General features: G+C 31.6%; 43 protein-coding genes (1 of these 43 running past the window's edge). 13 read left to right on the plus strand and 30 right to left on the minus strand.

Annotated elements, in window-relative coordinates:
• Positions 1-776: 776 nt before the first annotated feature.
• The 11 genes from MHN29_RS15640 to MHN29_RS15690 form a co-directional block, all read right to left on the minus strand.
• On the minus strand, positions 777-1,046 hold the full coding sequence (locus MHN29_RS15640) for a hypothetical protein (RefSeq protein WP_235275473.1): 270 nt from the start codon (positions 1,044-1,046) through the stop codon (positions 777-779).
• Entirely contained in the window at positions 1,039-7,449 is a 6,411-nt protein-coding gene (locus MHN29_RS15645) for a DUF6443 domain-containing protein (protein ID WP_235275474.1), read from the minus strand. Before MHN29_RS15645 ends, MHN29_RS15640 begins: the two co-directional genes overlap by 8 nt.
• A 6-nt stretch (positions 7,450-7,455) precedes the next feature.
• Complete coding sequence (locus MHN29_RS15650; RefSeq protein WP_235275475.1) at positions 7,456-10,623, minus strand: SpvB/TcaC N-terminal domain-containing protein; 3,168 nt, start codon at positions 10,621-10,623, stop codon at positions 7,456-7,458.
• A gap of 172 nt (positions 10,624-10,795) precedes the next feature.
• Positions 10,796-12,565, minus strand: coding sequence for a cbb3-type cytochrome c oxidase subunit I (locus MHN29_RS15655; protein ID WP_150900168.1), 1,770 nt, complete (start codon positions 12,563-12,565; stop codon positions 10,796-10,798).
• Positions 12,566-12,599: 34 nt separating this feature from the next.
• Positions 12,600-13,607, minus strand: a complete 1,008-nt coding sequence (locus tag MHN29_RS15660) for a cytochrome c oxidase subunit II (protein ID WP_150900169.1) — start codon at positions 13,605-13,607, stop codon at positions 12,600-12,602.
• A gap of 34 nt (positions 13,608-13,641) precedes the next feature.
• Positions 13,642-15,237: a cell envelope integrity protein TolA gene (locus MHN29_RS15665; protein ID WP_235275476.1), complete on the minus strand. Its 1,596-nt coding sequence runs from the start codon at positions 15,235-15,237 to the stop codon at positions 13,642-13,644.
• A 22-nt stretch (positions 15,238-15,259) separates the two neighbouring features.
• Positions 15,260-15,802 carry a cytochrome c gene (locus MHN29_RS15670; protein ID WP_175578715.1) on the minus strand — a complete coding sequence of 181 codons (543 nt, stop codon included), beginning with the start codon at positions 15,800-15,802 and terminating at the stop codon, positions 15,260-15,262.
• 9 nt (positions 15,803-15,811) lie between these two features.
• A complete protein-coding gene (locus MHN29_RS15675; protein WP_150900171.1) occupies positions 15,812-16,339 on the minus strand; it encodes a DUF3341 domain-containing protein in 528 nt (175 codons plus the stop codon).
• Positions 16,329-17,729 (minus strand): NrfD/PsrC family molybdoenzyme membrane anchor subunit, encoded by a 1,401-nt coding sequence (nrfD, locus tag MHN29_RS15680; protein WP_150900172.1) that lies wholly within the window; start codon positions 17,727-17,729, stop codon positions 16,329-16,331. The genes MHN29_RS15675 and nrfD overlap by 11 nt, the downstream gene beginning before the upstream one ends.
• Positions 17,730-17,756: 27 nt before the next feature.
• Positions 17,757-20,909: a TAT-variant-translocated molybdopterin oxidoreductase gene (locus MHN29_RS15685; protein ID WP_235275477.1), complete on the minus strand. Its 3,153-nt coding sequence runs from the start codon at positions 20,907-20,909 to the stop codon at positions 17,757-17,759.
• Between the two features lie 31 nt (positions 20,910-20,940).
• Entirely contained in the window at positions 20,941-22,236 is a 1,296-nt protein-coding gene (locus MHN29_RS15690; protein ID WP_235275478.1) for a c-type cytochrome, read from the minus strand.
• A 215-nt stretch (positions 22,237-22,451) separates the two neighbouring features.
• Between MHN29_RS15690 and MHN29_RS15695 the strand changes: the two genes are divergently transcribed.
• A complete protein-coding gene (locus MHN29_RS15695; RefSeq protein WP_235275479.1) occupies positions 22,452-22,814 on the plus strand; it encodes an SPOR domain-containing protein in 363 nt (120 codons plus the stop codon).
• 70 nt (positions 22,815-22,884) lie between these two features.
• On the opposite strand, the gene MHN29_RS15700 is transcribed toward MHN29_RS15695, so the two are convergent.
• Positions 22,885-24,783 (minus strand): amidophosphoribosyltransferase, encoded by a 1,899-nt coding sequence (locus tag MHN29_RS15700; protein ID WP_235275480.1) that lies wholly within the window; start codon positions 24,781-24,783, stop codon positions 22,885-22,887.
• 89 nt (positions 24,784-24,872) lie between these two features.
• On the minus strand, positions 24,873-25,799 hold the full coding sequence (locus MHN29_RS15705) for a PfkB family carbohydrate kinase (RefSeq protein WP_235275481.1): 927 nt from the start codon (positions 25,797-25,799) through the stop codon (positions 24,873-24,875).
• 74 nt (positions 25,800-25,873) lie between these two features.
• Between MHN29_RS15705 and MHN29_RS15710 the strand changes: the two genes are divergently transcribed.
• Genes MHN29_RS15710 through MHN29_RS15720 form a run of 3 tightly spaced genes read left to right on the plus strand, consistent with a single transcriptional unit; the run spans position 25,874 to position 27,143 of the window.
• Complete coding sequence (locus MHN29_RS15710; protein WP_235275482.1) at positions 25,874-26,299, plus strand: SufE family protein; 426 nt, start codon at positions 25,874-25,876, stop codon at positions 26,297-26,299.
• A 10-nt stretch (positions 26,300-26,309) separates the two neighbouring features.
• A complete protein-coding gene (locus tag MHN29_RS15715; protein WP_150900180.1) occupies positions 26,310-26,630 on the plus strand; it encodes a DUF59 domain-containing protein in 321 nt (106 codons plus the stop codon).
• 3 nt (positions 26,631-26,633) lie between these two features.
• Positions 26,634-27,143, plus strand: a complete 510-nt coding sequence (locus tag MHN29_RS15720) for a DUF2480 family protein (protein ID WP_235275483.1) — start codon at positions 26,634-26,636, stop codon at positions 27,141-27,143.
• Positions 27,144-27,253: 110 nt separating this feature from the next.
• Here MHN29_RS15720 and MHN29_RS15725 read toward each other — a convergent pair whose 3' ends face one another.
• Positions 27,254-28,777, minus strand: a complete 1,524-nt coding sequence (locus MHN29_RS15725) for a hypothetical protein (protein ID WP_235275484.1) — start codon at positions 28,775-28,777, stop codon at positions 27,254-27,256.
• A gap of 249 nt (positions 28,778-29,026) precedes the next feature.
• On the opposite strand from MHN29_RS15725, the gene MHN29_RS15730 reads away from it, so the two are divergent.
• The 6 genes from MHN29_RS15730 (at position 29,027) to MHN29_RS15755 (ending at position 36,070) form a co-directional block, all read left to right on the plus strand.
• Entirely contained in the window at positions 29,027-29,536 is a 510-nt protein-coding gene (locus tag MHN29_RS15730) for an RNA polymerase sigma factor (protein ID WP_150900183.1), read from the plus strand.
• Between the two features lies 1 nt (position 29,537).
• The gene (locus MHN29_RS15735; protein WP_235275485.1) at positions 29,538-30,467 is read left to right on the plus strand and encodes a FecR family protein; all 930 of its coding nucleotides are present in this window, start codon (positions 29,538-29,540) and stop codon (positions 30,465-30,467) included.
• A 6-nt stretch (positions 30,468-30,473) separates the two neighbouring features.
• The gene (locus MHN29_RS15740; protein ID WP_235275486.1) at positions 30,474-33,035 is read left to right on the plus strand and encodes a carboxypeptidase-like regulatory domain-containing protein; all 2,562 of its coding nucleotides are present in this window, start codon (positions 30,474-30,476) and stop codon (positions 33,033-33,035) included.
• Between the two features lie 106 nt (positions 33,036-33,141).
• Positions 33,142-33,990 carry a DUF3078 domain-containing protein gene (locus MHN29_RS15745; protein WP_235275487.1) on the plus strand — a complete coding sequence of 283 codons (849 nt, stop codon included), beginning with the start codon at positions 33,142-33,144 and terminating at the stop codon, positions 33,988-33,990.
• An 80-nt stretch (positions 33,991-34,070) separates the two neighbouring features.
• The gene (locus MHN29_RS15750; RefSeq protein ID WP_235275488.1) at positions 34,071-34,910 is read left to right on the plus strand and encodes a DUF3078 domain-containing protein; all 840 of its coding nucleotides are present in this window, start codon (positions 34,071-34,073) and stop codon (positions 34,908-34,910) included.
• Between the two features lie 89 nt (positions 34,911-34,999).
• Positions 35,000-36,070 (plus strand): CNNM domain-containing protein, encoded by a 1,071-nt coding sequence (locus tag MHN29_RS15755; RefSeq protein ID WP_150900188.1) that lies wholly within the window; start codon positions 35,000-35,002, stop codon positions 36,068-36,070.
• A gap of 69 nt (positions 36,071-36,139) precedes the next feature.
• Here the strand turns inward: MHN29_RS15755 and MHN29_RS15760 are convergent, their stop codons facing one another.
• The 13 genes from MHN29_RS15760 to MHN29_RS15820 form a co-directional block, all read right to left on the minus strand.
• Positions 36,140-38,953: a carboxypeptidase-like regulatory domain-containing protein gene (locus MHN29_RS15760; protein ID WP_235275489.1), complete on the minus strand. Its 2,814-nt coding sequence runs from the start codon at positions 38,951-38,953 to the stop codon at positions 36,140-36,142.
• 54 nt (positions 38,954-39,007) lie between these two features.
• A complete protein-coding gene (locus MHN29_RS15765; protein ID WP_235275490.1) occupies positions 39,008-39,730 on the minus strand; it encodes an energy transducer TonB in 723 nt (240 codons plus the stop codon).
• A 351-nt stretch (positions 39,731-40,081) separates the two neighbouring features.
• Positions 40,082-40,759: an energy transducer TonB gene (locus MHN29_RS15770; protein WP_235275491.1), complete on the minus strand. Its 678-nt coding sequence runs from the start codon at positions 40,757-40,759 to the stop codon at positions 40,082-40,084.
• 360 nt (positions 40,760-41,119) lie between these two features.
• Entirely contained in the window at positions 41,120-42,319 is a 1,200-nt protein-coding gene (gene hflX, locus MHN29_RS15775) for a GTPase HflX (protein ID WP_235275492.1), read from the minus strand.
• 27 nt (positions 42,320-42,346) lie between these two features.
• Positions 42,347-42,919, minus strand: coding sequence for a uracil-DNA glycosylase family protein (locus tag MHN29_RS15780; RefSeq protein ID WP_235275493.1), 573 nt, complete (start codon positions 42,917-42,919; stop codon positions 42,347-42,349).
• Positions 42,920-43,257: 338 nt separating this feature from the next.
• Positions 43,258-43,617 carry a Na(+)-translocating NADH-quinone reductase subunit F gene (locus tag MHN29_RS15785; RefSeq protein WP_150900194.1) on the minus strand — a complete coding sequence of 120 codons (360 nt, stop codon included), beginning with the start codon at positions 43,615-43,617 and terminating at the stop codon, positions 43,258-43,260.
• On the minus strand, positions 43,617-44,972 hold the full coding sequence (locus MHN29_RS15790) for a DEAD/DEAH box helicase (protein ID WP_175578716.1): 1,356 nt from the start codon (positions 44,970-44,972) through the stop codon (positions 43,617-43,619). Before MHN29_RS15790 ends, MHN29_RS15785 begins: the two co-directional genes overlap by 1 nt.
• A 404-nt stretch (positions 44,973-45,376) precedes the next feature.
• Positions 45,377-46,690 (minus strand): NADH:ubiquinone reductase (Na(+)-transporting) subunit F, encoded by a 1,314-nt coding sequence (gene nqrF, locus MHN29_RS15795; protein WP_150900242.1) that lies wholly within the window; start codon positions 46,688-46,690, stop codon positions 45,377-45,379.
• Between the two features lie 2 nt (positions 46,691-46,692).
• Positions 46,693-47,430: an NADH:ubiquinone reductase (Na(+)-transporting) subunit E gene (gene nqrE / locus MHN29_RS15800; RefSeq protein WP_150900195.1), complete on the minus strand. Its 738-nt coding sequence runs from the start codon at positions 47,428-47,430 to the stop codon at positions 46,693-46,695.
• 32 nt (positions 47,431-47,462) lie between these two features.
• A complete protein-coding gene (locus MHN29_RS15805) occupies positions 47,463-48,107 on the minus strand; it encodes an NADH:ubiquinone reductase (Na(+)-transporting) subunit D (protein WP_150900196.1) in 645 nt (214 codons plus the stop codon).
• Between the two features lie 3 nt (positions 48,108-48,110).
• On the minus strand, positions 48,111-48,872 hold the full coding sequence (locus MHN29_RS15810; RefSeq protein WP_235275494.1) for a Na(+)-translocating NADH-quinone reductase subunit C: 762 nt from the start codon (positions 48,870-48,872) through the stop codon (positions 48,111-48,113).
• 2 nt (positions 48,873-48,874) lie between these two features.
• On the minus strand, positions 48,875-50,080 hold the full coding sequence (locus tag MHN29_RS15815; RefSeq protein ID WP_150900198.1) for an NADH:ubiquinone reductase (Na(+)-transporting) subunit B: 1,206 nt from the start codon (positions 50,078-50,080) through the stop codon (positions 48,875-48,877).
• 3 nt (positions 50,081-50,083) lie between these two features.
• A complete protein-coding gene (locus tag MHN29_RS15820; protein WP_235275495.1) occupies positions 50,084-51,436 on the minus strand; it encodes a Na(+)-translocating NADH-quinone reductase subunit A in 1,353 nt (450 codons plus the stop codon).
• A 161-nt stretch (positions 51,437-51,597) separates the two neighbouring features.
• On the opposite strand from MHN29_RS15820, the gene MHN29_RS15825 reads away from it, so the two are divergent.
• Genes MHN29_RS15825 through MHN29_RS15835 form a run of 3 tightly spaced genes read left to right on the plus strand, consistent with a single transcriptional unit; the run spans position 51,598 to position 54,357 of the window.
• Positions 51,598-52,818: a DUF5103 domain-containing protein gene (locus MHN29_RS15825; protein ID WP_235275496.1), complete on the plus strand. Its 1,221-nt coding sequence runs from the start codon at positions 51,598-51,600 to the stop codon at positions 52,816-52,818.
• 52 nt (positions 52,819-52,870) lie between these two features.
• Complete coding sequence (apaG, locus tag MHN29_RS15830; RefSeq protein WP_150900201.1) at positions 52,871-53,257, plus strand: Co2+/Mg2+ efflux protein ApaG; 387 nt, start codon at positions 52,871-52,873, stop codon at positions 53,255-53,257.
• A complete protein-coding gene (locus MHN29_RS15835; protein ID WP_235275497.1) occupies positions 53,257-54,357 on the plus strand; it encodes a DUF3667 domain-containing protein in 1,101 nt (366 codons plus the stop codon). Before apaG ends, MHN29_RS15835 begins: the two co-directional genes overlap by 1 nt.
• 41 nt (positions 54,358-54,398) lie before the next feature.
• Here MHN29_RS15835 and MHN29_RS15840 read toward each other — a convergent pair whose 3' ends face one another.
• The 3 genes in view from MHN29_RS15840 to MHN29_RS15850 are tightly spaced (at most 5 nt apart) and all read right to left on the minus strand, a layout consistent with a single transcriptional unit that may run on beyond the window.
• The gene (locus tag MHN29_RS15840; protein WP_235275498.1) at positions 54,399-55,733 is read right to left on the minus strand and encodes a hypothetical protein; all 1,335 of its coding nucleotides are present in this window, start codon (positions 55,731-55,733) and stop codon (positions 54,399-54,401) included.
• A gap of 4 nt (positions 55,734-55,737) precedes the next feature.
• Complete coding sequence (locus MHN29_RS15845; RefSeq protein WP_235275499.1) at positions 55,738-57,450, minus strand: DUF4836 family protein; 1,713 nt, start codon at positions 57,448-57,450, stop codon at positions 55,738-55,740.
• A gap of 5 nt (positions 57,451-57,455) precedes the next feature.
• Positions 57,456-57,671, minus strand: partial view of a hypothetical protein gene (locus tag MHN29_RS15850; protein ID WP_235275500.1) — the end only. It continues 423 nt past the right edge of the window; only the last 216 of its 639 coding nucleotides appear in the window; the start codon falls outside the window, past its right edge — the gene reads right to left on this strand; it ends in the stop codon at positions 57,456-57,458.

Below are 57,671 nucleotides of genomic sequence, written 5' to 3' on the forward strand. Positions count from 1 at the left end.
TACCGCCTATTTTAATGAACTTTTACTAACTTTATAACTTGTCGTTTTTTCGTTAGCGGGTGCAAATATAGAACCCTTTTTTAACATAACAACTATCTTTTTTAATCTTTTTTTGAATTATTTTTTACATCACCTATCTATCAATAAGTTACACCCTAAAGTTTTTTAGGTTAGGTATTGGTTTAACTAAGTTTCGTATGATTTATCAAACTTATTATCTACAATTAGATGCTCTTATATTACTAACTGAAGTTCTTTCCTATTGTAAAATAAAAAGTACTACCCACTCCTAGTCTACTTATTAGTTATACTTTATTATATATTAGTATAACTCGAATAAAAAACTACCCTAATATATTAAGGTAGTTTTAGTAATATCTATTAACGAATCACTCACTCTTGCACGCCACTAGTTGCAAACTAGCGGGAGCGGGGGTAAAACAACAAAACCACAACATTTCTGCTGTGGCTTTATTTATTTTTAAAATTTAATTTCTATTTACTTACTCATACTCGGCACGGAAAACATTTCCGCGCTATCACGTTTGTGTACCTATATCTATATCCGCGCTATCGGGTTAAAATAGAAAGTACTACCTGCTTCTATTCTACTTATTAGTTATACTTTTCTACATATTATTATCCTCAAAGTAAAAAACTACCCTAATATATATTAAGGTAGTTTTAATGCTATATAAAATAAATTATCTACTCTTGCACGCCACTAGTTATAAACTAGCGGGAGCGGGGAAACTAAATATTAAATTTATATTTCTTTAACCGTTAAAACAATAATTTAGCATAGGTATAATGGTTAATGCTAAATAAAATTTCCACCAATTATCTTTAAATGAAATAGTTTTTTGATTGAGTTTCATAAATTGTGAATACAAAAAGCAAATAAATGTTGAAAAAGCTAAAATAGAAATCATCCCCATAATAACTTGATAGATACTTCTTTCAAAATAGAATTGAAAACCTATTCCCATTATGGTTATAATTAATATTTTACTCATATGATACTCTTTTAAAAAAAATTTATTCATTTTCTTTTGTTTTATATATTAACTTTAAGCTTAAAGTTACTCCAATATGAGGAACACCTTTTGAAATATCTGGAAGACCATCTTTTGTTAGTTTATCTACAAAAGGCATCTCTGCTCCAGCAGCTAATCCGGAGGATATTTCAGTACTATTTTCTCCTTTTGAATCCATTGTTGACACAACAGTAGTTTCTGTTTGAATTCCAGGTATATCTGTTGTAGTTGTTAATTGTGCTTCATAAGATTTTGAACCATCTTCTTTTTTTGTAACCTTTGAATTAAATCCATTACCTCCAACTTGATAAGATGTAGATAGTGATTTATCTTTATTCCTCTCGTTTTTCACTTCAGCATTTACTTTCTTCAAATCAAGTGTAGTTGATAATATTAAACTACTTGATTTTTCTGAATTTGTTTGTGCTATACCAGCTCCTCCAACTCCTTTAATATCTGCTTTTATACCAAACTTATCAGTTTGTTTATATTCAGCTTTAAATTCTAACCTTGTTTTAGATGCTACTTTTTTAGAAACTCTTTTAATATTACTAGTCACCCTACTTACAACTTGATGAACTTTTCTTCGTATATAGCTGCCAACTCTCTTAGATGCCGAAGATATAAATTTTTTCCATGGGTTAGGCATTCTTCCATCAGGGTCAATGAAATAAACAGGATTATCAAACGCATAGTTATATGGACTATGACGCCTCATTTTCTCTGCCAACGGATCTAAATTCATCCACCTACCTAAAGCAGCATCGTAATTTCTAGCTCCAAAGTCATGCCATTGGATTCCTAACTCTTCATTTAGTTCTTTTCCATTATATCCCCACTTCTGCGCAACACTATTACCTAAAGAAGATACATTTCCATTATATCCTTTATGTTTTAAACCAAATGGATAGTAATTCGATTCTTCAATAATTTCTGTACTTGGAGTAATCACACCATCGTTGTTACTATCTGTATATGATAAACGAACATTTCCTAAGTGATCTTTGTATTGGTATACATATGACATCTCGACTGCGCTCGATGTGACATTCTCTACCTTTACATAGCCCTCTGGGTGGTTAAAGAATTGTAAAACATTATTCTCATACATATAGTTTCCTGCGTACTCAGTAGTGGTACCATTTACCACCTTCTTTAACTTCATTCCTGCTGCATCGTAGGTGTAAGTAATGTTTTGACCTCCTATGGTTACCTGTGTTGGTAAATTTAAATGGTTGTAAACTATATTCGTGATGCCTTTATTGGCATCCGTTTTCATATTACCATTGGCGTCGTAGGTATACTCTGTTGTGGTATTGGCTCCATCTTTAAATCCGTAGATATCATTACCATTGTCTAATACTTTGGTTAGCTTGTTTCCATTATCGTAACTATATACTAAGTTATCCATTACTCCAAAGCTAGTTGCTCCTACATTGGTATGTCCGTCTCTTCTTAAATTGATAATATTTCCGTTTTTATCATAAACTATTCCATATACATCATACCTACCTGTATTATCATCGGCTCTTGTTATTCTATTTAGAGCATCGTATGTATACACATATTTATTACTTACTGTATTTGATGTATTGTTTACACTTAAGCTATTCCAATTGGTCTCACTTATGTTTCCGTTATACAAACGTTTGTTGACATCAGTTATATCGTTATACTTTAGGCTAAAGTTAAATAAATCGTTGTCATTATTTGCATCTTGGTTAATGTTTTTTAACCATCCGCGTACGTTGTATTTGTAATCAACTGTTTGTAGCCCTTTGTTATTGTCTACAACTTTTAGGTCTTTGATTTGTGCTCCTGTATGATATATTGAAATATCTCCTAATAAAACCCCTGATGATGGAGCCTGCGAAATATAAAATGTTTCTCCATTCTTTTTATAATGGATTTCATTTCCTATACGCTCTACTCTAAAAATATCTCCTGCATCAAATGTAGTCTTCTCTCCTTTGTTTACTTGACTCTCGTAAACTTTAACTATTGATGAATGGATATAAATTGCATAATTAATACTTCCATAATGTGCGTTTATATTAGTATTTGACAATCCTACCATGTAATGTGAACCTTCAGTTGGAGCTATAAATTCTACATATCCATCTCCTGTAAAACTTCCTTGGGTAGCTAATCCTTCTGTCCAATTTGCTACTCCTGTTTTTGTAATTACATCACCACTAATAGAAATTCCTGAAGTTACATCTTTGTAGCCTTTTACTACTCCATTTCCTACTACCTTAGAGGTTAATTGTCCTAACTCATCGTAATTGTTTTTTACAATTCTATTAGATACTTCATTGTTTATCTTTTGGGTTTGACTTATCAACCTATCCAAATAATCATATTCAAAGCTATCCACCGTTACAACATCTGCTTTTCCTGTCTTTTTATGTGTTGTCTTTGTTTCTAAGACTCTTCCTGTAAAGTCATCTAACTTACTCTCTACAATATCTGTAGTTTGTAACTCATCATTCTTTGAATACACATATATCGGACGTGCCTTCTCATCATAATAGGTTACTGTAGTTATCCAGTTATTTGTTCCTAATACGCGTACTTTACTTCCAGTAGGTAATGATTTTGCATTACTCGTTGATGCCTTTCCATAAAAGTTAGTAACTGTAAGTGCTGCTCCTGATCTATCAAATACATAATTATCGTAATAATTGATGGTTAGTAATTCAATATTAGTATTAGGAAAGTCATTGTTTGAATAATAGATTCCTAAACTTCCTGAACTAGTTTCCTTTTCTTCATATTTATGTACAGATGTATGTACGTTAAATGTGTTTTGTAAAGCAAGTCTTGTACTTGGTGAGTTAAAAATACCTGTATAAATTACTCTTCCTAAGGCATCATATTTAGTAAATAACCATTTATTCTCTGCTCGTAAATTTGCATCCTGAGTAAGTACTGGTCTGTCTAACTTATCATATACAATATACTCCCAATCCTTTCCTGGTATTCTCTTTTCTACCAAACGGTTTCTATGGTCATATTTATATTGATACCCTAAATCGTTTAACTTTCCTTGTATTACAGCTAAAGTACTTGCTGCTTCTGTAGCATCTATTTTAGGAGGTAATACATAACTTAGGTTTCCATAATCGTCATATATATAATAGGTATCGTGTTTTTGACTATTATTATAAGTACGTTTTAAAATTACCTGACCTTGTTTGTTCTTAAACTCCTCTGTAGTATGATCTAAACCTGAAGTCCAATTTTCATCCTTAGTAATTATTTTATATAAAACTCCTGCTGGGTAAAATGCTACTCCTCCTGTTAAAATTGGTGTATAAGTATTGTTTGCAAACGTAGTACTTACTCCAAAAATCTTTATTTTTCCTGCTTCATTGGTTTGGTCACTGAATTTTATTTCATGTCCATTACCCAACTTCCAGTCTTTTCCTGGTGCTGCTTGTTTTAATACCCTATTTAACGGTGAATCTTCTAATTCTTTTTCTGAATAAGCATTTACATTCGGTAAAGATACTCCTGTAAAATCATCACTATAATTTGTTTGATAATAACTCTTAGTTGCTGTTGCCACATCTCCAGTCTTCATCAATCCATTCTGTGTAGTTGCTGCATATGGTAAATATTCTTTGGTTTGACGTCCTAGTCCATCATATTCCATATAAGTAACAATATCTTTTCCACTAGTTCCTTGACGGATTCCTATATTTTGCTTTCCTCTTCCTAATCCATCAAAATAAGCTATGCTCTCTACCACATCATTTCCATTAGTAATTTCTGACGGGCTCGTCATTGCTTTTCTATAAGTTCTAGTAAACACATAGTTCTCATCACTAAAAACTACAGGTGTATAACTACATCCATTATTGTTTCCTGGTACATCTGGACACTCATCGGTGTTATTGGTTACATAACCTACCGGCTTTACACTGTAATAAACACTATTGTTTGGGTCTCCAAAACCATCGTTATCTGCATCTAAATAAAATGTTTGCGGTGCTATGTTGGTTATATTTACCGTAGTATCGTTATAATCGCTTGAATTCGATACATAACCTGATGGTTTTGTACAAGCGTTAATTGTACTTGATGGATTTCCATATCCATCCCCATCCGTATCTGCATACCACGTTGATGACTGTTGAATTGTATAGCTCACTGTTTTGGCTGAACTCCAACATCCACTACTATTATTTCGTGCTCTTAAATAATATACCGAACCACTAGTTCTTGTAATACTACTTGATGAATTACTCGTTGATGTTCCATTTGTACTTGATTGCCAATAAAAAGTAACACCACTCGGTTGACTTCCTTTGGTTAATACTGAACTTCCACAGTTATTTGAAACTGATGCCGATGGTACTGAAGGAACTGTATTAATACTATAACTTACTGTTCTAGATGAACTCCAACATCCTGTACTATTATTGCGTGCTCTTAAGTAATATACCGAACCACTAGTTCTTGTAATACTACTTGATGAATTACTCGTTGATGTTCCACCTGCACTTGATTGCCAATAAAAAGTAATTCCATTAGGTTGACTTCCCTTTGTTAATACTGAACTTCCACAGTTATTTGAAACAGATGCCGATGGTACTGAAGGAATTGTTTTGATAGTATAACTTACTGTTCTAGATGAACTCCAACATCCTGTACTATTATTGCGTGCTCTTAAGTAATATACCGAACCACTAGTCCTTGTAATACTAGTTGCTGAATTACTCGTTGATGTTCCACTTGCATTTGACTGCCAATAAAAAGTAACTCCACTCGGCTGACTTCCTTTGGTTAATACAGAACTTCCACAGTTATTTGAAACTGATGCCGATGGTACAGAAGGAACTGTATTGATACTATAACTTACTGTTCTAGATGAACTCCAACATCCTGTACTATTATTACGTGCTCTTAAATAATACACTGAACCACTAGTTCTTGTAATACTAGTTGATGAATTACTCGTTGATGTTCCACTTGCATTTGACTGCCAGTAAAATGTAACTCCACTTGGCTGACTTCCTTTGGTTAATACGGAGCTTCCACAGTTATTTGAAACTGATGCCGATGGTACTGAAGGAACTGTATTGATACTATAACTTACTGTTCTGGATGAACTCCAACATCCTGTACTATTATTACGTGCTCTTAAATAATATACAGATCCACTAGTTCTTGTAATACTATTTGCTGAATTACTCGTTGATGTTCCACTTGCACTTGATTGCCAGTAAAATGTAACTCCACTTGGCTGACTTCCTTTGGTTAATACTGAACTTCCACAGTTATTTGAAACTGATGCCGATGGTACTGAAGGAATTGTTTTTACACTATAACTTACTGTTCTGGCTGAACTCCAGCATCCCGTACTATTATTACGTGCTCTTAAATAATATACCGAACCACTAGTCCTTGTAATACTAGTTGCTGAATTACTCGTTGATGTTCCACTTGCACTTGATTGCCAGTAAAATGTAACTCCACTTGGCTGACTTCCTTTGGTTAATACTGAACTTCCGCAGTTATTTGAAACTGATGCCGATGGTACTGAAGGAATTGTTTTTACACTATAACTTACTGTTCTGGCTGAACTCCAGCATCCCGTACTATTATTTCGTGCTCTTAAATAATATACCGAACCACTGGTTCTTGTAATACTATTTGCTGAATTACTCGTTGATGTCCCACTTGCACTTGATTGCCAGTAAAAAGTAACTCCACTTGGTTGACTCCCTTTGGTTAATACTGAACTTCCACAGTTATTTGAAACTGATGCTGTTGGCGGTACCGATGGAATTGTATAAATACTTACATAAATTAATGATGAACTAGAACTCCATAAACCATTACTACTGCGTGCACGCAAATAATAATATCCCGAAGTTGATGCTGTATAAGTACTGTTTGAATTAGAGGTACTTGTTCCATTACTATTGGTTCCTTGCCAATACCAAGTTACTCCACTTGGTGGTGTTCCTCTGGACAATACTGTATTTCCACAATTATTTTGACTCACTACTGGATTATTAGGCTTTGCTGGTAATGCTTGTTGTACCGTTACATAACTAGCTCCCATAAAAGTTTGGGTTCCTAAAGTTCCATTATACTGTATTTCTTTATTTCCCGAACTTGTCCAACGTATAGTAGCTGTAGTAGCTGTTTGACTCAATATCGTTGCTCCTTGTACTGTCCATGTTCCTGCATTGGGTTGATTTCCTCCTAATGCATTTAATGTATAGGTATGAGTACTATTAAGATTTACATTCGTATTTCCACTTATAGGAATTAATGTAATAAACCCTTGATCTGGTCCTCCTCCTGGACCTAAACCTCCTCCAGGTAATAACTGTCCATATACTACTATTCCTAATAACAATAAGAGTAGTAATAATTTTTTTTCTAATCTTTTCATAGCTTATTAGTTTTTATAGTTGTATTTATTTTCTTTTAATAATTTTCCTTCATTATCCTTGATAAACTTTAATCGATTAAAATTATCATACTCATAGTACATTGTTTGTCCTCTTGGATCTGTAATACTAGTTACACCTATTACTGGGTTATAGGTAAGTGTTGTTATTTGGGCTTTAGATAAAGTTGAAATATTTCTTAAACTATTTAAAGCTGTACGTAAAGCATTTTCACTTGCTATATCTGTATCTAGGTTAGAAGCATTTTGTATACTTATAATTGTTGCATTTGGAATATTAGACAATGTTGCATTTTCTATCTTAGCAATTGGTTGTGTTTTTTCATATCCCCAGATATAAACAATATGAGTACCGTCTTTCTTACTCACCTCTGTTGGGTTTCCCTTTTCATCATAAGAATGGTATGTGATACGGTCTTCTAATGTTCCTGTTCCTTTTGCAGTTTGTGTTAGCTTTGGTAAATACAAGCCAGTATAATCTTTATAAACTGTATTTTGTTCACTTAACTTTGTTGTTTCTTTAAAAGTTTGAATGTTTATAGGCTCAGCTATTCTATGTTGACCTATTAGTGTTAGATCATTCGTATCATGAGCATATTTTGTTTTTGTTTTTAAATTTTCAGATTTACTGTTAGTCAGCTCTACTCTGGTTTGTTGTCCATGAATTGGGTTATCATAAAAATAATTGGTTGTAGTTGTTATTGGGTTAAGACCATTTACATCGTACTTAGTTTCTATTTTTTGGTCTATAAAATCCCAAGTAGCTAAAATCTTGAACTTATCATATTCAAAATAATTTTGAATATACTCTCCATAATAACCTGGGCATGTAGAAATTTCTGCAAATATAGTTTTCGAATAAAAATCTAAGTTTTCTATTGAAGTACTATTTAAAGACGGCGTATTAGAAAAATAATTATCGTTAGATTTATAACGTGTAATGCTTTCAAAAACTTTCTTCTTCGTTGCATTAAAACTTCTTTTAGCAATTAACCTACCTCTTCTAAAATCAAATGAAGTTCTTTTACCTAAAGTAGTTGTTGTTTTGTAGTCTTGATGATAATCGTATTCATATTCGTTATATGAACCGTTACTAAATTTTTCTGTTACATTAGTATAGTATAGAAAAGATCCATTGCTTAGATTTTTATAAGAATTAGAAGTAGCTTGAGTATACCCATAAGCTGTTAAACAGTTGAGCATTTCTCCAATTGTATTAATTTTTGTTGGAAAAAAATATTTATCTATATAATATCTATGAGGTAAAGGTCCATTAGGTAAAATTATAGACTGCTCATCATTGTTATTAAATTTATGATATGTAAATTCTCTTTTTTGTGTTAACGAATTTCCATCAAAATTTTCTATCGATTTTATTCTTAATCCTCCAAGGTTTTTATTACCTAACTTAACTTTATTATAGTTTACATCAATTCTTGCTTGGTAGTTACAGCTTGATTCTGGAAAACCTTCAATCTTTGCTACAAATTTATAATTATCATTAGATGCTGATAACACTCCTGACACGTTGTAATCTCCTGAATCTGTTTCGGAAATTACTTTAAATAAAGTGTTGTTTTTATAAATTTCGATTTTGGCAGAAGCCTCTGGATTGAAACCTGAACAATCTATTTTTAAATATGCATGGTACTCTATAAAACCTGTATATTCTCCTTGGTTTAATATAAAAGTATTTTCTTGAGAAGAATTACTTGGATATATCGAACCATATCTAGCTAATACATTTTTTGTAGCAGGCTCCTCTATTTCGCCATATTTATAATTAGGTTCAAATTCAAAAATTGTTTTTCCTTTTGTTGGATAAGTAATGGATTTCAAAACCCCATAACTATGAATATTATTATTTTGAGAAGATTCTCTATTTCCGCCTCCAACATATAATGAATGTTTAGGTATCAATGAACTGTTATTTTCTCCATTATAAAACCCTCTATGATCTTGTGACTTTGAACATCTTGATGGAAGTAACTCAGGTGTATTGTATTCAAACTTATATAATGAAATATTATCAGCTTCCTTTTTCTGATTGACTTCTTCTAAATACAATCTTTTTTTATGCGCATTATGGAATGTTGAATTTAGATTTGCATAACATATACTATTAGTGTCTTCTGTATAAAAATATTTAAGTTCAAACTCTTTTATGATATTACTTGAAGCCGTCTTATCTAATACTTTTATAGAACTTAATTTTTTTCCTCCTGATAGCATATCCTCCTTTGCTGAATATGAAAAATCTATAGCAAATACATCTGAACTAATCCTTGTTAAAATTTGTGTTTGTGAGCTAACAATATTTGGGCATGAGGTATATCCTGGTAAATGTATTTCATTAGCAGAAACACTTGGAATAATATTTTTTGTTTCACTAGTTCCTGCGTAGAAATCTTGTTGATTGGCTTGATATTCATAATTTACCTCTTCTCCTGTAAAAGATTTCATCGTTGTTAACATCCAACCTGTGGTATATGAAGGTGTGGCTGGTTTAGAACAGGTAGGTTCTATATGATTAATTTCTACTTTACTATTTTCTCCAAAACGGTATGCTGTTCCATCTTCTGTGATAATTTCCCAATAGTCTGGATTACCAGGTATAATTGAACTTGGTATACTAATTTTTATTTTTCTAAATGGAATTGGTATAGCATTTCCTTGTTTATCAATAACAAACTTACCTGACTGTCCATTAAAATTATAATAAAAAATATCTGATTCAGCATCAATTTTCCCTTTATATAAATCTATATAATCTAATGTTGTAAATAAGTTTACATCCTTTGTATGTAAAAAACCTTTTCTATCCGAATTGTATTCATCCACAATTCCTCTAACCTGACGTGTAATAACTCCTCCTGCGTTTAAAGTCCAATTCATCCCCACATTGGAAGATGACTCTGTTACTTTTACTCCCTCGGAACGATAAGAAAGAGAAACATCAACTTCTAATGATCTATTTTTTACTGAAGCTATTGGAATATTTATATTGGGAGTTCCATACTGATATCCTATGGGTATTTCTCCATACTTTCCCAAAGAAGCAACATCCGGTGAGGGTGGTACAACTTTAGGCAACTCTTGTGCATTGACAAAAGCACATAAAAGCATTGTAAAAATGCTTATTATTGATTGTTTCATAAATGTAGTAAGTTTAAAATTAGCAATTCAATTTTCTAATATTTTAAAAAAGGATTCTACCCTTCTTTATTTAACTATTTCTACATCTATGTTACTTTAATTTTAAAATGTTACCCATAAAAAAGGCCTTCCAATATTTGGAAGGCCTTTTTAAGCTTTTATAGACTATTTACTAGGTTGGTTCTTCACCGTCTAGTAATGGTGTAGTTTGTAATACGAAATCTTGTCCGTGTACATATTCACCGTTTTCATCAGTTTTACTGTAGTCATAAGCCCATCTGTGAACTTCTGGAATAGCTCCAGGCCAGTTTCCGTGGATATGTTCTACTGGTGTAGTCCACTCTAATGTATTAGAGTTCCATGGGTTTTGTGATGCTACTTTTCCTCTATAAATTGAGATAAAGAAGTTAGCTAAGAAAATTAACTGTGCTAAACCTCCAATGATAGCCATTACCGTCATAAATACGTTAATATCAGCTAAATCATCAAACATTGGGAAGTTTGTGTTTGTATAATAACGACGTGGTAAACCTGCTAATCCAACAAAGTGCATTGGGAAGAATACTCCATATGCAGAGATTATAGTAATCCAGAAGTGCCAGTATCCTAATGTTTTGTTCATCATTCTACCATACATTTTTGGGAACCAGTGGTACACCCCTGCGAACATTCCGAATAATGCAGATACACCCATTACTAAGTGGAAGTGCGCTACTACGAAATAAGTATCGTGTACATTGATATCTAATGCAGAATCTCCTAATACTAATCCAGTTAAACCTCCTGTTACAAATGTAGATACTAATCCGATAGAGAATAACATACCTGGATTCATTTGTAAGTTACCTTTCCATAGTGTTGTTACATAGTTAAATGCTTTTACTGCTGATGGAATTGCAATTAATACTGTTGTGAATGTAAATACCGATCCTAAGAATGGATTCATTCCTGAAATAAACATGTGGTGACCCCATACAATTGTAGATAAGAATGCAATTGCCATAATTGATCCAATCATTGCACGGTATCCGAAAATTGGCTTACGTGCGTTTGTAGAGATAACTTCTGATGTTAATCCTAATGCTGGTAATAATATGATATATACCTCTGGGTGACCTAAGAACCAGAATAAGTGTTCAAATAATACTGGTGATCCTCCTTGGTAATGTAATACTTCTCCTGAAATAAAGATATCCGATAAATAGAATGATGTTCCAAAGCTTCTATCGAATATTAATAATAAAGCTGCAGATAATAATACTGGGAACGAAATAACACCAATAATTGCTGTAATGAAGAATGCCCACATTGTTAATGGCAATCTTGTCATCTTCATTCCTTTTGTACGTAAGTTTAATATAGTAACAATATAGTTTAATGATCCAATTAATGAAGATGCAATGAATATTGCCATAGACACTAACCATAAAGTCATACCTGCTCCTGAACCTGGAATTGCTTGTGGTAATGCAGATAATGGAGGGTAAATAGTCCAACCTGCAGATGCTGGTCCTGCTTCAACAAACAATGATATAACCATTACTACTGATGATAAGAAAAATAACCAGTAAGAAACCATGTTTAAGAAACCAGAAGCCATATCACGTGCTCCAATTTGTAATGGAATTAGTAAGTTTGAAAAGGTACCACTTAAACCTGCTGTTAATACAAAGAATACCATTATTGTACCGTGTATTGTTACCAATGCTAAGTACATATCTGGGTTCATAATACCATCTGTTTGATGGTTTCCTAAAAATGCTTCAATTATTGAGAATGAAGTATCTGGCCATGCAATTTGCAAACGAAATAACATAGACATAAAACCTCCAATGATACCCATGAATATACCTGTAACAAGGAACTGCTTCGAGATCATTTTGTGATCTGTACTGAAGATATATTTAGTTACAAATGTTTCTTTGTGATGATGATCTGACATAATCTATCTTTTATATAACTTTTTTGAAAAAATCTTATTTAATAACTTGAGCTAATGTTTTTTGCTCTGATAACCACTTCTTGTATTCAGCTTCTTCAACAACAGTAATTTTCATTTGCATGTTGTAGTGAGATGCTCCACAAATTTTGTTACATAACAATAAGTAGTTGAATTCATAAGGCTCTTCACCTTTAGCTCTTCTAATTTTGTTAATCCCTTCAGTTTTCGCTATTACTTCAGAATTTTGACGCATTTCTTCTGTAGTATACTTAGGTGTAAATGCAAACTGAGTAATCATACCTGGAACACAGTTCATTTGTGCTCTAAAGTGTGGCATGTACGCAGAGTGTAATACATCTTGTGAACGGAATTTAAATAATATTTTCTTTCCTTTCGGTAATACTAATTCAGTAACTTTTTTATCATCTTGTGATTTAGGATCTGACATATCAACTCCCATAGAGTTAATTCCTTTAATGAAATTTACATTTCCTAATCCTAACTCATTATCTTCTCCTGCATAACGTGCTTGCCAGTCGAATTGTCTTGAGTATACTTCAATTTCAATTGGGTTTTCATCGTCTCCAACATACATAATGTTGTTCCAAGCCCATAATCCATATCCAATTAATAATACAATTGTTACTGCTGGAATAGAAGTCCATAAAAGCTCTAATTTGTGGCTGTCTGCATAAAATAATGCTTTTCTGTCCTTGTTTCCTCTATACTTATAACTGAAGTAGAAGATTAAGAATTGCATTCCAAATTGAACAATTCCAATTAACCAAAATGTAATATTGAATAAGTTGTCATCGTGTTCTCCTTCGATAGAAGCAGATTCTGGTAACATTATTACATTCATTGCGATTAAACAGTAAATCATCATTGCATATAAGAAAGCTAAGAATCCTAAAGCTAATTTACCTTGTGTTTCGTTGTCTTTATCTGTAGCAATTACAGAACGGAAATTCATGATACGAGTAATTTGCCAAAAACTTACTCCTATTGCAACTGCTATGAAAATATAAAATAAAGCGAGCATATTATCTAAACTATTTGTTTATTAATTCTAATTATTAATGATGATTACTATCTTCTCCCCTGTGTTCGATATTATAGTAATGGAAAGTTTCACTCTCATGTAAGAATGGGTTTCCTTTTGCTACTGGATCTGCTTTTGCAAATGCATTGAACGTTGCGAAAATAAACAATCCTACGAAGAATAAGATTGCACTAATTTCTCCAACTCCAAATCCGTATTGAGCTCCTACAGTACCAGGCATAATCATTACGAATAAATCTAAGTAGTGACCTGCTAATATTACTACTCCTCCTAATGTTACAAACCAAGGCACACTCTTAAAGTCACTATTGATTAATAATAATACTGGGAAGATGAAGTTCATTACTACCATTGCTAAGAATGGTACTTTGTATTCGTTAAAACGTAATAAGTAATATGTAGTTTCCTCTGGCATATCTGCATACCAAATTAACATAAACTGTGCAAACCATAAGTAAGTCCAGAATACAGAGAAACCAAACATATATTTAGCTAAATCGTGAATATGGCTATCGTTAACTAATGGTAAATATCCTTTAGAACGTAAGTAAATTGTTACAAAAGCAATTACTGTTAAAGCTGATACTAAGAAAGTAGCTAACACATACCATCCGAATAATGTTGAGAACCAGTGTGGGTCAATTCCCATAATCCAATCCCAAGCCATCATTGATTCTGTAATCATAAAGAAAAATAAGAAGATTACAGATATGTTATAATTTCTCTTATGTAATTTTAAATCACCATTATCTTGTTGGATAGATCCTTTTCTAATAATAAAACGATAAGCATTCCATACTAATAAGTAGAAGATACTTCTAATTAACCATCCTGGTGTATTTAAATACCATTTCTTTCCATCAATAATTGGATCATAGTTTGGACTTGTAGGATCTACAACTCCTTCTCCCATCCATGGAAATAAGTGGTTGATGTGCATTGCTGTAGCAATTAAGAACAATAACATAATTGCACTTACATAGTGCATGTTTGCTGTTATTGCTTCCATTACTCTAAATAACACTACAGACCATCCTGCTTGTGCTACTCTTTGAATTGCATAGAAAGCTAATACTAATAATGTTACTCCTAAGAAGAATAATAATGCTACAAATACAGCAGCCCAAGGTCTGTTTTGCATTTGGTGAAAAGCGTGCTCTGCATGTGCATCTCCGTGATCTTCACCGTGTGCATTAGTTGCATGCGCATCTTTAGATGCTGTAACTTCTGCATGTGCTTCTTTTACCTCTTTTTTGTGAGTATCTTCTGCGTTTACAGCTGTACTATCTGCTGTGTGAGCTTCTTCTGTTGTTTCTTTTGCATGTGTAGCAGTACTATCAGCTTCGTGTGCTTTAGTAGCTGCTTCTTCTGAATGTTTTTCAACTTCAGCATGCGCTTCAGTCTTAGCTTCTTTAGCGTGAGCTTTTTCTTCACCATGTGAATCAGCTGCTCCGTGACCACCTCCATGGTGAGCCTCTTGTTTTGCTAAAATTTCTTTTGCTTCTTCTAATGTTTTAGGCGCCGTCATAAAACTAGCGGCAGTACCTAAGGCTCCTAAAACCATAAGAGCAATAGCAAGCATTTTTAATTTTCCTGAAAACTGGTACATATCTTAACTATCTATTATAGACTTATTTTAATTCGCTTCTTAATTTTTCTACGTATTGTACAATTTGCCAACGCTCTTTGTACTTTAACTGTGATGCATGAGATCCCATTAAGTTTTTACCATACATAATTACATGGTAAATGTTTCCTGGTGTTAAATCTCTATCCTTATAATTTGGAATACCATTGAATTTGTCTCTTTGCGATAAAACTCCGTTTCCATCTCCTTTTGTTCCATGACAAGAGGCACAGTAAATTCCGTATAACTCTTTACCTTTTTCTAAGTTAACCTCATTAGTAGGTAAAGGGTTTTTTAATTCAGCTTTTGCTTTTTCATATCCTTCATTTGTATCAGGAATATCATAAGCTACTATACCATTTCTACTTACAGTACCTGCAACTGGTAATCTATCAACCATTCCTCCTGGTGAATTAGCTCCATTTGCATCATAAGCTACAGATACATACATATCTGGCATATATTGTACTTGTGGTTTACGTTTGTTATTACAAGAAGCTAAGCTTGCAACTACAACTAAAGCGATAATTATTTTTAAGCTCTTCATATCTCTTAATTAATGCTTTTCTACTACGTTAATTTCTACAGCTCCTGTTGTTTCTAACAAAGCTTTTAATTCTTCTTCGTTACCGTGAACTGGGATCTCCATTAAGAAGTGATCATCTGTAGTTCTTGGATCTGGATTTTCAGCTTTTTTGAATGGCCAAATTTTACTTCTCATGTAAAATGTAATAACCATTAAGTGGGCTGCAAAGAATACTGTTAATTCGAACATGATTGGAACGAAAGCTGGCATGTTAGTAGCCCAAGAAAAGTTAGGTTTACCTCCAATATCTTGTGGCCAATCTGCAATCATAGTATACCATGTTAACCAAATAGCAACCGATAAACCTGTAATACCATACATAAAAGCAGTGATGGCTAAACGTGTTGGTGCTAATCCCATTGCTTTGTCTAATCCGTGAACTGGAAATGGACAAAATACCTCTTCAATATGATGGTGATCTGCTTTTACTTTCTTAACGGCATCCATTAAGATATCATCATCATTATATAATGCGTGAATTACTTTATTAGTGCTCATTGTTCTCCTCTCTTAATTTTTTATAGTTCTCACCTGTTGATTTCAAGATTGTCTTAATCTCTGCTGTAGGAATTACAGGGAAAGTTCTTGCATATAATAAGAATAATACAAAGAAGAATCCAATAGTTCCAATAAAGATACCTACATCTACAAATGTTGGCTCAAAACGCCACCATGTTGATGGTAATTGACCTTTACTTAATACAATTGCGATAATATCGAAACGCTCAAACCACATTCCTATATTGATGATAATTGAGATAATGAAAGACCAAATAAAACTTCTTCTAATTTTCTTAAACCATAATAACTGTGGAGTAAAGATGTTACAGATTAATAAAGACCAAAATGCCCATCCGTAAGCTCCTGCTTCTGCTCCAAAAGATAAGTAAGTATAGTTCTCGTAAGGTGATCCTGTATACCATGCAATAAAGAACTCTGTTGCATATGCTACTGCTACGATACCTCCTGTTACGATAATTACGATGTTCATATACTCTACGTGTAAACGTGTAATATATGCTTCCATATTCGTTACTTTACGCATAATACCTAATAAAGTTTGTACCATTGCGAATCCAGAGAAAATTGCCCCTGCTACGAAATATGGAGGGAAGATTGTTGAGTGCCATCCTGGGTTAATAGATGTTGCGAAGTCCATCGATACAATCGTGTGTACTGAAAGTACTAATGGAGTTGCTAAACCTGCTAATACTAATGATACTTCTTCAAAACGTTGCCAATCTTTAGCTCTACCTGACCATCCGAAAGATAATAATGCATATATCTTCTTTTGGAATGGCTTAACAGCTCTATCACGGATTGTTGCAAAATCAGGTAATAAACCAGTCCACCAGAATACTAATGATACCGATAAATACGTAGAAATTGCGAATACGTCCCATAATAAAGGCGAGTTAAAGTTTACCCATAACGAACCAAATTGGTTAGGAATTGGTAATACCCAGTACCCATTCCATGGACGTCCCATGTGAATAATTGGGAATAAACCTGCTTGGAATACGGCAAAGATTGTCATTGCCTCTGCAGAACGGTTAATTGCCATTCTCCATTTTTGACGGAATAATAATAATACCGCTGAGATAAGTGTTCCGGCGTGACCGATACCTACCCACCATACAAAGTTGGTGATATCCCATGCCCAACCGATATTTTTACTTAATCCCCATACACCGATTCCTGTTCCTACGGTGTAAAAGATACATCCAAATCCCCATAACATTGCTGCTAAAGAGATATAGAATGCTACATACCAATGTTTGTTTGCTTTACCTTCAATAGGTTTTGCAATATCTTCAGTAATATCATGGTAACTCTTGTCACCAAGTATTAATGGTTCTCTATAAGATGATTCGTAATGAGACGACATAAATCTATATACTTATTAATTTTATTATTAAGCTTCGTTTGTATTTCTAACTTTCACTTGGTACACTACATTTGGTTTTGTTCCAATATAGTCTAACACGTGGAATGCTCTTTTATCTTCTACTAATGGCGTTACTGGATCTTCTGGATTGTTTACATCTCCAAACACCATAGAACCAGAAGAACATGCTGCAGAACAAGCACAAGCATCGTTAAACTCGTCTTTTCTTACTGCTCTTCCTTCTCTTTTTGCTTTTAAGATAACTGCTTGAGTTGATTGGATACAGAATGAACATTTTTCCATAACTCCTCTTGAACGAACAACTACGTCTGGGTTTAATACCATTTTACCGTACTCGTTATTCATATTGAAATCAAACTCTTCGTTTTCTGCATAGTTAAACCAGTTAAAACGACGAACTCTATATGGACAGTTATTTGCACAATATCTAGTTCCTACACAACGGTTATACGCCATTTGGTTTTGACCTTGACGACCGTGTGATGTTGCTGCTACCGGACATACTGTTTCACATGGTGCGTGATTACAGTGCTGACACATCATTGGCTGGAAAGCAACTTGTGGGTTCTCTGCTGGATTTTCTAAAGCGTCAAATAAATCACCTTTACTTAACTCTAATACTTTTTCAGTATATCTTCTTTCTACTTCTTGATTTGCTAAACCTGGATTTTGAGCTTTAAACTCTTCCATTGTCATTTTAGCTTCATGTTGCTTATCTTCAACAGTAGATGAATAGTAACGATCTATACGCAACCAGTGCATATCTCTACCTACTCTCATTTCATCTTTACCAACTACTGGTACGTTGTTTTCTGCGTGACATGCTACAACACATGCTCCACATCCTGTACATGAAGTTAAGTCGATAGATAATTTGAAGTGATGTCCTATTGTTCTGTCATGCTCTTCCCATAAGTCGATAGTACTTCCTTCAACTTCTTGGTGATCATAAGAAACCATAAATGGCTTATTCCATGTATGCTTAGGATCTAAGTTTTTATTGTTTACTTCTTTTAAAGTAGCTTCTTTTAAAATATCGTGACGTCCTGCAAGTGTACTTTGCACCTGTGTACAAGCAAACTTATGCCATCCTGATGTTTTTTCAATTGAAACGTTGTATTGGATGTTATTTCCATTCATATAGAATGGGTAGGCATTAACACCAACTTGCATTTCTTTTTTCAATCCTTGAGTTCTACCGTAACCTAACGCTAATCCAACTGATCCTTTAGCTTGACCTGGTTGAATCATTACTGGAATATTCTTAATAGTTACTCCATTTACTGTTACTGTAGCATAATTACCATCGATTGCTCCGTTATCTCTTACTGGGTTTTCAAAACCTAACTCTCTTGCATCTGAAATAGACATTGTTAAGTAGTTATCCCAAGTAGCTCTTGTAAGTGGATCTGGCAATTCTTGTAACCAAGGATTGTTTGCTTGTTTACCATCTCCTAAAGCAGTAGATGTAAATAAGTTTAATTCGAATCCTGAAGCTTTCCCTGCTGATCTTGCTAACTCACCTGCTGCTGTAGTTAAATCTACAACCGTTTCTGTTGGTGCTTCAACTTCTTCAACAACGGTTTCTGCTTTGAAGAATCCATCATGTAATGCTTGATTCCAAGATGCTCCTCCTAAAACGTTAATATTCCAGTATTCTTTTAAAGTATCGTAATAGTTTACAGTACTACCAGACCATTTTAACAATACATCTTGTAACTGACGTGTATTGAATAATGGTTGAATTGTTGGTTGCATTAAACCATAAGATCCTTCTTCAACAACAACATCTCCCCAAGACTCTAAATAGTGATGTGCTGGTAATTTATATTCTGTAGCATTAGCTGTAGCATCATTTTGAGTAGTTAATGCAACAGATAATTTTAATTTCTTTAATTCTTCAGAGAAATCAGCAGCATTTGCTAAACTGAAAACTGGATTCACGTTATAAGTTACTAAACCTTTAACTGTTCCAGATTTCATATCAGCAACTAACTTAGCTACTTTTTTATCATCTCCTTGTCTTTTATAAATAGGTTTGTTTACATCGATAATAGTACTCTTTAATGCTTTATTTATTTCTAAAGCGATTAATTGAGCATTTTTATCATTTAATCCTGTAACAACAACTCCTTTTGAACCTGCTTTCATTAAGGCAGCAGCTAAGTTTTTAATCTCAGCATCAACCTTAGTTGCTTTTGAAGGAAGAGAACCTCCAGTTATAGCATTATATAAGTTGATTAAAGCATAAACTTGTTCAGAAGGTTTTAACACCACACGCTTATCGGCATTTGCACCTGTAAGCGACATGTTACTTTCAAGTTGTACATGGTAAGACATCTTACCGCTATTTACATCTCTACCTTTCACATAACTTCCTTCGAAACCTCCATGCCAGTCAGCTAAGAAATCTGCTCCAATTGAAGCGATTACTTCTGCTTTACTAAAATCATAGTTAGGTAAAGCACGTTTACCATACATTGCTTCAAAAGCATCTGCCGCTCCACTTTCTGAAACAGCATCGTACACTACGTGTGTTACATTTGGATAAGCAGTTATAAAATCAGCAATTACTTTTTCAGTAGAAGGACTCGCTAAAGTACCTGTTAATAACACTACTGGTTCGTTTGCTTCTTTTAATCCGTTTAATTTTGCTACAATTTCTTTATCTGCATCTTCCCAAGAAATATTTGCACCACCTTTACTAGGCTCTTTTAAACGTAATTTTTCATCATATAAAGATAATATAGAAGCTACTGTTCTTGCATTTATATCTGCATTTGCTTCTTTATTTGGCATCACTAAAATAGGACGCCCTTCTCTTGTTTTTACTAATACGTTTGCGAAATCAAATCCGTCTGCCATAGTAGTTGCATACCAATCAGCAACACCTACAACGATATCATTTGGTTGTACTACATAAGGAATTGATTTTCTTACTGGACCTTCACAGGCTGCTAAAGAAGCTGCTGCTGTTGTAAATCCAACATATTTCAAGAAATCTCTACGTGAAGTTGATGATGTTTCTAACGTTTCTTTGTCACCTAAAAACTCATCTGTAGGAATATCTTGTACAAACTCATTATTACGTAGCGTTTCAACAATAGAACTATCTTTTAGTTCCTCAACACTTTGCCAGTATTTTTTGTTTGAAGCCATTTATATACGTGTTTTTCTACTTTCTAATTGATTAATAGTGGCACTTACCACACTCTTTTCCTCCTAACTGCGCAATTGTTACTTGCTCTACCCCATACTTTTCTGCTAATTCTTTATGAATCTTAGCATAGTATTCATTTCCTTTCAAGTCAACCTTAGTTGCTTTGTGACAGTCGATACACCAACCCATTGTTAATGGAGAGTATTGGTATACTTCTTCCATTTCTTCAACTGGCCCGTGACATTTTTGACATTTTAATCCAGCAACTGTTACGTGTTGTGAGTGGTTAAAATATGCAAAATCTGGTAAGTTGTGAACTCTTATCCATTTAACTGGCTTTGTATTTCCAGTATACTCTAATTTATCTGCATCCCATCCAGCAGCTTCATAAATCTTAGCAATTTCCTTATCTAAATCAGCCTTAACTAAGGTATGATCATCCATTACTACTTTTGTATCATCCGCTACTTCTGAAATATTCTTATGACAGTTCATACAAACATTTACAGATGGAATCCCTGAAGTTTTACTATGCTTAGCTGAAGAGTGACAATATTGACAATCTATCTTATTGTCTCCAGCGTGTATTTTATGTGAAAAAGCAATTGGTTGAATTGGTTGATAACCTTCATCAACACCTACTTTAAATAAATTTCCAAATAAGAAATAAGCTGTTACTAAGGCACCAAATATTACAGCTAATACATGTAAAAATGTATTTTGCTTAATACCCTCCCATAATTCAGCAGTTTGTCCTAATAAACCTGGTGTTTTAGGAGCTCCTTTTAACTCGCTAATTGTTTTTAATAAACTACCAATAATTAAGAACGCTACAATAATAGCCGCTGCTAAAATGTAAATCAACCACTTTGGAGCTGCCCCTTTTGCGCTAGCCACTTCTGTATCACTACCAGGAACACCAACTTTTTTAATCTCACCTACAGTAGTATAGTATAAAATATCATCGATATTCTTATCTGTTAACTGAGGAAAAGCCGTCATATTTGACTGATTATACTCTTCAAAAATCGCGATTGCTTCTTTATCACCTGAAGCTCTTAACGCTGCATTGTCTTTAATCCAAGCTTTTAACCACTCGTTAGACCTCTTTTCTTCAACGCCTCCTAATTTAGGCCCTACAAGCTTCTTGTCTAATTTGTGACATGAAGCACATAAAGATTTAAATAATTTTTTCCCTTCTTTCTGACGTGCTTCGTCTACATCTCCTTGCGAAAATGCCGAGAAACTCATGAATAATACTAAGAAGAAAGCTAAACTCTTTGCGAGTGTTTGGGTTAATCTGCTGTGATGTTTCACACTTTTCATACTATAAAATATAAGTTTTGTATCTATTTTGGTACAATTTTTTCTATATACAGTTTCAAAAAACAATACACAGAAAGTTGCACAAAAGTACTACTTCTGTCTAAATTGTGAAATGTTAAGAGATTGCTAATTTATAATTTATATTAATTCTAAATAAATAATATTGACAATCTATTAACCAACAAGTCGTTACTTTTGTAAAAAGATTTAAAGAAATGAAAAAACACAGGTTTTTAATAGCTATTATATTGGTTTTCATTGGTGGTATCGTTTCTGCTAATGCTCAATCTAACACCTCTAACAATAAAGAGATTACCTCTTTAATAAAAAAGAAAAGAGCGTATAATAAATTTAATGGTACTGGTTACAGAATCCAATTATACAATGGACTGGAAAGAACAGCGAAAAGCTTAAGAGGAAGATTCAGAGTTGAGTTTCCTGGAGTTTACACTAAACTTTCTTACACGGAACCAGAATGGAAAATACAAGTTGGTAACTATAAAACACGTTTACATGCCGACAGAGCATTGAATAAAATACGTGAAAAATTCTCTGGAGCTATCGTAGTTCCATTATAGAAGCTAAAATTTAAAACATAAAAAAAGAGCGTTTTTAAAAACGCTCTTTTTTTATATCTGAACAAAAGCATTAGTATGCCCTTTTATCATTTCCTTCATAAAAATTAATAAACGCTTGGTTTACTACTCTATGACCTCCATCTGTTGGATAATCTCCTGTAAAATACCAATCACCTAAATTATCTGGACACGCTTTATGTAATCCACTTACTGGCTGGAAAATAACTTCAATATCTGCAGTAATTCCATCTGTTTTTAACATCTGAGCTATTTTAGCAGAAATCTCTTCATCAGTAAAAGGTGCATAAATTTCTTTTACAAAGTTTATCACATCCTTATCCTCGCTATTTTCTTGTTGCTTACATTTTTTATAAACTTCTTCTACTATCGAATATTGATCTGTTTCTTTTAACAATTCTAAAGCTGCCTTGAAAGCAATAAAATCATTAATTTTTGCCATATCAATTCCATAACAATCAGGATATCGAATTTGTGGTGCTGATGATACTACTACTATTTTCTTAGGATTTAACCTGTCTAATATTTTAATAATACTTTTCTTTAAAGTAGTACCTCTTACAATACTATCGTCAATAATTACTAAATTATCTGTTGGTTTTACTACCCCATAAGTAACATCATACACATGAGCCACTAAGTCATCTCTACTACTATCATCTGTAATAAACGTTCTTAGTTTAGCATCTTTAATTGCTATTTTTTCAAAACGTGGTCTTTTTGATAATATCTCAACTACCTTTTCTTTTGACAACTTACCATTCCCTGCTAATATCGTGGCTGTTTTTTGTTGATTCAATACATCCTCCGCTGCTTCCATCATTCCAAAAAATGAGGTTTCTGCTGTATTCGGTATGTATGAAAATACCGTATTCTCTATATCATTATCGATTGACTTTAGAACTTCTGGAAAAACATACTTCCCTAAATTCTTTCTTTCTTCATATATAGAAGCATCACTTCCTCGTGAAAAATAGATACGTTCAAATGAACATGCTTTTTTAACTCGCTGTTCTAAAACTGGTTTCATTGTCGTATTCCCATTCTTCTTAATAATTAATGCATGACCTCTTTCAATCTCTTTTATTGAATTGATATCTACATTAAATACAGTTTGAATCACTGGTCGTTCTGAAGCTACAACTACAACTTCATCATCTTGATAATAAAATGCTGGTCGAATTGCTGACGGATCTCTTAACACAAATGCATCTCCATGCCCAAGTAATCCTGCCATTGCATATCCTCCATCCCAGTTTTTTGCTGATCTTTTTAAGATTCTTTGAATATCTAAATGCTCTTCTATATATGGTGAAGCATCTTTTTTATTAAACCCAGCTTCTTTTGCTTTGATATACAAATCAGAAACTTCATCTTCTAAAAAATGACCTATCTTCTCCATTACTGTTACCGTATCAGTAAACTCTTTTGGATGCTGTCCTAAATCAATTAAATCATTTAATAATTGTCTTGAGTTAGTCATATTAAAATTACCCGCAACTATTAAACTTTGATGTTTCCAGTTATTCTGACGTAAAAATGGATGTACACTCTCTATAGAATTGCTTCCAAAAGTTCCATAGCGAACATGACCTAAAAATAAGTTACCTATATATGGTATATTTTCTTCTTGCCATTTAACATCGTCTATTTTATCTGGATTCTCTTCAAATACTCCGTTGATTCTTTTATTAATTTTCCCGAAGATATTTTGAATTGGCTGTGATTTATTAGATCTAATTCTACTAATATACCTTGTTCCAGGCTCTACGTTAAACTTTATACTTGCAAGTCCAGCTCCATCTTGACCACGATTATGTTGCTTTTCCATTAACAAGTACATCTTGTTTACCCCATAAAATGCCGTACCGTATTTATCTTTATAATACTGTAATGGTTTTAACAAACGAACCATTGCAATTCCGCATTCATGTTTAATAGCGTCACTCATTATATTTAAATATATTTTAGTTGTGTTGTTGTCTTGTGTGTTGTTGTTTTTTATATAAAAAAATCCGCACCAAAAGGCGCGGATTGTATTTATGATAATTCTATATCAAACTGAGTCAGCTCTTTAAAAGACTGCAAACGTGTTTGCACTTCTTCTTTTGTTAGCTCTTCCATTCTTTGCGTTCCAAACTTCTCTACACAAAAAGATGCTAAGTTCGAACCGTAAATAATTGCATTTTTCATGTTTTGGAAAGAGATATCTTCTGTTTTTGCTAAATATCCACAGAAACCTCCTGCAAATGTATCTCCTGCTCCTGTTGGGTCAAATACTTCTGCTAATGGTAATGCTGGTGCAAAGAACATTTTTCCTTCGTTGAATAATAAAGCTCCATGCTCTCCTTTCTTTATTACCACATACTTAGGTCCCATTTCATGAATCTTCTTAGCTGCATTTACTAATGAATACTCTCCACTTAACTGACGTGCTTCTTCATCATTAATTGTAATTACATCTACTCTTTTTAATACAGTATGTAAATCTTCTAAAGCTATATCCATCCAAAAGTTCATAGTATCTAATACTACTAATTTTGGTCTTTCATTCATTTGATCTAAAACAGATGCTTGAGTTAATGGATGTAAGTTTCCTAACATTACGATTCCTGCATCTTTAAAATCTTCTGGTACTACTGGTTGAAAATGCTCTAATACATTTAACTCTGTTACTAATGTATCACGAGAGTTCATATCGTTATGGTACTTACCACTCCAAAAGAATGTTTTTCCTTCTTTTATAATCTCTACTCCATCAGTATTAATTCCTTTAGAGTTCATCATATCTATATATGACTGTGGAAAATCTCCTCCTACTACAGATACTACTCCTGTTTTAACTCCAAATTGAGAAGCTGCTAAACCTACAAAAGTTCCAGAACCTCCTAATATTTTATCTGTTTTACCAAAAGGTGTTTCAATAGCATCAAACGCTACAGTACCTACTGCTAATAATTTACTCATTTGTTATTTTTTTACTGTAATTTTGCACTTTTAAATAAAGTGGTCGTAAGACGATGCAAAAATAGTTTTAAAAAATGACTATCAAAGAAATACAAGAAGAAATTATTGACGAGTTTTCAATGTTTGAAGACTGGATGGAGCGTTATGAGTATATTATTGACCTAGGAAAATCATTACCTTTAATTGATAGTGCTTATAAATTAGATGAAAATTTGATTAAAGGATGTCAATCTAAAGTATGGTTACATTCTCAATTAAATAATGATATTATTGAATTTACAGCCGATAGTGATGCTATTTTAACCAAAGGTATTGTAGCCCTACTATTAAGAGTTTTTTCAAATCAAACTCCTCAAGCTATACTAGATGCTAATACTGATTTTATTGACGAAATTGGATTAAAAGAACACTTAAGTCCAACTCGTGCTAATGGTTTGGTTTCTATGGTTAAGCAAATAAAAATGTATGCAATTGCACAACAAAGTAAATTAGCGAATTAAAAATAATAAAATGACAGATACTCAATTAGAAGAATTAGGAGATAAGATAGTACGAGTATTGAAAACAATATTCGATCCTGAGATACCAGTAGACATATATGAATTAGGATTAATTTATGACGTATTCGTTTCTGAAGAAAACGATGCTAAAATTTTAATGACCTTAACTTCACCTAACTGCCCTGTAGCCGAAAGTTTACCTGTAGAGATTGAAGAAAAAGTAAAAACTTTGAAAGAAATTAACAACTGTGAAGTTGAAATTACTTTCGATCCTACTTGGACTCAAGATATGATGAGTGATGAAGCTAAGTTAGAATTAGGAATGCTATAAAATATGGCTGAAGAAATTATAAATAGAGTTGCCAATAGCAAACTTATAACCATTGACCTTGAAGATTTTTATCCTCAAGGAAGGCGTGTTGTTTTTGACATTAAAGATTGGTTATACGAAGGTTTAATTCTTCGTGAAAAAGACTTTAGAGAACAAGTAAAAAATCATAATTGGGAACAATACCAAAACACGTATGTTGCTTTAACTTGTTCTTCTGATGCTATTATTCCTTCTTGGGCCCATTTATTGCTAACTGCGCAATTATCTGAACATACAAACAAAGTTGTTGTTGGTAATTTGGAGTTGTTGGAAACTGTAATTTATCAGGAAATCATCAATTCGTTAGATATTTCGGAATATGAAGGCAAACCTATAATTATTAAAGGATGTGCTAATAAACCTATTCCTCCTTCAGCTTATACTTTATTAATAGAAAAAATTCAGCCAATTGCTAAAACTCTTATGTTTGGTGAGGCTTGTTCTACTGTTCCTTTGTATAAGAAAAAGAGATAATACCTTTTCTTTTCTTTATTTAAAAGAGGCAGATAAAAAATTAAATCCCCAAAGAATTTAAACTCTTTGGGGATTTCTTTTAAACACTCATTAAAATTACTACTCATTCTTTATTTTTCATAAATATAAATATCATCAATAGCAGTCATACCTCCAGCGTGTTTTACAGTAATAGTATAATCTCCTGCTACTAATTCTTTAGCTATAGTTCCATTTAATATTTCCCATGACGATGTTGTTGTTGATTTATTTACATCTAAAGAAATCACTTCTGCTCCTGAAGCTGATTTTAATTCAACTTCTATACTTGTAATATCTCCCCAAGGTTCAATTACCTGACTACTAAATTGTACTCCTAGTTTATTTACTTCAAACGTTTTTGATAACTTAAATGTCTTTGTCGCTTCAGTAGCAAAATAGCCACCTATTTCCCCCATATTAATCCCCATAAAACTAGTATCATTCCCACTATACACTAAGCTATTGTATGCTGGAAAATCTCCTCTTTTCCCTCTACAATATTTATCAATCTTTTCAACAGCGTTCTTTGCATTAGCAAAATCTTCTACATTTTCCTCAAATGTAAAGCCATATAAAACTTTTGAATCGTCTACTTTAATTGTTACCGTATCTGCAACAGCTACATCTTTTTCATTTGTTACTACAATTTTAAACACATATTCTCCTGCTTGTAAATTAGATACTTTAGTATCCTCTTTGTCACTATCAGCAATTGTTACTCCCTTTCCGCTTACTTTTGTCCAAACAATTGATTTAATTTTTTCTCCTTTCGGATTTGTTATTGTACTATTTAAATCAAATGTATTTGTTGGTAAATTAATTGTTGCATCTGTTCCTGCATTTACTTTTATTTCACTAGTACTACTAGTAGTTTTGTCTGTATAAATTTTAATATTGTCCAAGCCAATACCTTTTGGAGCGTGAAATACTATTAATTCATATTCACCAGCTACTATTTTACTTGGAATCTTTGTAGCATATTTCGACCAAGTATATCCTTTTTCAGATGGTGTTAAGTTGATCGATTCTTTTGTTTTCTTTGAACGTAAGAAAATATTAATTGCTGGAAAAATATAACTTGTATTTACATCTTGTCCATAATAATCATAAGAAATCGACAATTCATTTACATTAAAATCTTTTGCAAAATTCAAGGTTCTTTTTGTTGAATACAAAGCAACACATGAGGCTTCTCCATCTGTATTACTCCAACCCCCACCTGACTTTATTGCATTATTAAATAACCTTCCCATAAAATAAGTGTCATTTCCCTCAAAGTTTATTGGTGCTTTGGTTGGAAAATCTTCTTTTTTACCTCTCGCTAGATTACACTTATAAGTAGTTTCAGAAATATTTCGAATAGGTGTTTCCTTATCTGAAGACTTATTTTCTAAAACTCCTACAAAACCTTCATTGTCATCTTCAAAATCGAAGTCAAATAAAATAACTGAGCTACTTGTTGGTGGTGTTGTAGACACAACTGTAATTGTTTTAACTGAAGGAATGCTTCCTACTACAGTCAAATTATCTATTCCTTGTTGTTCTATTGTAGTTTCACTACACGATGTTAAAAAAGCCGCTGTTAATGCTACTATTGATAGTATTCTTTTCATTTTTAAATATATTAAGGGTGTTCTAATGCTTAATCGCATCTATTATTTGACTGTGAAACGAAACATGAATAAAAAACCCTACTTTTTATTTTGAATTCTTTTTTGAGAAACATCAACCCTTAGAAAAACCACTCATAAAACCACATAAGACTATTAATTATCTTTGATGAAAATATTTTACAAAAAGAAGTTATTTTTTAGTAGGGTATTTTAGTAGTTAATCGTTATACGTCAAACAAAAAGTATTTTATGAAGGATGTAAACTCTGTTTGTGCTCCCGTAACCTATAAAAAATTATACGATTCATATGCTGATGGATTATATGGTTTTATGATATATAAATGTGGTGATAGTGCAAAAGCTCAAGACTTTGTTCAAGAAGCTTTTGTTAAATTATGGACTAACTGTTCTAAGGTCATCTTTGAAAAGGCTAAGTCTTATTTATTTACTGTTGCTAATAATTTATTTCTTGATGATTATGCACATCAAAAAGTAGTTTTAGCGCACAAAAAGCTAGATGTAAAGAGTACTACCAATGAAACTCCTGAATATTTATTAGAAGAACAAGAATTCTTAAAAAAACTTCAAAAAGCAATTAGTGATTTGCCTGATAAACAACGTGAGGTTTTTTTAATGAATAGAATTGATAAGAAAAAATATAGAGAAATAGCCGAAGAACTAGAAATATCAGTAAAAGCTGTAGAAAAAAGAATGACTTTGGCTTTAAAAACATTACGAACTCAAATAAAAGGCATATAATATGGATCCAATAGAAAAATCAGATACTTTATTAGCAAAATGGCTTTCTAGAGAAATATCTCAAAAAGAACTAGCTGCCTTTGAAAAAACAGAAGATTTTCATTTGTTTAAAAGAATTTCAGAAGAATCACAAAATTTTGAAAGACCCGTTTTAAACAAAGAAGATGTATACTTAAAAATATTAGAGGATATTGAACGTAAAAAAGCTGCAAATAAAACAACTGTCCGACGTTTATTTCCTAAAAAAATTCTTGCTGTAGCTGCCTCTTTAGCCTTACTTATTAGTTTCTTTTATTTCAATTTTCAAAATGTAGAATCCTCAACTGGATATGGAGAACAATTGGAAATTAATTTACCAGATAATTCAACGGTAATATTAAACGCTCAATCTACTATTGCTTACAATAAAAAAGATTGGAAAACTAATCGATTATTAAAATTAGAAGGAGAAGCTTTTTTTAAGGTTCAAAAAGGCAGCACTTTTACAGTAGAAACCAATGAAGGTAACATTACTGTTTTGGGTACACAATTTAACGTTTTAGAAGATACAGACTTCTTAAAAGTTGAATGCTATGAAGGTAAGGTTAAAGTAGAATCGGAAGGAGAAGTTATATTCTTAACTAAAGGTAAAACATTTACAAAACTAAAAAGTGATATAAAAACAGGTGATAAAAAAGTAACAGAAAATCCTAATTGGATAAATGGCGAAAGCAGTTTTACTAGTGTACCTTTAAAAATTGTTTTAAAATCACTTGAAAATCAATACAACATAAAATTTAAAGGAAATACAGTTAAAACAAATGATAAATTATTTACAGGTAGCTTTATTCATTCAGATTTAAATTTGGCTTTAGATGCTGTTTTCATTCCTATGAATATAGACTATACCATTTCAAACAAAAGCAACTTAATTGAATTGACTGAAAAATAGTTTTATATGAAGAAACTGATATGTTTCGTATTGCTGAGTTTATCCTTATCTGTATTTACTCAAAACAAAACGACTCGATTGAGACATTTAAAAGATGTTTTAATCGAGTTAAGTGATTTATACAATGTTAAATTTTCTTTTTCAGATGAAACTGTTAATAACCAAAAGGTTCCTTTTAAATCTGAAAAAGACAAAGACATAAGCTCTATCATTAAAGATTTAGAAAAATATTCTAAACTTAATTTTAAAAAAATATCTAAAAATAGGTATGCTATTTCAAGACTTAAGAATAGAATAAACATTTGTGGAAATCTCTTTTCTAAGCATAATAAAGAACCTTTAATTGGTGCTACTATAACTTTAAAAAATAAGAACATAGGTACTCAAACCAATATTGATGGTTATTTTGAGCTAAGAAATCTATATATCACTGATACCATAAACATTTCCTTTGTCGGATTTAAATCAAAAAAAAGAGCTGTTGCTAATTTTTCTAAAGAAAACTGTTTTTCTTTATCTTTAGAAGAAGAAAATGCAGTATTAAATGAAATAGTCATAACTAATTATTTAACTAATGGATTATCTAAAACCATTGATGGTGCTATAGTTTTTAAACCTAAAAACCAAGACATTATTCCTGGTTTAACTGAACCAGATGTTTTTTATACAGTTCAACAATTACCTGGAATTGTAAACGTTGATGAAACTGCAACTGGAATGCACATTCGTGGTGGTACTCCGGATCAGAACTTAATATTATTCAATCAAATAAAACTATTTACAGCTTCGCATTTCTTTGGAGCCATATCTGCCTTGAACCCTGAAACTATAGATAAGGTTGAAGTATATAGAGGCGCTTCTAAAGCCAAATACGGTAATCATATTGGAGGTGTTATTAACGTTGAAACTGGTAACGACATCCCATCAAAAATTAAAGGTTCTGTAGGAATGAACTTTACACATGCTGATGCTAATGTTAGTCTACCTATTTCTCCCAAATTAAGCATATCAGTTTCTGGAAGACGTTCAATTACTGATGTATTGAATACTCCCACATACAGACAATTATCTCAAAAAGCTTTTCAACACACTACCATATCTAAAGATAAAAAATTGGTTGAAGAGATAAATGCTAAAATTAACACCGATTTTTTCTTTCAAGATTTTAACACTAAAATAATTTATAACCCAACTAAACAAGATAAAATATCACTCAGTCAAATTAGCATTAAAAATTCATTGGACCACTCTTTTTTCTCTTCCGATTTTAATGATCAAAGAAGTGATGATTTATTAATAAAAAATGATGGTTATAATATAGGATGGGATAAACAATGGAATTCAAAAATCAGTAGTAAAACTACTATTAGTTATTCTGATTATAATTTAAAATATAGAAACAATAAAGAAAAAGATAACGCATCGTATGCTTTTACGACAAAAAATAATCATGTTAAAAACCTAGACATTAGTACTAGTTTTGACTATAAAATAAATACGAGCTCTAGAGTTAGTATGGGATATCAATATGCTTATAATGATGTTTACTTTCTTTTAAGTAAAAAAAATGATCTTCTTTTTGTAGAAAAATCTTCAACTCAAAGTGACATCAACCAATCACATTCTTTTTTTACTGAGTACTTGTACAACAAAAACAAAAACATCACAGTGAGCTTAGGAGCAAGAGCAAATCACTTTTCTTTATTAAACAAAACCACTTTTGAACCTAGAATATACAGTCAAATACAAGTTTTACCTAAATTTTGGCTGAGTAGTTCTTTTGAAATAAAACAACAAAATATTAGTCGAATAGTTGAATTTTATACTACCGATTTTGGTTTGGAAAATCAATTATGGGCACTATCTAATCAAAAAGACATTCCTTTATTAGAAAGTCAACAAATCACTATTGGAGCTTTATTCAAAAGAAACAATTGGCTAATTGATTTAGATGTTTATAAGCGAGAAATAAAAGGAATTACCTCTTTAACTAGTGGCTTTGATTCTTTTACAAGAGATATTTTAACAGGTAAATCGAAAACACTTGGTTTAGACTTTTTAATAAAGAAGAACTGGAAAAATTATAATACTTGGTTAAGTTATCATACAGGAAAAACTACTTTTCTCATCAATGACTTTAATGAAAACAAAGAGTTTACTGGCAATTTTGATGTTACGCACTCCTTTTATTTAGCTAACAATTTTAAATATAAAGAATATAATTTTTCATTAGGTTATACTTATAGAATAGGAATTCCATTCACTTCTAATAATGGTTTAGCTAATAATTACTTTATTGAAAGAAACGGCATTAATGATAGTAGGCTTCCTAATTTTTCTAGATTAGATTTTTCAGCGGGATATGATTTTTATATGAATAAAAAGAAAACCGTAAAAGGAAGATTCAATATCTCATTATTGAACATTTTAAATAAAAAAAACATTCTTAAAAGAACCTATGATATTGTTAAAGAAAATAAAAATGGTTTTGATGAAGGAAAACTAATAGAACAAAATACAGAATCTTTAGGTTTTACCCCAAACGTAAGTTTTAGGTTAAGTTTTTAAAAACATAAACTTGTAATTTATTTATTTCGTAAAGTATAAATATATTTGCTGATTTTTTTAATGTTAGTCTAACTAATTAATAGACAATAGTTTTAAAATATAATCGATGCAAAAGTTATTTTTAATACTTTTTATAAGTGTTGCTAGTATAATGTATTCGCAACAAAAAAAAGATAGCATTCCTAAAAAATGGACCGTATTAGGTAAATCTACTTTTTTATTCAACCAATCTTCCTTTTCAAATTGGACAGCAGGAGGTAATAATACTATTGCTGGAAATATTAGTTTGAATTATGATTTTAACTATAAAAAAGGAAACTGGAACTGGGATAATAAAATTATTAGTGCCTATGGTATTAGCCATATAAGTGGTTCTGGATTACAAAAAACTGACGATCGTTTTGAATACAATTCATTACTTGGTTTAAAAGCTAAAAAATACTGGTTCTTTTCTTTCTTTAGTAATTTTAAAACTCAATACACTAAAGGATATAATTATAAAACAGACCCTAAAGTATTGGTGTCTGATTTTTTTGCCCCTGCTTATTGGAGTTTTGGACCCGGTATGCTATGGAAAAAATCCGATAATGCAAGAATAAATATAGCACCAGCAACTTCTCGTTTTACTTTTGTTTCCGATCAGTTCTCTGGAAAATATGGTGTAAAGGAAAATAGAAACACAAGTTTCAGTTTAGGTTTCAATTTATCTGCTTACTTCAAATATGCTATAATGAAAGATGTTATTATGGAAAATATAGTATCCATCTATTCTGATTATTTACAAAAACCTCAAAATATTGATATTGATTATCAATTGAACTTCTTTGTGAAAATAAACAAGTATCTTTCTACTAATGTTGGATTTCATGCTATAATTGATGATGACGCTTCTAGTAAAATTCAATTCAAAGAAGTATTTGGTTTAGGACTGAATTATATCTTTCATAAAAAGTGACTTTTAATAAATAACTTTGTCTAAAGTAAGGGAAGTGTAATTTTTGCACAAAAAAAGAATTTAAATATAAAAACATACCAATGAAAAAACTATTAGCTATTGCTGTATTATTTGGAGCTTTAACAGTTAATGCACAAGAGGAAAAAAAAGAAGAACCAAAAGAAGGTTGGAAAAAAAGTGGTAACATCTCTTTTTTATTCAATCAGTCTGCATTTAATAACTGGTTAGCTGGAGGAACTAACAATATTTCTGGAACTTTAGGTTTAAATTATGATTTTAACTATGCTAAAGGCGATTGGACTTGGGATAATAAAATAATTGCTTCGTATGGTTTAACTAAATTAAGAGGTCAAGATTTACAAAAAACTGATGATCGTTTTGAGTTAAACTCTTTAGTAGGTAAAAAAGCTTCAGGATATTGGTACTATTCTGCTTTTTTCAACTTTAAAACACAAATGTCTTCTACATTTGCAAATGGAGTTCAAACTTCACATTTTTTCTCACCTGCCTATTTCCAATTTGGACCAGGTATGTTATGGAAAAAATCTGATAATTTAAAAGTAAACATAGCTCCTGCTACTTCTAAATTGGTAGTTGTTGATAGCGATTTAACTGTTGCAGGACCTGCGTTTGGTGTTGCTCAAGGTGAATCTACTCGTTATGAATTGGGTGCAGCTGTTAATGCATACTATAAATTTGTTATAATGGAAAACGTTTCTGTTGAGAATATTTTAAACTTATACAGTAACTATTTAGAAGATTTTCAAAACGTAGATATCGATTATACTGTAAATGTAGTTATGAAGGTAAATAAATATCTATCTGCTAACCTTTCTATGCAAGCTATTTATGATGATAATGCATTTAGAGGGTTTCAAACAAGAGAAGTATTTGGTTTAGGTGTTAACTATGGTTTTTAATTAACTCTCACCAACAATAATATAAACAAACCTCAGAGGGAAACCTTTGAGGTTTCTTTTTTCCTTATTTTAGCCAAAAAAAACAAAAAATGACTTTATTAATAGTTTTCGCAACTTTATCTATTCTCTTTTCCTTTTTATGCTCTATTCTAGAAGCGGTATTATTAAGTGTAACTCCTACATTTATCAACTTAAAAAAGAAAGAAGGAAAAGCTTTTGCAACTAAATTAGAAGAAATTAAAAAAGATGTTGACAAACCCTTAATTGCTATTTTAACTCTAAATACCGTTGCGCATACTGTTGGTGCTATATTAGTTGGTACACAAGCTGAAGAAGCTTTTGGAGGTGAAGGTAATGGAGTTTTTTGGGTATCTTTTGTAATGACTATTTTAATTTTAGTTGCCTCTGAAATTATTCCTAAAACCATAGGAGCTACTTACTGGAAAGGTTTAGCTAATTTTACAACAAAAGCATTAAGCTTTTTAATTATATTATTTAAATACACCGGAATCATATGGATACTTCAACTATTCACTAAAATGTTTGGTAAAGGCGGGCATGGTGAAAGCGTTTTAAGTAGAGAAGATTTTTCTGCCATGACTGATATTGCCGAACAAGAAGGTGTTTTTCAAGAAAGCGAAAGTAAGGTTATTAAAAATATGCTAAACTTTAAAGATGTTCAAGCAAAGCATATTATGACCCCTCGTACAGTAATTGTTACTGCTGATGAAAATCAAACCATTCAATCTTTTTTTGAAGACAATAGACTTTTACGTTTTTCGAGAATCCCTGTTTACTCTGAAAACTCTGATAATATTACAGGTTATATTTTAAAAGACCAATTATTACTTGCTATGGTTGAAAATAAAGGAAATGAGCCTTTAAAATCGATTAAAAGAGACATTATCATAGCTAATAGAGAGTTATCTATTCCTAACTTATTTGAAAAGCTAATAGAGCAAAGAGAACACTTAGCTCTTGTTGTTGATGAATATGGTACTGTGAGCGGTTTAGTAACTCAAGAAGATGTTATTGAAACTTTATTAGGATATGAGATAATGGATGAAAGCGACAATGTTGCAGATTTACAAAGTTTAGCTAGAAAAAGTTGGGAACAACGTGCTAAACGTTTAGGAATTATAGAAGATAAAGAAGAATAATATTTATTTCGTAAAATAAAAAGGAGAAGCATTTAGCTTCTCCTTTTTTTATAGTATTAGTTTTAACTTTTAATCGTTAATTGTCCAAGATAAATAATACATAGATCCTATTAAACCAGAACCTGGCGCTACTATATATTCTTTTCCTGTTAAGTTAGTTCCACCTAATTTAAATCTTGATTTTAAAGAAGGTACACTATAGTTAATTTGAGCATCTAAGATAGTTCTTGCATCTACAATACCATCTAAGAATCTAGATTCCCATATAAACTTATCTTGCCAACGTACATTAATATTAAAACCTAAATTCTTTAATATACTTGGGTTTCCAAACTGGAACTTAACTTTATGTTCTGGTGTATTAAACCCTGGCTTAAACTCAACATCAGTACTCTTATCAAAAGTAAATCTAGCCCAGTTATAAGCTAATCCAACATCAAATTTCTTAAAAACTTTAGTTTTTAAACCTAAACCTGCTCCATATGAAGAAACATCAGCATTAGAATTCGTTTTAATTGAAAAACGAGTTAAATCTCTATTATCCCATGCATTTATTAAATCTTGATTTGGCACTCCATTAGCATCGAAACTTCCATAGTGTGCTACAAATGCTACTTTTTCAGTTAAAAAATCCTCATAATCGTTATAATACCCATTTAAATCAATCTCTAATAAATTAGTATCTGTTAAATTAAATACACCACGGTATCCTGCTTCAAAAGACTTTACCTTTTCTGGTTTTACCAAACCATAGTTTGCTTGTACTGGAGCTCCGTTAGCCACTGAAAGAGCAGAAAAAGATCTATTAATAGCATCTCTACCTGTTATTATTGATGTTGCTGACGGTGCATTAGCGCCTCTATTAGCTACTGTAACTGAGTATCTATCTAAATTTTCTCCTGCAGTTCCTAAAATATGTGTTGCTCCACTAAAGAAACCAATATACTGATCTTGTGTTGTTGGATTACGGAAACCTGTTTGAAAAGACCCTCTTAATACATGATCCTTGTTTTCTCCTAAACCATAACTTAACGATACCCTAGGTGAAAAGTTTCCTTTAAAGTTTTCTGACTTATCATAACGAACAGAACCCGTAAACTTTAAACGATTGTCTAAAAACTTTTTCTGTAACTGTGTATAAAAACCAAATTCATCAAATGAAATTCTAGAATTTGAATCAGTATAAATGTTACCTTGAGAGTTTAATTTAAATAATCGGTAACTACCTCCTACTTGTATTTCTCCCCATTCTATTATATCTCTAAAGTTATAGTTAGCATCTGCATGATAAAAAGCTGATTTATCAAAAATCTTTACTCCTGAACTTGCATCAGAAGTTACTTCACTCAATGCTGTATCAAATTCTGGTGTTCCTGGAACTAATCTTCCAGAGTCTGCTTGAGTTCTTGCTGTTAAATGAGCTACTTGTGCATTATTTGCTGGTACTCCTGGAATATTACCTGTAAAAGCAGCTGCATAAGTTCCTATATACTCTGAATACCATTGATTATTTGATTTCCATCTTTCATTTAAGTTAATAGCAGCAAAACGTGTATCGAAAGAATTACCACCATCATTTTCCGAATAATATCCTCTTACAAAATAGTTTTTACCTATTAACTCTAATTTATGTTGTTGTAAAAAGAAGTCTTTTAACGAATATCTATTTACTCCTTGATATATATTATTATCTCCTCTATTGTAACGTGAGTTCCAAACAATTTCTAAATCTTCATTTCCAAAAGGACGGTAGTGTAATGAGGCATCAAACTTTAAGCTATTTGCTTTATAATCTAATAACTCTTTCTCTTTATAACCAGTTCTACTTACATCAACTCCTCCTTGGAATAATGGTGCTAAAGCATTTATAGCTGGATCATTACTTCCTAGAACTAATCTTTCTAAATCTTGAGATACTTCATCTCCATAAACGTTTACTCCATCATAATTTGGATCAGAACCTAAATCACCTGCTATTCTATAACCAGATGTAACTACACCACCAATTCCTGTAGTATTTTGAGTATCATCTGCATGCCAATCTTCTCCTTCAAAATATGTTAAATTAACCTTAGCAGCTAACTTATTTGTAAATGCATATGCCATACGTACACCAACATTATAAAACTCATTATTACCTGCTGCATTTTGACTTGTGATACCAGATTTAATATAAGTACTAATTCCATTATACTCAAACGGGTTCTTACTTTTTGTTAATAAGATACCATTAAATGCATTTGCCCCATAAAGTGCCGATGCTGCTCCTGGTAATATCTCAACGCTTTCTACATCTAATTCAGAAATACCTGCTAAATTTCCTACAGAGAAATTAAAGATTGGTACTGAATTATCAACTCCATCAATTAACTGTACAAAACGAGTATTTTCAAAAGGAGAGAAACCTCTAGTATTTACAGATTTAAATCCGATACTATTTTCGTTTACATCAACCTCTTTTAAATTAGCTAAACCATCGTAAAAAGACAATGCTGTGTTCTTTTTAATATCGTTTAACCCTAAACGTTCAATTGTTACTGGCGATTCTATAATTCTTTCCGGAGCTCTTGACGCTGAAATTACAACTTCGTCTAAAGATATACTCTCTTTAAGAATTATATTTAACTCTTGGTTTGCTTCTGTTACTTCAACTATCTCGGTTTTATAACCAATTGCAGATACTTCTATCGTAAATGGAAAAGTCTCTTGCGCTGTTAAAGAAAAATTACCATCGATGTCTGTACTAGTTCTTTGTTTTGATGTTTTTACATTAGCTCCTGGAAAAGGCTCTAAGTATTCATCATAAACTTTACCACTAATTGTTTGCGCCATTGACACAAGACTACTTAGGGCAAAAAAAACAATAAGTAATTTTTTGTTCATAAATAAGGGTTTTTAATTGTAATATTTAAAAATAAAAATTGGAAGAATTTTTAATTATTCTTCCAGAGAAAATGAAATAGGAAAACCGTATTTTACTGAAGTCTTTTCCCCATTTTTCTTTGCAGGTATAAACCTAGGTAGTTGAGCGACTACTCTTTTAGCCTCATCATTTAAAATCTCTCCTCCTTTTGGTCCTAATGTTTTTACATTTGAAATATTTCCGTTTTTGTCTATTACAAAACGAATCCAAACATCTCCTTGAATTCTCTCTCTAACAGCCTTACCTGGGTAGCGGAAATACTTTTGAATATGCTTTATCATTTCCATATTAAAGCAGTTCATTCTTTCACTCTTTTTTGAGTTTCTACACGATTCAAATAATGGTATTTTATCAACTGTGCTAAATTTAGAAGCTTTTCTCAATTCTTCTGCTGATAAATTATTGGTAATACTTGCTATGTTATTTTTAAGAGCTAATGATTCTTTTAACTCTGAAGAACTGTTTACACTTGAAACTCCTGAAGTATTTAGGTGAGAAGCACTATTAATTGCAGTACGTTTTTTAATATCTTCCCTCTTTTTTAGGTATCTACTTCTAGAAGAGGATACTCTAACCGTAATCTGTCTTGTTTTTTTACTTTTTTTTGACTCTTTAATAGTACATTTTGTTATACTATTTACATCAAAAGAATCCTCTGGTGTTTCACACACTTCTTTTTGGGCTACCAAATTAATAGAAAAAGAAGAAGCTAATATTATAAATAATAACTTTCTCATACTTATGGGATATTAGTGTTATGGTTATTTAACAATTACAATAAACTTAAAGTCGATAAGCTTATCTATAACTTTCACTAAGGCTGTTTTTTAACAGTTTTTTAGGGGGAGGGAATATAATACACCTTAGAGACTGCAAATTTTATACTAAAATTTAATATTTACAATTTTTTAACACAGAAAATACTCGTTTTTATGATTTTTTCATTTAAATGAGTATAAATTTTAATAAAAAATAGAATTCTTTTCTTTTCAATAGCAAAATTCAAGAAAAATTTGAGTTCTAGTATTAAATGCATATACAAAAAGCCCATCAAATTGATGGGCTTTTAATTATATTGTTAAATATTGTTACTCTAAACTGAAAACTATAGGAAATTCATACAATACATCTATAGATTTACTTTTGTGTTTCCCTGGAACAAAATCTGGTAATAAAGACACAATTCTTTCCGCTTCTTTCTTTAAGATTTTGTGTACATTTTCTCCTTCTATTTTTATGTCTTTAACCTCTCCAAAAGAATCTATAATAAAACTAACGTTTAAAGTTCCTTCAATTCCTCTTTCTAATGCTTTTTCTGGATATCTAAAATTATCCGTAATATGTTTTTCCATTGCTTGGTTAAAACAATCAAACGCATCCAAACTAGAATCTGAGCAATCTTTAAACATTGGAATTTCTTCAACCGTATCAAAAGAAACACTCATTTCTTTTTTCATGACTTCTTTTGCTATTAATGCATGAGATTCTAAATCGTTTTTTGCTTGAACATCATTAATATCGTTTGTTTTTAAGTCACCTGCTAATAACACAGCTTTACTAAGATATGTACGTTTTTTAAAATACCTTTTGCTTGAAATAATTACATCTTTCTTATTAGGCTTTTTGGTTATTTTAATTTCTTTTACTTTACACTTATTAATTTCATTTACATCAATTATTACTTCATTCTTCGTCTCACAAACTTCCTGAGAGAAAATTTGTGTTACAGTAAAGAACATCAATAATATTGTGAATACATTTTTCATTTTAATCAAATTAGATTAACGTATACAAAATCGAAGTTTCTAAACAATAGAGATAATCTATTGAATTAAAATTCTTTCTAGATTTTTATAAGTTAAATGATAAAAAAATTGACTAGATAGTTGTAGCTAGCTTTTAATTTGAAAAAAAATGATCAAGTAAATGGTCAAATATTCTATTCTGGGTAAGTGTGTTATTTCTCATTTTCAGGGGGTTAAAATGGTTAAAAAAACTGATTTATAACTACTTAAAAAATATACATTTTATTTATTAAGGGAATCTAAATATAATAAAAAAGAACTTAAATAACAAAATATTCAAGTTCTTTTTAGGTTAAAAGTTTATCAATTTATGTTAAACTTTTAATATTCTTGGTATAAGAAATCGTTATATGGAAAGCGTTGAATATGGATTTTTTTCACCTCTTCATAAACTTTATCTTTAAAATCTTCTAAGTTACTTTTATTTAATGCTGAAATAAAAATACTTTCCTTTTCGATATCTTTCATCCATGTTTTTTCCCAATCTGAAAGTGTATAGTGTGCTTTTGTTTTTTCTGTTACTAAATCATCTTCATCAATAACTTCATGTGTATAAGCATCTATTTTATTAAAAACCATTACAGTAGGTTTATGAACAGACTCTATCTCATCTAATATTTTATTTACAGACGCAATATGGTCTTCAAAATTTGGGTGAGAAATATCTACTACATGTAATAATAGATCAGCTTCTCTAACTTCGTCTAAAGTTGATTTAAAAGATTCTACTAATTGAGTAGGCAATTTTCTAATAAAACCAACAGTATCTGTCATTAGAAAAGGAATGTTTTTAATAACTACTTTTCTAACTGTTGTATCTAATGTAGCAAATAGCTTGTTTTCTGCAAAAACATCACTCTTACTTACTACGTTCATTAATGTAGACTTTCCTACGTTTGTATAACCAACCAGAGCAACTCGAACCATTTTACCTCTGTTCTTTCTCTGAACAGCCATTTGCTTATCAATAGTAACTAACTTCTTTTTAAGCAATGATATCTTATCGCGAATTATACGACGATCTGTTTCTATTTCAGTTTCTCCTGGTCCACGCATACCAATACCTCCTTTTTGTTTATCAAGGTGAGTCCACATTCTTGTTAACCTAGGTAATAAGTATTGATACTGTGCAAGTTCTACTTGTGCTTTAGCTGAACTTGTTTGAGCTCTGTTTGCAAAAATATCTAGAATTAAATTTGTTCTATCTAATATTTTACAATTTAAAAAATTCTCTATATTTCTTAATTGTGCAGGAGACAATTCATCATCAAAAATTGCTGTTCCTATATTGTGTGATTCTATATAAGCTCTTACCTCTTCTAACTTTCCTGTTCCTAGAAAAGTTTTTGGATTAGGCTTATCTAATTTTTGTACAAAACGCTTAACTGCAACTCCTCCAGCTGTTAAAGTTAAAAACTCTAATTCATCTAAATATTCCTCTGACTGTTTTTCGTCTTGATGTTGGGTTATAATACCAATTAAAACCGCTTTTTCAGATATGGCTTCACGTGTTTCTATCATAGGATGCAAAAGTACAAATTTATCAACTTAGCTCCTCGATATTATTTTTGTTACTTTTTTCTTCAGTTCTGGTAAAATATCCTTTTCAAACCATGGGTTTTTAGTTAACCAAAATCTATTTCTTGGAGATGGGTGGGGCAATGCAAAATACTTTGGTAAATATTCTTCGTAATGATTGACTGTTTCAGTTAATGTCTTTTTAGCTCCTTCTTTTAAATAATATTTCTGTGCATACATCCCAATCAACAATACCAATTCTACGTTTTGCATCTTATTTATCAATAGCTCATGCCATTTAGGAGCGCATTCTTTTCTTGGTGGTAAGTCTCCAGATTTTCCTTTTCCTGGATAACAGAACCCCATTGGAATAATTCCAAAATTAGTAACGTTATAAAATTGTTCATTGGTAACTCCTAGCCAAGCTCTAAGTTGTTTACCACTTGCATCATCCCAAGGTATTCCAGATTTATGAACTTTAGTACCTGGTGCTTGTCCTATGATAATAATTTTTGAATCTTTATTAGCAAACACCACTGGTCTTGGCTCAATAAAGTTTTCACATATTCTACATTTCTGTATCTCTAATAACAACTCTTTCATTTGATAAAGTTAACATTAAAGCACAAAAAAAACACTCGTCTTATCATAAAACGAGTGTTCCTTTTTCAAAATTTGTTATTGCTTAGTGGTTAATTGCGTAACCAGCAGCTTTTCCAAACTCGGCTAACCGAGCTAAAATGTTTTTAAAAAAATTTTGAATCCCCTTAAGTAATTTTTTTTTCATGATTGTATTTATTAATTCCCCTTATGCAAATATAAGGATTTAAAACACTGTATACCAGACAAATACAAAACCATGTGTGAATGGTAAATTATTATGTATAAATGGTATTGAGTGTTTTATAATTTGTTAAACACAATCTATAAAAACAATATTTTTAAAACTTTATGAAGTCATTAAACGCCACATAGTATGGCTGATCCTTAAAAACTGGCAGATCTACACTTTCTGCATTTGCTATACCTACACCTGCAAACCAAACTTTTGCATTATGCTTTTTTGCATGCTCTTTAAATGTTTCCATCCATAAAACATCATATTCCTCTGGTGATTGAATATTATTGGTAGTTTTTACAATCACAAAAATTGTGGGCTCTCCCTTTTTAAACAAAACAAATTGAGGATGTCTCTTAAGCTCACTATTAATTGCAACAAATTCAAAGCCTTTTTCTTGCAGTTCTTTCCCCACAATATTCATTCCTAAATTATGAAGTTCTTGCTCTGTAAGTGCTCTCATTACTTTCTTTTGTTTCTTTTATTGTAGTTTTTATCTCCTCTAGTTTTTGGTTTCTTATACTTTTTAGCAATTTCTCTTCTATAAGAACCTCCTTGATTTGTTTTTTTATTTTTTTCTTTCTTTTCATGAAAAGCTGGTCCAGGAACATACTCTTGTGATGTTCTATTTTTTGAGATTTCTCGCTCTTCTTTTGGTCGTTCTTCTTCGGTTAATTGCTTAGTTATTTCAACTTGCTCTGGAATATCTAACTTAGGAATCTCGTAATTCATTAATTCTTCGATTCTCTTTTTAGCCTCTTGTTCTTTTTCTGTTGAAAATAATATTGTTTTTCCCTCATGCTCTGCTCGTCCTGTACGACCAATTCTGTGCATGTAGTTTTCTGGGAAATGTGGTGTATTGAAATTAATTACATGTGTAACTTCTTCTAAGTCTAAACCACGTGCAATAACGTCTGTAGCTATTAAAATTCTCTTTTCTCCTTTATTAAACTGCTCAATAGATCGTAAACGATAGTTCTGAGTCTTATTTGAATGAATTACACATGATTGTGAAGGATACTCCTCTTTTACACATTCAAACAATCTATCAGCATTTCTTTTGTTAGGTGCAAAAATTAATACTTTACTAAACTCAGATTTATCTAGTAGCAATTCGTTTAATAAATTAACCTTTGTATAAAAGTTTGGAACATCATAACACACTTGTTTTATGTTATCTAATGGTGTACCACTAACTGCTATTGCTATTTTCTTAGGCCCTATAAAGAAATCATCGATCAAGGCCTCTACATCTTCAGTCATTGTAGCTGAAAACATAATATTTTGACGTCTTGGAGGAAGTATATCAAAAATGTTTAGCAATTGAAATCTAAATCCTAAATCTAGCATTACATCAACTTCATCTATTACTAGCTTCTGAATTGATTTCAACTTTAACACATTACTTAATGCTAAATCATATAAACGTCCAGGTGTGGCTACTATAATATCTGCTCCTTGCATTACAGCTTCCTTGTGGCGATTTAAATTTACACCTCCATAAACACCAATTGTACGCAGTGTTATATACTTTGCTAATTTTTCAATCTCTTCAACTACCTGTACAACCAACTCTCTTGTTGGCACTAAAATAAGTACTCTAGGATGTTGCTGTTTAGAGAACTTTAAATCTCTAAGTATTGGCAACATGTAAGCAAATGTTTTACCTGTACCTGTTTGTGCTATACCTACAACATCTTTACCCGATCTTACAATAGGATAAGCCTGTTCTTGTATTGGTGTTGGATTAACAAAACCAAGGTCTTCTATTGAATTGCGTAACGCGTTTGATAAGTCTAAATCCTGAAAAGAAATCATTTATGCAAAATTTGTGCAAAGGTACGGTTTCTATCACCAAGTACAACATCTATATTATTTTGAAAAAAAATAAACTTTATTCATCAAAAACACCCTCATAAAAATACACTTACAATGAAAGCATTTATATTTTCTACTAGATGAAAATAGTTTTTGAATAACTGTTTTTTTCTTTACCCTTAAATATTTTGAATTACATCTCGGACAACTCATGATTATTTTTGTTCCAAAGTATTAATTAATTACCCCCTTAAAATTACCCGTAATGGGTGATTTTAAGAGCAAGTTTCATTAAAAACATAGAATTACAACCTAGATACTTTCCGAATGGCTTCAAATTACTTCTAAAAAGCAAAAAACCAACGCATAAGCGTTGGTTTTTATTTATATAAGAAAAAATAATTCTATCCTCCAAAGTCATCAAATCGGATGTTTTCGTCATCAAGACCAAAATCTTCTCCCATTTTTTGTACTGCTTTGTTCATTAATGGTGGTCCACAGAAGTATAATTCTAAATCTTCTGGGGCATCATGTTTAGATAAATATTGGTCTATTACAACTTGGTGAATAAACCCAACGAAACCATCTCCAGCCTCATCGTTAATATCTTTTTTAACTTTCCAGTTATCTTGCTCTAAAGGCTCTGATAAAGCTAAGTAGAACTTAAAGTTTGGAAAATCTTTTTCTAATGCTCTAAAGTAGTGAATGTAAAATAATTCTGCTTTAGAACGACCTCCATACCAATATGTAACCTTTCTACCAGTTTTTAAAGTTTTAAATAAGTGATAAATGTGCGAACGCATTGGTGCCATACCAGCTCCTCCACCTACATATAACATTTCTGCTTCAGATTCATTGATAAAGAACTCACCATAAGGTCCTGAAATAGTTACTTTATCTCCTGGTTTTTGGTTGAAGATATAAGATGATGCTACACCTGGATTAACATCCATCCATCCACCTTTAGCGCGGTCGAAAGGAGGTGTTGCAACACGAACATTTAACATGATTTCACGCCCTTCTGCAGGGTAAGAAGCCATAGAATATGCTCTTTCTACTATTTCAGTATTCTTCATTACTAATGGTCTAAGGTTAAACTTATCCCAATCAGCCTCAAATTTATTTGGTTCACCTGGATGATCTTGTGGATGTGCTGTAATATCCATATCTGAATATTTAATCTCACACTCAGGAATTTCAATCTGAATATACCCTCCAGCTTTATAGTCCATTTCTTCAGGAATTTCAACTACGAATTCCTTAATAAAAGTTGCTACATTATAATTACGTACTACAGTTGCTTCCCATTTCTTAATTCCAAAAATTTCTTCTGGAATAGAAATATCCATGTCTTGTTTTACTTTTACTTGACATGCTAAACGGATACCGTGTTGTAATTCTTTACGTGTAAAGTGAGGAGTTTCTGTAGGTAAAGCTTCACCTCCACCTGAATTTACGTGACACTCACATTGTACACATGATCCACCACCACCACATGCTGATGGTAAGAAGATTTTTTCGTTTCCTAAGGTAGATAATAAGGTACCTCCTGAAGCTACTTCAATTGTTTTATCACCGTTAATCGTAATCTTTACAGGTCCCGATGGTGCTAATTTTTGTTTTACAAATAATAACAATCCTACTAAAACTAATACAATTGCTAAGAATGCTACTACAGTTACAGCTACTGTTCCTCCAGTACTTACTTCTAAAAACATCATTATTCTGTAATTTTTTTAGTGTTATCAGCTAATTCTTTAGTATCCTCTTTTACCTCTTGCTTCTTCTCTTCTATTTTGATTTCTGCTTTAGGAGCCTCTTCTTTTTTTCCTTCGTCATCTCCTCCTGTTAACATTCCACCAAAACTCATGAATCCGATAGCCATTAAACCAGTAATGATAAAAGTAATTCCTAATCCTCTTAACGCTGGTGGCACAGATGAATATCTAATTTTTTCACGAATAGCTGCAATAGCTAAAATTGCTAAAAACCATCCAATTCCTGATCCAATTCCATAAGTTAATGATAAACCCAATGTTGGAATTTCACGAGATTGCATAAATAAAGATCCTCCTAAAATTGCACAGTTTACTGCAATTAACGGTAAGAAAATACCTAAAGAGTTGTATAAAGCTGGTGCAAATTTCTCTACAATAATTTCTACTAATTGTACCATGGTTGCAATTGTTGCAATAAACATGATAAACGATAAGAAACTTAAATCATAGTCTGCATACTCTGCTCCTAACCAAGATAAAGCTCCTGGCTGTAATAAATATTGATCTAACAACCAGTTAATTGGTACAGTTACTGCTAATACGAATATTACAGCAGCTCCTAAACCTACAGCTGTTGATACTTTTTTAGATACTGCTAAGTAAGAACACATTCCTAAGAACGTAGCAAAAACCATGTTATCTATAAATATCGACTTGAAAAATAATTCTATATGTTCCATTTTCTATATTTTTTTAATGAAGCCTAACGATGTTAGTCTTCAATTAATGCTTTGTTTCTACTACGTTGTACCCAAATAATAATACCTACAACGATTAATGCCATTGGTGATAATAACATGAATCCGTTATTCTCATATCCAATAGAATATAATCCTGTCTTTTCAATTGGGTCTCCTAATACTTTAAATCCTAATAAAGTACCAGAACCTAACAATTCTCTAAAGAAACCTACTGCAATTAAAATTACAGCATATCCTAAAGCATTTCCAATTCCATCTAAAAATGATCTCCATGGTCCATTTCCTAAAGCAAATGCTTCAAAACGTCCCATGATAATACAGTTGGTAATAATTAATCCTACGAATACAGATAAAGTTTTACTTAATTCATAAGCAAAAGCCTTTAATACCTGATCCACAATAATTACTAAAGCAGCTACTACTACTAACTGTACAATAATTCTAATTTTTGATGGTATAATGTTTCTCATTAAAGAGATTACTACATTTCCTATTCCTAATACAAATAATACAGAAATAGACATTACAATAGATGCCTTTAATTCTGCTGTAATTGCTAATGCAGAACAAATACCTAATACTTGAATTGTAATTGGGTTATTATCTGCTAATGGGTCAGTAATTAACGCTGCGTCTTTCTTTGATAAAAGTCCCATATATTATAATTTTATTTTATTAGATTCTTTTAATGACTTGAAGAAAGGTAAGTATAATCCTAACTCTGACTTAATCATAGCAGCAACACCATCTCCAGTAATTGTAGCTCCTGCAATTGCATCTACTTCATTATCATTTTTATCTTCATTCTTCGGATCGTTATTCGATTTAGAAACAGTAATTCCTTTAAAAACACCATTGCTCATTAAATTTTCACCGATAAAATCGTCCATAAAATAACGTTGCTTAATGTTAGCTCCTAATCCTGGTGTTTCTCCTTTGTGATCGAAGAAAGCTCCTTGAACTACCATATTTGCATCCATTGCAACATATCCCCAAATAGCATCCCAAAGACCTTTACCTCTAATTGGTGCTATATAAAACGTTTTACCGTCTTTTTCACCAACAAATAGTGGTAACTTTCTTTCGTTTCCTGCTTTTGCAGAAGTTTGTTGTTTTTTAACATCAATTAAATACGCTTTGTCATCTTCAGTTACTTTGTCTCCTTCAATAACTAATTGCTTTTTGATGTACTTTGAAAACTCACCAGCTACTTTGTCTTTTGAAACAAAGATTGCACTGCTTTCATCGTTTTCATTTACACCCATTGCGTATAAAATATTCTGTTGCTTTTCTATACGTTTATTTCCGTCAATCATTGGTCGAAGCGATGACGCTGTAAACGCTAACAAAGCTCCTACTACTAATACCATACCTATGGCAAAAAGTAGCGTATATCCATTGCTTTCTGTTTTCTTACTCATAATTAGGCAGTTTTAACTTTAGCACGTTTTAATCTTCTCTTAACATTTCCTTGAACCACATAGTGATCAATTGTTGGAGCAAATACGTTCATTAATAAAATAGCTAACATTACTCCTTCTGGATAAGCTGGGTTAAATACACGGATCATGATTGAAATAAATCCAATAAAGAAACCGTAAATCCATTTTCCTTTGTTTGTTTGTGCAGCCGATACTGGATCTGTAGCCATATAAACTGCTCCAAATGCAAAACCACCAATTAATAAATGTTTCCAAAAGTCTAAACTCATTAATCCGTAAAACTTACTTGTTTCACCAATCCATCCCATTTCTACAACTTGGTTGAAGATGAATCCCATTACTAAGGCTCCAATTACTGAAGATAACATAATTCTCCAGCTACCAATTTTTGTAAAGATTAAGAATAAACCTCCTAATAAAATTAAGAAAGTTGATGTTTCTCCTACTGAACCTGGAATAAATCCGAAGAACATATCTGACACTGAGAAATTAGTTGTAGCATTTTGTGCTAAACTTCCTAACATTGTTTCTCCTGAAATTGCATCAGCAGTTCCTGCTAATTCTCTTGCACCAGCTACCCATACTTTATCTCCTGACATCCAAGTTGGATATGCGAAGAATAAAAATGCACGGATTGTTAATGCTGGATTTAAGATATTCATTCCTGTTCCTCCAAATACTTCTTTACCAATTACAACTCCAAATGCAACTGCAACTGCTAACATCCATAATGGTAAATCTATAGGTACAATTAACGGAACTAACATTCCTGTTACTAAGTATCCTTCTTCTATTTCGTGTCCTTTAATGATACAGAACACAAATTCTATTGCTAAACCAACAACATAAGAAACAATTACTAATGGTAATATTTTAGCTGCTCCGACTAATAAATTGTCTAAGTTCCAAAATTCTCCACTGAAGAAAGACATTCCTTCTGTAAATCCATTAATAGCTGCGTGGTGTTGATATCCTGCATTAAACATACCAAATAGTAAACATGGAACTAATGCCATAATTACTATATTCATTGTACGTTTTAAATCATCTGCTGCCTTAATATGAGTTCCTCCGTGAGTTGTCTCATTTGGCAAGTATAAGAAAGTATGGAAACCATTAAATAGCGGAGCCATTTTAGTTCCTTTATACTTTTCTTTTAAATTATGTAAATTTTGTTTTAAGCCCATATCTTATCCTAATTCTTCTCTCATTAAATCTAATCCTTCACGAATTATTTTCTGGTGAGGTTGTTTAGATACACAAATAAATTCTGTTAACGCAAAATCTTCTGGTGCAATTTCGTATGCTCCTAATCCTTCCATTTCGTCAAGATCTTTATACATACAAGCTTTTAATAATTGCAACGGATAGATATCTAATGGAAATACTTCTTCGTAAGAACCTGTTACTACAAAAGCTCTATGCTCTCCATTAGTATTTGTATTTAAATCGTATTTTTTCTTTGGATTTAACCAAGAAAAAGTTAATGCTCTAGAAGTTGAGATTTTATTAAATACTGGTTTATTCCAACCGAAGAATTCATAATCATCTCCTTCTGGAATTGCAGTTACCTGATTATCATAGTATCCTAAGAAACCGTTTTCATCAACTTGTAATCCACTTAATATGTTTCCTGAAACTATACGTGCATTATCTGCATCTAAATTTCCTTTAACTACATCAGCTATTTGAGCTCCAGCTAAAACAGTAACATATTGTGGCTTATTAAACTTAGAACCAGCTAAAGCAACGGTACGTTTTGCATTAAATTTACCTGTTAATAATAGTTCACCTATTACTACTAAGTCTTGTGGAGTAACTACCCATACAACTTCTCCTTTGTTTATCGGATCAATTTGTGCTATTTGTGTACTTACATTCCCTATTGGGTGTGGACCTGATACATTGTGCAACTCAACACCTTTCATGCTCTTGAATGGAGATAATGTTGAATTTTTTGCAACTGACACATGTACTTTACCTTCTGTTAACTTTGTTAACGCAGTTAAAGCCGCCTGTAATTCAGCTTCCTTACCTTTTAATGCATAATCATAATCTGCTGCTAGAGGTGCACTTGCGTAGGCTGATACAAAAATTGCTTTTGGTGCTTGATTTGGATTTGCTACAATATCGTATGGACGTTGCTTTACAAATGGCCAACAACCTGAAGCGAATAAGTGATTTTTCACTTCTTCTCCAGACATTGAATCAACATCTTTTTTTCCAAAATCTTTGTATTCCTGCTGTGCATCAGCAGTGATTTTAATTGCTAAAACTTTTCTTCGTGCTCCACGAACGATTTCTGTAATTTTTCCACTAACAGGACTAGCAAATAAAATACGCTCATCACTTTTTGCATGAAAAAGTGCTTGACCTACTTTTACTTCTGTACCTTCTTTAGCTAAAATTTTAGGAATAACGCCGTGAAAATCATCTGGCTTTACTGCAAATGTACTACCCAATGGAAGTTCGGTAGTAACTTGTTCTGCCTCGCCAACTAGCTTGATGTCCAAGCCTTTCTTAATACGGATGTCTTTTGACATAGGAACTGATTAATTTGATTTTCTTAAAAAACATGCAAATTTACTGATTTTGACTTTTTTTGGTAAGCATTTGTATTTTTATCTTTTAGAGTTCTCTTTATTTATACCTATTCTAAATAAAGAAGTTTATCTTTGGCTTACATTTTGATACCTTTCTATCTATGAAAAAACATATTTTATTTTTAATCACTTTTTGCATATCAATTCACCTAAGTGCTCAAAATATAAAAACAGTTCAGTTACGTCCAAAAAACAGCAACAATCAGTTTTCTGCCATTGTTCCTTTAGGTAGTGTGCTAACATTATCGTTTGATGATTTAGATGCTGACAGCAAGGATTATCAATATAAAATACAACACATGACACATGATTGGAAACCTAGTAACATTACAACCAATCAATACATTGATGGATTTGACCAAATTGAAATAGTCAACTTCAGTAACTCCTTTAACACATTACAACCCTACACTCATTATTCAGTTGATTTACCAAATCAAAACACTGTAATTACCAAAAGTGGGAATTATCTAATTTCCGTATTAGATGAAGACTATGAAGTTGTGTTTACTAGACGCTGTGTTTTTTATGAAAATATTACTACGGTTGGTGTGGCTGTGTTTAGAAGCAGAGACACTAAATCTAACAACCAAAAACAAACAGTTCAATTTGCCGTAAATCACCCCGATTTACAAATCAACAATCCCAATCAAGAAATAAACGTTACCTTATTTCAAAATCATAATTGGAGCACAGCAATAAATAATATTCAACCTCAATTTATTAAACCTCAACAACTTTTATACAACCATACTATCGCTACTAATTTCTGGGGTGGAAATGAATTTTTAAACTTCGATAGTAAGTTTATAAGAACAACTAGTTTAAACATTGCAAAAGTTGAACGCAAAGATATTTACAATAGCTATTTATACACTGACGAACAAAGAGCTGATAAAATATACACCTACAATCCTGATATTAATGGTCAGTTTATTATTAGAACCATGGACTCTAACATTCCAAATACGGAAGCTGATTATTCGTTGGTACATTTTTCACTAGACGCCTTTGAACCTTTAGAAGACAAAAATATTTATGTGTATGGCGCTTACAATAACTATAGACTAACCGACGAAAACAAAATGAAGTACAACTCTAAAGACAGAATTTACGAAGCTTCAATTTTACTTAAACAAGGTTTTTACAACTATAGCTATGTAACTCTAGACAAGAATAACCTGATTAATTTGAATGAAATCGACGGTTCTTTCTTTCAAACCGAAAACGAATATACCGTTATCGTATATTATAAACCTTTCGGCGAAACTTACGACCGTGTAATCGGAGTTGGTATGGGGTATTTTAACCAAAATAGGTAATTTGCACATGTCTTAAACGACTTAAGACGTAAAAAAACCTTATATTTATACTATGTTTCAGCAAATAACTAGGGGGATAAAAATATCTGTTAAAACAACATTCAATGGTCCGATTTATCATGCAAATCGATTCCGAAATGCTTTTAGCTATTACATATCTATCGAAAACACTTCGAAAGACACTGTAAAGCTATTAGGTCGTTTTTGGACTATTTTTGACGCCTTAAGCAATGTTGAATATGTTGAAGGAAGAGGAGTTGTTGGAGAAACTCCTACTTTAAAACCTAACGAGTCTTATAGTTACAAATCTAATTGTTTTTTACTTTCTTCTCTTGGAGCTATGAAAGGAAATTATAAAATGATTAACTTTGAAACTTCAGAAGAATTTCTTGTGACGATACCAACATTTCAACTAACGACGACTCCTACTTTAAACTGATGGGTAAAAAAAATAAAGTAGCAATTATAAAAGACCCTAATTGCTTAAATTGTGGACATCCTTTTATTCAAAATGAAAAATTTTGCCCTGAATGCGGCCAAAAAAACAAAGGAAAAAGAATCACCCTAAGAAGCTTTGTTCGCGAAGTTTTTGCTGGTTTTATTTCTTGGGATGCCAAATTTTGGAAAACTTTAATCCCGCTACTTATTAGACCCGGTAAAGTTTCTAGAGATTATATAGAAGGGAAACGTACTCGATACGTTAACCCTTTTCGTTTTTATATAACTACCTCAATTATTTTCTTTTTAATTTTTGGTTTAGTTTCTAGTTACAATAAATTTCAAGATTTCAGTAAAGGAAATATTAAAAAAGACACTTCTTTAATGGCTGATATCCCAAAAGATATTAATATTGATTCCCTAAGAAATGAAACCAATAAACGATTAGAAAGAATACCCTTAGATTCTATCACTAAAAAGACTATTCTAGACGAGGTAAACAAAAAAGCTAACGATTCTATAAATAGTAAAATACCCGGAAAAATATCTTTCGGGGGAGGCACTAGACTTGACGAATTTATTGTGTATAATCGTAAATATCCCGATGCTAATATCGATGATGCATTAGATAGTTTAAAATACGAAAAGACTTTCCTAAACAGGTTTTTTTACAGTAGAGCTGAAGTAGCAAATAGTTTTGTAGACAAAAAAGAAATGAGAGAACAATTTTTAAATCAGATGCTTTCTTATGGTTCTATTTCTCTTTTCATTTTACTGCCTATTTTTACGTTTTTTCTTAAAATATTTTATATAAGAAGAAGATATACTTACGTAGAGCATTTAATATTTGTATTTCACACTCAAACTGTTTTCTTTCTATTAATTACACTGTATATTATTTTAGATTTCTTTACACAAACAGCTGACGAAGGTATATTCACCCTTCTTTTCTTAATATATCTATTTATAGCTATGAAAAGCTTTTATAGTCAAGGTTATTTCAAAACCTTTGTAAAGTTCTCTTTAATAAACATGGTTTATTTGTTTTTAGCTACTATAGGAGTAGTTCTTGTAGGAACAGCATCTTTTGCTTTGATTTAAGAGGTCAGTTATCTTGTAGAACTTAAATAAAGTTTTAGCTTTTATTTCAAATCTTGATAAATTGATTTTAAAGAAGATTCTTTTAAAGAGATAATCAACTCTAGCTGATTATCGTTACTAACCGTAGCTTTAATTTTTTGTACCTGTTTTAAATATTTATTGGATAACGTATAAAGACCTCTGTTTTCTTCTAAATAACTCTCTACATTAAAAACCATAGAAAACTTATTCTCTTTGTTAGGTGTAAAATCAAAAACATTATCATCTATTGAATACAACTGCAACTCCTCCTCCTCATTATTCGCATAGGTTTTAAAAAGTGGGTTCAACACCAACAACTCTTCTCCTTCTACATTTTGAATTCCCTTATTCTCATACAAATACTTAAACACATTACCTCCTCCAATCTTAAGACACACTTCAGGTAATAAGCTTTTATGAATTGATTTTTTTTCAACCTTATTAAAATCATCATCATATTCATAGGTAACAATAGTATCATTTTCACTTTGAAAAGACTCTAAACTAAAGTCTATTTCTCCATTCCAATAATTATTGAGGGAATCTAAGGACAAGTTTGTTAACTTCTTAAATTTTTCTTTTTTCTTTGCATCAATAAAAGAAAGAAGACACTCTTTATTTATTCTTCCAGAAAAAGAAGCCATCCCTTCTTTTAACTCCTGGGAATCATATGCTAAAAAAGGACTATTCTCCTCATTCAACTCTCCTTTTAAAATCAATTCTTCTTCATCTTTTTCAAACTCAAAAAAACCAAACTCTTTACTTTGAAAAGCTATTATTCCGTTGCTATTTTTTAGTTTCAAAAGCTTTGTATCATTCTCTTTTAAATAACTTTTCTTTTCAAAAACTGCATTAAGCACTTGATCTATATTTGTTGTTTTTTTTAAACTATAAACAACACTAAGTTTATTTTCTTTTAGAAGAAAAAACAGCTTCTTATATGCAAAACAATTAATCCTACTTTTATCCTCTATCAACTTCCCTTCTTTTTTTAAAAAGTTCACAAGACCAGCCTTATCGTTTACTTCTATAGTACTGCTAACCCAAAAATCTTTTAAAACAGTTGAATTTGTGTAGAAAAACACATTATTAGGAATCTCTATTTGATCAAACAAAGAAATTCTTTTCTCGGAATCTGATTCTGAACTTTCTTCAAAATCTATATATGAAAGTGGATGGAGCACAACATCTTTTACAATGTTAAATTCAGCTTCACGTAAATTAATTCTTACTATAGCTTCTGCCGAACTAGGTATAGTATTAGATAAATTTACAGTTGGATTATACCTAAAAAACCCAACTGTAAATATGATACTTAATATAAGTAAAATAGAATATACTATCTTTTTTATCATCTGCTTATTTAGCCATATTATCTATCAATCTAAATAATAGCTTTAATGTATTTTCTTCTTTACCCTTTGTATTTAATCTTAATTCTGAAGAAATTTTATTTCCTTTCATTCTAGAAACTGTAAAGTTAAGATTCTCGATATATTCATTAGACAAACTAGCCATTTTATCTTCAGTTTTCCCAAACCACTCTGTTGGTAATTTGTTTATTATCTTATTTACATCTGCAAATAACACAGTAGAATTATTTCTTATAAGCTTATTATGCTTTTTACTAGCAAAATTAGTTCTACCAGACTCTATACTTATAGCATTTGCTTTTGAAGTAGTAAAATATAAAACTCCATTTTTAACTACTGCATAAAAACCAAACGGTAATTTCGCTTTTTTTAAGATTAACTCATAAACGTTGTTCGTTTCTTTAACAGCTTTATATTTTTCTCCTAACTTAAATACTTTAGTTAACAATTCTTTTTCTTCAGAACCTATCATTATAGTAAAATCTGGAACTAAAGTTTCTTTTGTCTTTGTTACCTCTTTACGCTTATAATCCTCATCATATTCATACTTCGTATACTCTACTTCTTTTTTCCCAAACTCATTTAATACAAAAAGCGCATCACCAGTTACCAATTTTGCAATAGCTTCCTCATCAATAACTAATGACAATATATCACCAACTATTTCAAACTCTTGTTTAAACTTTGGTAAAATAGCCCCATATAAGTTATTCATCATTACAGGATACTGTACAAGCATTTCTTCAGTATTAATAGACATACTCCAAAATGCTAATGCTTTTTCATGATCAAAGCTATTTACAAGGGCTGAATTCATTCTTTTGTTATAAATCTTTTTGAAAGATTTTTTCATGTAATCGCTAACCGACATTTCTAATAAAACTCGGATGTTAGCTTTCTCAAAAAACAAATTAGCAGTCACCTCTTCAACTCCGTAAATATTTTTACCTTTTGAAGGCATTAAGTACGACATTGTTGATCGCATTGTTTTTCCAAACTCTTGAATTAAGTTAGACATAAACATTCCATAGTTGCGAACCCACAATGTTGCTGAAGCATTCTTTTTCTTCCCTTTTTGAAAGTTTTTATTGGTTGCTAATGAATTAGATGGATTGCTATTTAAAGTCTTTAATGCCTCTTCTTTAATCCACGATTTAACAATTCTCTTTTTAAAAGAATACTTTGATTCTCCTTCTTTTTTTAATTTATTAAAACGCTCTTTGTGCTCTTTAAAATAACTATATGATTTACTTCCGTTAACAATAGCAAGTATATTATCATTCCAAATAGTTAAATTATTATAACCTTCCAGATAGCTATATCCGTTTTCTCTTTTAATTTTCTTTTGTTGTCTTTCTTTTAAAGTATTCTCATATTGAGCTTTATCAGTTAACTCAACCAAAATAGTATGATAAGATATACTATCTGTTTTCTTGAAAAAGTAATATGAATTTGACTTGATATCAACTCCTAAATCACTTACCGAGTTAACTTTTGCTTTTTTATTCGCCCCTCTTAATGCTCCTTTTCCTAAAAAACTATTATCAATATCCGAAACATCTATCAAACTAAACAGGTTATCTGCGTTTGCTGCGATAACAATGTCTACGTTATTAGGTATTTTGGTTTCTAGTTTTTGAGCTTGTAAAACAACAAATGTGTTTACTAATAATAATGCTGAGATTATTTTTCTTATCATAACTTTTAGTTCTGTAGTTGAATTTTATTCTTGATTGTGTATTTATTGGTTATTATGTCTTGAGCCTTTACTCGTAACATAACTGCTTTTTTACTTTTTGAAATTTTTGATTGTTTATTAGTACTTGATTGTACTAAATCATCAAAACGATATACACCTGTATACGTAGCTGTTTCGAAAACTTTTCGATCTTTCATTTTGGTTTTTTGAAACTCTCTTCC

Origin of the sequence: Tenacibaculum sp. Cn5-46, from assembly GCF_022347705.1 — a bacterium.
Lineage (GTDB): Bacteria > Bacteroidota > Bacteroidia > Flavobacteriales > Flavobacteriaceae > Polaribacter > Polaribacter aiptasiae.

Coding starts and splice junctions, on each gene's coding strand:
- MHN29_RS15810 (WP_235275494.1), bottom strand. CDS start 48,872: ATGAGTAAGAAAACAGAAAGCAATGGATATACGCTACTTTTTGCCATA.
- MHN29_RS15685 (WP_235275477.1), bottom strand. CDS start 20,909: ATGGCTTCAAACAAAAAATACTGGCAAAGTGTTGAGGAACTAAAAGAT.
- MHN29_RS15745 (WP_235275487.1), top strand. CDS start 33,142: ATGCAAAAGTTATTTTTAATACTTTTTATAAGTGTTGCTAGTATAATG.
- MHN29_RS15720 (WP_235275483.1), top strand. CDS start 26,634: ATGGCTGAAGAAATTATAAATAGAGTTGCCAATAGCAAACTTATAACC.
- MHN29_RS15735 (WP_235275485.1), top strand. CDS start 29,538: ATGGATCCAATAGAAAAATCAGATACTTTATTAGCAAAATGGCTTTCT.
- MHN29_RS15760 (WP_235275489.1), bottom strand. CDS start 38,953: ATGAACAAAAAATTACTTATTGTTTTTTTTGCCCTAAGTAGTCTTGTG.
- MHN29_RS15785 (WP_150900194.1), bottom strand. CDS start 43,617: ATGAGAGCACTTACAGAGCAAGAACTTCATAATTTAGGAATGAATATT.
- MHN29_RS15825 (WP_235275496.1), top strand. CDS start 51,598: ATGAAAAAACATATTTTATTTTTAATCACTTTTTGCATATCAATTCAC.
- hflX (WP_235275492.1), bottom strand. CDS start 42,319: ATGATAGAAACACGTGAAGCCATATCTGAAAAAGCGGTTTTAATTGGT.
- MHN29_RS15645 (WP_235275474.1), bottom strand. CDS start 7,449: ATGAAAAGATTAGAAAAAAAATTATTACTACTCTTATTGTTATTAGGA.
- MHN29_RS15770 (WP_235275491.1), bottom strand. CDS start 40,759: ATGAAAAATGTATTCACAATATTATTGATGTTCTTTACTGTAACACAA.
- MHN29_RS15665 (WP_235275476.1), bottom strand. CDS start 15,237: ATGTACCAGTTTTCAGGAAAATTAAAAATGCTTGCTATTGCTCTTATG.
- MHN29_RS15725 (WP_235275484.1), bottom strand. CDS start 28,777: ATGAAAAGAATACTATCAATAGTAGCATTAACAGCGGCTTTTTTAACA.
- MHN29_RS15655 (WP_150900168.1), bottom strand. CDS start 12,565: ATGTCAGATCATCATCACAAAGAAACATTTGTAACTAAATATATCTTC.
- MHN29_RS15715 (WP_150900180.1), top strand. CDS start 26,310: ATGACAGATACTCAATTAGAAGAATTAGGAGATAAGATAGTACGAGTA.
- MHN29_RS15740 (WP_235275486.1), top strand. CDS start 30,474: ATGAAGAAACTGATATGTTTCGTATTGCTGAGTTTATCCTTATCTGTA.
- MHN29_RS15640 (WP_235275473.1), bottom strand. CDS start 1,046: ATGAATAAATTTTTTTTAAAAGAGTATCATATGAGTAAAATATTAATT.
- MHN29_RS15790 (WP_175578716.1), bottom strand. CDS start 44,972: ATGATTTCTTTTCAGGATTTAGACTTATCAAACGCGTTACGCAATTCA.
- MHN29_RS15780 (WP_235275493.1), bottom strand. CDS start 42,919: ATGAAAGAGTTGTTATTAGAGATACAGAAATGTAGAATATGTGAAAAC.
- MHN29_RS15730 (WP_150900183.1), top strand. CDS start 29,027: ATGAAGGATGTAAACTCTGTTTGTGCTCCCGTAACCTATAAAAAATTA.
- MHN29_RS15820 (WP_235275495.1), bottom strand. CDS start 51,436: ATGTCAAAAGACATCCGTATTAAGAAAGGCTTGGACATCAAGCTAGTT.
- MHN29_RS15670 (WP_175578715.1), bottom strand. CDS start 15,802: ATGAAGAGCTTAAAAATAATTATCGCTTTAGTTGTAGTTGCAAGCTTA.
- MHN29_RS15750 (WP_235275488.1), top strand. CDS start 34,071: ATGAAAAAACTATTAGCTATTGCTGTATTATTTGGAGCTTTAACAGTT.
- MHN29_RS15845 (WP_235275499.1), bottom strand. CDS start 57,450: ATGATAAGAAAAATAATCTCAGCATTATTATTAGTAAACACATTTGTT.
- MHN29_RS15710 (WP_235275482.1), top strand. CDS start 25,874: ATGACTATCAAAGAAATACAAGAAGAAATTATTGACGAGTTTTCAATG.
- MHN29_RS15705 (WP_235275481.1), bottom strand. CDS start 25,799: ATGAGTAAATTATTAGCAGTAGGTACTGTAGCGTTTGATGCTATTGAA.
- MHN29_RS15660 (WP_150900169.1), bottom strand. CDS start 13,607: ATGCTCGCTTTATTTTATATTTTCATAGCAGTTGCAATAGGAGTAAGT.
- MHN29_RS15815 (WP_150900198.1), bottom strand. CDS start 50,080: ATGGGCTTAAAACAAAATTTACATAATTTAAAAGAAAAGTATAAAGGA.
- MHN29_RS15805 (WP_150900196.1), bottom strand. CDS start 48,107: ATGGGACTTTTATCAAAGAAAGACGCAGCGTTAATTACTGACCCATTA.
- MHN29_RS15840 (WP_235275498.1), bottom strand. CDS start 55,733: ATGATAAAAAAGATAGTATATTCTATTTTACTTATATTAAGTATCATA.
- MHN29_RS15755 (WP_150900188.1), top strand. CDS start 35,000: ATGACTTTATTAATAGTTTTCGCAACTTTATCTATTCTCTTTTCCTTT.
- MHN29_RS15650 (WP_235275475.1), bottom strand. CDS start 10,623: ATGAAACAATCAATAATAAGCATTTTTACAATGCTTTTATGTGCTTTT.
- nrfD (WP_150900172.1), bottom strand. CDS start 17,729: ATGTCGTCTCATTACGAATCATCTTATAGAGAACCATTAATACTTGGT.
- MHN29_RS15700 (WP_235275480.1), bottom strand. CDS start 24,783: ATGAGTGACGCTATTAAACATGAATGCGGAATTGCAATGGTTCGTTTG.
- MHN29_RS15835 (WP_235275497.1), top strand. CDS start 53,257: ATGGGTAAAAAAAATAAAGTAGCAATTATAAAAGACCCTAATTGCTTA.
- nqrF (WP_150900242.1), bottom strand. CDS start 46,690: ATGTTTTTAGAAGTAAGTACTGGAGGAACAGTAGCTGTAACTGTAGTA.
- MHN29_RS15765 (WP_235275490.1), bottom strand. CDS start 39,730: ATGAGAAAGTTATTATTTATAATATTAGCTTCTTCTTTTTCTATTAAT.
- MHN29_RS15690 (WP_235275478.1), bottom strand. CDS start 22,236: ATGAAAAGTGTGAAACATCACAGCAGATTAACCCAAACACTCGCAAAG.
- MHN29_RS15675 (WP_150900171.1), bottom strand. CDS start 16,339: ATGAGCACTAATAAAGTAATTCACGCATTATATAATGATGATGATATC.
- MHN29_RS15695 (WP_235275479.1), top strand. CDS start 22,452: ATGAAAAAACACAGGTTTTTAATAGCTATTATATTGGTTTTCATTGGT.
- nqrE (WP_150900195.1), bottom strand. CDS start 47,430: ATGGAACATATAGAATTATTTTTCAAGTCGATATTTATAGATAACATG.
- apaG (WP_150900201.1), top strand. CDS start 52,871: ATGTTTCAGCAAATAACTAGGGGGATAAAAATATCTGTTAAAACAACA.